We start from the raw sequence: 57,671 nt of genomic DNA, 5'->3' as shown, positions 1-57,671 counted from the left end.
CCACGCAGGCTTGTGCACCTGCCAACACCTTGCCGACACCGGCCAGGTTCAGCTTGGGCAACACTTCGGCGTGTTTGAAACCGGCAGCGATGCGCTCGGCCCGGGCTTTCTCCTGCGCATTGCCCCACGGCAGCTTCACCCCGACGCCCAGGTAGCCGACCCGCTCGGTCAGTTCGCGCCAGTAGGCTTCGGGCCAGTGCTTGGTGTCCCAGGTGGTGCCATGCAGAAACACCACGTACGGATTCTTGCGCGGCAATTCCACCAGGCGCTCGATATTCAGGCCGTAGTCACCCAGGCCTTTGGGCAAGTCATAGCCCAACGCGATGGCGAACAACTGACGCACTCGCTCCACCGCATGCTGCCCGCGGGCAACGGCCAGGCGTCGATCGTAAAAGCGCGCAGCGATGGGCTCACGCGCCGAGCTTTTATCAAGGCCGGCCACCGGGGCCTTGACGTAACGGGTCAGCCAGGCGCTTTTCAGCAAGCCCTGGGCATCGATCACCAAGTCATAATTCGTGGCGCGAACACTTTGCTTGAAGCGCTTCCACTCACCGCTCTTGATGGTCTGCCAGATGTTTTTGCGCCAGCGACGGATCGCCACCGGAATCACCTTGCCCACCGCCGGATGCCAGGTCGGGATCTCGGCAAAGCCTTCTTCCACCACCCAGTCGAATTTGATGCCGGGAATCGCCCGCGCCGCGTCGGTCAACGCCGGCAACGCGTGAATGACATCGCCCAACGAAGAAGTCTTGATCAACAGAACCCGCAAGTTATTTGACCTCGACCACAGTGCCTTGCAACCGCTGCAAGGCTTCGTTCACAGCCTGCGGCATGAGCTGGCGCAGGCAATTGTAATGGCCGAAACGGCAGGTGCGGTCGAAGCATGGGCTGCATTCGATACCCAGGCGAACGACTTCGACGTGCTCGGCCAGCGGTGGCGTGAACCCCGGCGATGTCGAACCGTAGACGGCGACCAGCGGGCGGTTCAGCGCGGCGGCGACGTGCATCAGGCCGGAGTCGTTGGACACCACCGCATCGGCGCAGGACATCAGGTCGATGGCTTCGGCCAGCGAGGTGCCGCCGCTGAGGTTCACTGACTCCTCACGCAGGCCGGGAATCAGCCGCGCGCGGATGTCTTCGCCCACGGCGTGATCGTTTTTCGAACCGAACAGCCAGACTTGCCAGCCCTCGCGGATCTTCGCTTCGGCCACCTTGGCGTAATGCTCGGAAGGCCAGCGCTTGGACTCACCAAACTCGGCGCCGGGGCACAGGGCCAACACCGGGCGGTCGAGGGTCAGGCCGAATTTGGCCAACGCTGCTTCGCGGGTAACCGGGTCGATCTGCAGCGTCGGGCGCGGATAGGGTTTTGGCAATTCAACGCCCGGCTCGAACGCCAGGGCCATGAAGCGCTCGATCATCAACGGGTAACGATCCTTGTCCAGCGTGCGCACATCATTGAGCAGGCCATAGCGCAATTCGCCACGCCAGCCGGTGCGTTTCGGGATGCCGGCAAAAAACGGCACCAGCGCCGACTTCAGGGAGTTGGGCAACAGGATCGCCTGGTCGTACTGGCCGGCCAGGGATTTGCCGATGCGTCGACGCGTTGCCAGCTCCAGGACACCGTGACCGAGCGGAAAGCTCAAGGCCTGACGAACTTCGGGCATGCGCTCAAGAATCGGCCGGCTCCACTCGGGGGCCAGCACGTCGATTTCGCATTGCGGGTGGCGTTGTTTCAGACACTGGAAAAGTGTCTGCGCCATCACCATGTCACCGACCCAACTGGGCCCAACGATCAGAATTTTCATGTGGTTTCCATAAACGAACCGGGGAGGCCTACGCCTCCCCGCCTCGAAAATCTCTGCAGGAGCACGGTGGCTTGCGATGGGTCATCACCTTCAACATTGCTGTCGACTGTCACTCCGCTATCGCGAGCAAGCTCGCTCCCACATTGGGTATTGGTGTACCTCGATCCGCATGACACTGCAGATCTACTGTGGGAGCGAGCTTGCTCGCGATGGTCGTTAACGATAACGCGGCAAGTCTGGCACCCCGCTGCGCTCTCAAGTTCATCGCGAGCAAGCTCGCTCCTACAGGGGATATTGACGTATCAAATATCCCGTTTCAGCTTAGCCCCAGCTCACGCCAGATCCGCATGACCTGCCGCCGTTCGTCCGCGAACTGGTCGCCCGGAATCACCCCCGGGTCCTTCTGCAAGGCCTGCCGGTGGGCGGCGGAACGGTACGCTTTATACGCTTCACGCAACAGGCTGGCATCTTCGACGGGCATCAGCCCTTCATGCTCCAGCTCTTCCAGAATGCGGATGTTGTCCGTCCAGCGCAGCAATGGCGGGTGTGTTTCGGACCACGCCAGGGCCGCGTATTGCACCATAAATTCAATATCGACGATACCTCCGGCGTCCTGCTTGATATCGAACGGCGCCGTGGCTTCGAAGGCATTTGCCCCGGTGCCGGCCGCGGTGCTCTTGCTGCCCAGGTTATCGCGCATCTTGGCGCGCATCTCGCTGACCTCCTGGCGCAGGGTTGGCAGGTCACGCGTCTTGCCCAATATCGCAGCACGGACTTTCTCGAAGGCCTGGCCGACATCCTGACTGCCCACCAACACCCGCGCCCGCACCAGCGCCTGGTGCTCCCAGGTCCAGGCTTCGTTCTCCTGATAACGGGCAAACGCCCCCAGGGAACTCACCAGCAAGCCCGACGCGCCGGAAGGCCGCAGGCGCATGTCCACTTCATACAGCTGCCCGGAGTTGGTCTGCGCCGTCAGCAAGTGAATGATCCGCTGCCCCAGCCGGGTGAAAAATTGCGCGCCGTCGATGGGTTTGACGCCATCGGTTTCAGCCTGCGGATCGCCGTCGTGGATGAACACCAGGTCCAGGTCCGAACCATGCCCGAGTTCCAGGCCGCCGACTTTTCCATAACCGACAATGATGAAGCCGGGATCGCACAAGGTGCCATCGGTGCGCAGCGGTGTGCCGTACTTGGCCACCGTTTGCCTCCAGGCCAGCGCCAGCACTTGTTCCAGGATCGCCTCGGCGAGCCAGGTCAGGTAATCGCTGACTTTCATCAGCGGCAGGCTGCCGGCGATTTCCGAGGCGGCTACCCGCAAGCGGTGCGCCAGCTTGAAATGGCGCAGGGCTTCCATTTGCTGCTCGAGGTCGTCCTCGGGAATCCGTGTCAGACGCTCGCGCAATTCGGCGGCCAGTTCTGGCGCCAGTGGCGGCTTGAACAGTCGGCCTTCATTGAGCAATTCGTCGAGCAGCAGCGGAAAACGGGTAATTTGCTCGGCGATCCACGGGCTCGCCGCGCACAGCGTCAGCAATCGCCGCAACGCACTGGGGTTCTCGGTCAACAGCACCAGGTACGCCGAACGACGGGCCACGGCTTCGACCAGTGGCAGCACTCGTTCCAATACCAGGTCCGGATTGTCATGCTCCACGGCCTGTGCCAGCAATCGCGGAATAAAAGCATCGAGACGTTCGCGCCCCAGACGCTGCATCGCCCTCAATTGTGGACTGCCGCGCAAACCGGCCAGGGCTCTCAAGGCCTCTGGGGCATCCTTGAAACCGCCCTCTTCCAGTTGGCGGCAGGCGGCCTCATCGTCCTGGGCCTCTTCCCACAGCGGCAACCACTCACCGCCGACCACCACTTCGCTTTCGGCGCCCAGCTCTTCATCGGGATCGGCGATCACCTGCCCGAAGTGCCAGGCAATACGGCCGCGCCAATACATCAGCTGTTCGTGGAACGCCGTCCAGTTGGCGAAACCCAGCATAAAGGCAATGCGCGCCTGATCCTGCTCGCCATCGGGCAACATTTGCGTCTGGCGATCGGCAATCGCCTGAATCGCGTGTTCGGTGTAACGCAGGAATTCGTAACCTTCACGCATTTCGCTGATCACGGCCGGCGGCAGATAACCCTGACCTTCCAGCGTGCTCAGCACCTTTAATAGTGGGCGCTGCTGCAAGCTCAGATCACGGCCGCCATGGATCAGCTGGAATGCCTGGGCAATGAACTCGACTTCACGAATACCGCCGGAGCCGAGCTTGATGTTATCGGCCATGCCCTTGCGCCGCACTTCCTGCTGGATCAGCTGCTTCATGGTGCGCAGCGCTTCGATGGCGGAAAAATCCAGGTAACGCCGGTAAACGAACGGGCGCAGCATCTCTTGCAGCTGCGCGCCGGCGACCTGATCGCCGGCCACCACCCGCGACTTGATCATCGCGTAGCGTTCCCAGTCGCGACCCTGGTCCTGGTAATACTGCTCCAGCGCGTTGAAGCTCAGCACCAGTGCGCCCGCCGAACCGTAAGGACGCAAGCGCATGTCGACGCGGAATACAAAGCCGTCGACGGTCATCGGGTCCAGGGCCTTGATCAGCCGCTGGCCCAGACGAATGAAGAACTCCTGATTATCCAGCGGGCGTTTGACGCCGACGGTTTCACCACCCTCGGGATAGGCGAAAATCAGGTCGATGTCCGACGACAGGTTCAGCTCCACGGCGCCGAGCTTGCCCATGCCGAGAACGACCATCTGCTGCGGCTCGCCGCTGCGCCGCCCGGTCGGCACGCCGAACTGCTGGCAATGGCGCAGGTACAACCATTGATAGGCCTGATCGATGCTGGCATCGGCCATGTCCGAAAGGTCGCGGCAGGTCTGGATCAAATCGGCCTGGCGGGTCAGGTCGCGCCAGATGATCCGCACCTGATGGCGGGCTCGCTGGCGACGCAAGGCGCGGCCAAGCTGATCGTCGGTCTCGGCCACGCTCACGGCGGCCGCGATCTGCCCGCATAACTCACCGGGGGCGAAGCGGCGGTCCAGTTCGCCGGACTGCACCAGCCCCAGCAACATCAAAGGGTCACGAACACACTGTTCAATCACGAAATCGCTGGCGGCGGTGACGCGGGCAAATTGCGCCCAGCGCTCCGGCGTCCAGGCAGACAGACCGTGGTCATCGTCCAAGGCAGCGACGGCAGCCCGGAACGACTGCTCGGCGCGGGTGACAAACGGCAGGAGAATGGCGGGCAGTTCAGCAAGCGAAGGGAGGCTCATGGTCTATCCTTGATCGGCGTACAACGGACTGCATGTAGTGGTTTTCGAAAACCCACTACCTGAGGGAGTGTCGAACAAAAGTTAGAAATAGCTGAAATTTCTTTAATTTTGGCAGCCAGCATCAAGCTTTTACCTTTTGTAGTTGGAAAAAGACCAACCTTAACGATTATTCTCACAACGCAGCCGGGGGCCACAAGCCGCTCTTCTGTAGTTTTACTACTCGTATATACATTAGCCGGGCTGAAATGCCGGAAGATTTGTAGTAAAACTACACGCCGCCGGAACAACCTGTCGGCAATCCAAGAATTCATAACGTCTGCCCACAAGGCCAGTCGCTAACTCAGGCAACCGATTCTGGTAGCCTTTCCGCCCTGGAGCAAGCCATGCAAGACCTCGATCCCGTCGAAACCCAGGAATGGCTGGACGCCCTGGAATCGGTTCTCGACAAAGAAGGCGAAGACCGTGCTCACTATCTGATGACCCGTATGGGTGAACTGGCGACCCGCAGCGGTTCGCAGTTGCCTTACGCCATCACCACGCCTTACCGCAACACCATCCCGGTAACCCACGAAGCACGCATGCCTGGCGACCTGTTCATGGAACGCCGCATTCGCTCGCTGGTACGCTGGAACGCGATGGCCATGGTAATGCGTACGAACCTGAAGGATTCCGACCTCGGCGGTCACATCTCCAGCTTCGCTTCCAGTGCGACCCTGTATGACATCGGCTTCAACTACTTCTTCCAGGCCCCGACCGAAGAACACGGCGGCGACCTGATCTACTTCCAGGGCCACACCTCGCCAGGCGTTTACGCCCGCGCATTCATGGAAGGCCGCATCACCGAAGACCAGATGAACAACTTCCGCCAGGAAGTCGACGGTCAGGGCCTGTCGTCCTACCCGCACCCTTGGCTGATGCCTGACTTCTGGCAGTTCCCGACCGTATCCATGGGTCTGGGCCCGATCCAGGCGATCTACCAGGCACGCTTCATGAAGTACCTGGAACACCGCGGCTTCATCCAGCCAGGCAAACAGAAAGTCTGGTGCTTCCTGGGCGACGGCGAGTGCGACGAGCCGGAATCCCTGGGCGCTATCTCCCTGGCCGGCCGCGAAAAGCTGGACAACCTGATCTTCGTCATCAACTGCAACCTGCAGCGCCTCGACGGCCCGGTTCGCGGCAACGGCAAGATCATCCAGGAACTCGAAGGCGTGTTCCGCGGTGCTCAGTGGAACGTGACCAAAGTCATCTGGGGCCGTTTCTGGGACCCACTGCTGGCCAAGGACGTCGACGGCATCCTGCAACGCCGCATGGATGAAGTCATCGACGGCGAGTACCAGAACTACAAAGCCAAAGACGGCGCGTTCGTTCGCGAACACTTCTTCAACACGCCAGAACTCAAGGCGATGGTCGAAGACCTGTCCGACGACGAGATCTGGAAGCTCAACCGTGGTGGCCACGACCCGTACAAGGTCTACGCGGCGTACCACGAAGCGGTCAACCACAAAGAACAACCGACCGTCATCCTGGCCAAGACCATCAAGGGTTATGGCACCGGTGCCGGCGAAGCGAAGAACACTGCGCACAACACCAAGAAGGTCGATGTCGAAAGCCTGAAGTTGTTCCGCGACCGCTTCGACATCCCGGTCAAGGACGACGAGCTGGAAAACCTGCCATTCTTCAAACCGGAAGCAGGCAGCGCCGAAGCCCGTTACCTGAGCGAACGTCGTACTGCACTGGGCGGCTTCGTACCTCAGCGTCGCGCCAAGAGCTTCAACATCCCGACTCCGCCACTGGACACCCTCAAGGCGATCCTGGACGGCTCGGGCGACCGCGAAATCTCCACCACCATGGCCTTCGTGCGGATCCTCGCGCAACTGGTCAAGGACAAGGAAATCGGTCCGCGCATCGTGCCGATCATCCCGGACGAAGCCCGTACCTTCGGTATGGAAGGCATGTTCCGCCAACTGGGCATCTACTCCTCCGTCGGCCAGCTCTACGAGCCAGTCGATAAAGACCAGGTGATGTTCTACAAGGAAGACCAGAAGGGCCAGATCCTCGAAGAAGGCATCAACGAAGCGGGCGCCATGAGCTCCTTCATCGCTGCCGGTACTTCGTACTCCAGCCACAACCAGCCGATGCTGCCGTTCTACATCTTCTACTCGATGTTCGGCTTCCAGCGTATCGGCGACCTGGCCTGGGCCGCTGGCGACAGCCGCACCCGTGGCTTCCTGATCGGCGGCACCGCCGGCCGTACCACCCTGAACGGTGAAGGCCTGCAACACGAAGACGGTCACAGCCACCTGCTGGCCGCGACCATCCCGAACTGCCGCACCTACGATCCAACCTACGGCTACGAGCTGGCGGTGATCATTCAGGACGGCATGAAGAAGATGACCGAAGAGCAACAGGACGTCTTCTACTACATCACCGTGATGAACGAGTCGTACCAGCAGCCAGCCATGCCGGCCGGTGCCGAAGAAGGCATCAAGAAAGGCATGTACCTGCTCGAAGAAGACAACCGCGAAGCGGCGCACCACGTTCAGCTGATGGGCTCCGGCACCATCCTGCGTGAAGTCCGTGAAGCAGCGAAGATCCTGCGCGAAGAGTTCAACGTCGGCGCCGACGTGTGGAGCGTTACCAGCTTCAACGAACTGCGTCGCGACGGCCTGGCCGTTGAGCGCACCAACCGTCTGCACCCTGGCCAGAAGCCTAAGCTGAGCTACGTCGAAGAGTGCCTGAACGGCCGCAAAGGTCCGGTCATCGCCTCTACCGACTACATGAAACTGTTCGCCGAGCAGATCCGTCAGTGGGTACCGTCCAAGGAATTCAAAGTCCTGGGCACCGACGGTTTCGGCCGCAGCGACAGCCGCAAGAAACTGCGTCATTTCTTCGAAGTCGACCGTCATTTCGTGGTGTTGGCAGCCCTGGAAGCACTGGCTGACCGTGGCGACATCGAACCTAAAGTGGTGGCCGAGGCCATCGCCAAGTTCGGTATCAACCCGGAAAAACGCAACCCACTGGACTGCTGAGGAGAGATTTTGTGAGCGAACTCATTCGCGTACCTGACATCGGCAGCGGTGAAGGTGAAGTAATTGAACTGTTTGTGAAGGTCGGCGACCGTATCGAAGCCGACCAGAGCATCCTGACGCTGGAATCGGACAAGGCGAGCATGGAAGTGCCTGCGCCGAAGGCCGGTATCATCAAGAGCCTGAAAGTGAAGCTGGGCGATCGCCTGAAAGAAGGCGACGAACTGCTGGAGCTGGAAGTCGAAGGTGCCGCTGCTGCGGCTCCTGCGGCAGCCGCTGCGCCAGCCGCCAAGGCTGAAGCCAAACCGGCTGCGGCACCTGTTGCCGCGCCTGCCGCTGCCCCTGCCGCCGCTTCGGTTCAGCAAGTGCACGTGCCGGACATCGGTTCGTCGGGCAAGGCCCAGATCATCGAGATCCAGGTCAAGGTCGGCGACACCGTCGCGGCTGATCAATCGCTGATCACCCTGGAGTCCGACAAGGCGAGCATGGAAATCCCGTCGCCTGCCGCTGGCGTGGTCAAGGCCATCAGCGTCAAGCTCAACGACGAAGTCGGCACCGGCGACCTGATCCTGGACCTGGAAGTGGCGGGTGCTGCTGCACCGGCTGCTGCTCCGGCCCAGGCTGCCGCGCCAGCTGCCGCCGCTGCGCCTGCCCCTGCAGCAGCTCCGGCTGCACCGGTTGCCGACAGCGTTCAGGACATCCACGTTCCGGACATCGGTTCGGCGGGCAAGGCCAAGATCATCGAAGTCCTGGTCAAGGCCGGCGACACCGTTGTGGCCGACCAGTCGCTGATCACCCTGGAATCCGACAAGGCGAGCATGGAAATCCCCTCGCCAGCCGCTGGCGTGGTGGAAAGCGTTTCCATCAAGCTCGATGACGAAGTCGGTACCGGCGACCTGATCCTCAAGCTGAAAGTCAAAGGCGCCGCTCCGGCCGCTGCACCGGCGCCTGCCGCTGCTGCTCCGAGCGCACCGGCTCCAGCTGCTGCTCCTACCGCCGCCGCTGCACCTGCTGCTGCGCCGGTCGCCGCGCCAGCCAAGCCTGGTGCAAAAGTTCACGCCGGCCCTGCCGTGCGTCAACTGGCCCGTGAATTCGGCGTCGAGCTGAACGCCGTTGGCGCCAGCGGTCCGCACGGTCGCATCCTGAAGGAAGACGTGCAGGTTTACGTCAAGGCCATGATGCAGAAGGCCAAGGAAGCACCGGCCGCTGCTGCCGGCGCAAACGGTGGCGCGGGCATCCCGCCGATTCCGGTCGTGGACTTCAGCCGCTTCGGTGAAATCGAAGAAGTGCCGATGACCCGCCTGATGCAGGTCGGCGCCGCCAACCTGCACCGCAGCTGGCTGAACGTGCCGCACGTGACGCAATTCGACTCGGCGGATATCACCGAACTCGAAGCGTTCCGTGTTGCCCAGAAAGCCGTTGCAGAGAAGGCCGGCGTCAAGCTGACCGTGCTGCCATTACTGCTCAAGACCTGCGCACACCTGCTCAAGGAACTGCCGGACTTCAACAGCTCGCTGGCGCCAAGCGGCAAAGCGATCATCCGCAAGAAATACGTGAACATCGGCTTCGCCGTTGACACCCCGGATGGCCTGCTGGTGCCGGTCATCAAGAACGTCGACCAGAAGAGCCTGCTGCAACTGGCCGCCGAGGCTGCTTCCCTGGCTGAAAAAGCCCGGACCAAGAAGCTCTCGTCGGACGAGATGCAAGGCGCCTGCTTCACCATTTCCAGCCTCGGTCACATTGGCGGCACCGGCTTCACGCCGATCGTCAACGCGCCGGAAGTGGCGATCCTCGGTGTTTCCAAGGCAACCATCCAGCCAGTCTGGGACGGTAAAGCCTTCCAGCCGAAACTGATGCTGCCACTGTCGCTGTCCTACGATCACCGTGTGATCAACGGCGCCGCTGCTGCACGCTTCACCAAGCGTCTGAGCGATCTGCTGGGCGACATCCGCACCATGCTCCTGTAACACCGACCGGCCCTCCTTCACCGGAGGGCCAGTTGCGTTCCACGTTTCCGAGCGCCACGCTCGTACCTCAACCCCGCCAATTTGGCGGGGCTTTTTTTGCCTGATGTTTTACTTAAAACGTCTTCCTACATTTGTGGCTGATATCGCCCACAACTCGAATCCATTTCTGCCAGATATTTTTTCGGGCCAAATAACTAGCCTTGGCTGCAAGTCTACTTATTACATCCGAAACAACCATCTAACCAATTCACAAGCAGCCGAATGGATTCAAACATGCTTAAACCAACTGTCGGCCCGATTATTGGCCACATCACAACTAATCACGCGCGTATTTTCTTGCGCGGCGAACACAATAAAAACACGTTGGTATTTGCCGGCATCCGTTATAGACGACAAGGCGAAGACCAATGGTCAACAGGCAACTTTGCGAAACTCGAACCCGAGCGCGACATGTGCGAAGTCTTTGCACTAAACAACCTGTCCGCCGACTCCGACTATGAGTATCAGGCGGGGTGGTTCAGCCCGATAAGTCCGGTGCACACCATCGACACGCTGAATGAACTGCCGCTGCAATGGCCACGGCAGGTTTATCACCTGCGGACCCGTTCCAGCCAGGCCGGCCTGCCAAAGGCCTACATTGTCGGTTCCTGCCGATACTTGCGCATAACCGCAGGTATCGCATCGGCCCCTCACCTGGGCGACAGAATCTTCGCTTCAATTTCACGTCTGGTGGAGCAAGCCAGTCCTCCCGTCAGTGCGCTGGTGATGACGGGCGACCAAATCTATGTCGATGATTTGAACATCATTGCCCCGGATCGGGAACTCAAGGAAATCCTGCATAAATATCGTGTGGCGTTTTCGCAGATAAATATCGCCAGATTAATGTCCAGCCTGTCCACTTACATGATCCTTGACGACCATGAAATAGAAGACAATTGGCCCGCCAACAAGAGCAAGTCCGATGACTACTTATATGCAAACGCGATCAGGGCCTATGAGTTGTATCAGGCCAGCCATAGTCCAGCTCATGCACTCACCGATGATGGACTTGTAAATAAACGACTGGACAAATACTGGTATCAATTTAATGAAGGCGATATCGAATGGTTTGTGACCGACAGTCGAACCCGACGCAATCTGTCGACCACTGACCGACGCATTCTCGATACAGCCCAGGAACAGGCCTTGTGCGGCTGGCTGATCGACAGCCCGGCGCGGGTCAAATTCGTGGTCACCAGTGTCATGTTCTACCCTGACCAAAAACGCTCGGATGATGACGCCTGGCAGGCCTTCCCCGAACAACGGCTGCGGTTGCTGGAGACCATTCGCACACACCGCATCACGAACGTCGTGTTCATTTCCGGTGATGTTCACGGTTCGCTGACCAGCCGGTTGACCCACAGCGAGGACCCGGACTTCGAAGTCCACACCATCGTCTCGTCACCGCTGTGCAACAGCAGAATGTTGCCCTATGCCACGGCTTCCACGTTCGCCCTCGATCAACCCTTGGTCCGCACCGCCTCCGGCGACTATCGGCATGAGCTGACCAGCAACGTGATCAGCCAGGATAACTTTGCCCACCTGGTCGTCGATGCCGGGCAGCTCCAGGTGAATTATCACGACCGGGAGGGCACGCTTTTGCAGTCCATTGGCATCCCGATTCGCTGACCCGGAAACAGATCGCAGTCATTTGCAATACTTGCAAAACTGCGATTTTTCGGCGAATAGCGATACTTTTTACCACCGACTGAAGAAAACCCGTCGTCTGCCGACATATTCTTATAGCACTTGGCCTTCATCTCTCTTGTCAGTCGGTGTCGCAATGATGCAACCTTGCCGCAGGCAACAGTAAAGAGGGCGAGAGCCCGGCGCGTTCAGCATATTCGAAGCGAGTTTCCCTCCATGAAAAGCCAACCCGATGCCGCCAGCCGTATGGTGGCCGAGGTAGTGACGCAGTTGCCTGTGCCCTCGCGGCTCGGCATGCTGCGTTTCGAACGGCTTAATGAACCCAGCTGGGCGCTGCTGTTTCTCGATCCCAATTGCGAACGCCAGTTCGGCCTGCCCGCCGTTGAGCTGTGTGCGCTGGTGGGTTCGCCCTACGCCAGCCTGATGGAGCCGCAAGCGCGCTATCAACTGCACGACGCGATCCAGCAACAGCTGACTGAAAGCACGCACTACCTGATCCGCTACACCCTGCACACCGCCTCTGGCTCCCTGAGCCTGCTGGAGCTGGGCGAAGCCTACAAACAACACAATCGACATCTGTTGCGCGGCTACCTGCTGGTCATCGACGGTCTGTTCGAAGATGACCCGCTGCAACCGGCCCTGGATCTGGAAACCCAGAACTCGCGCCTGCAGATTGCCCTGGAACTCAATCAGCGCGCCCAGCAGGAGCAACTGCTGCATCTGGACCGGGTGCGTGCCCAGCAGGACCTGATCCTGCTGCTCACCCGTCAACGCTACAGCAGCAACAACTCCTTGCGCGAAGCCGCCGAGCTGATCACGCGCAGCGCCTGCGACATCTACGAAATCGACAGCGCCAGCCTGTGGCACCTCGAAGGCTCGATGCTGGTGCCGATCTCGGCCTATCACCGCACGAATCAGCAATACCTGCTACCGCAACCGATCGACGTCAGCGTTTTCCCCGATTACCTCGACGCCCTGCACACCGGCCGCGCCATCGACGCCCATAACGCCATGCGCGACCCGCGCACCCGGGAGATGGCCGAAAGCCTGCGCCCGCGCGACGTCAACGCAATGCTCGACGCCAGTATCCGCGTCGATGGCCAGGTGGTCGGCGTTTTGTGCCTGGAGCAAACCGGGGCGACCCGCGCCTGGCAGTCGGATGAAATCGCCTTCGCCGGAGAACTGGCGGACCAGTTTGCCCAGGTCATCAGCAACCACAACCGGCGAACCGCCACCAGCGCCCTGCACCTGTTCCAGCGCGCGGTCGAACAAAGTGCGAACGCCTTTTTGCTGGTCAACTGCGATGGCGTGGTGGAATACGTCAACCCGAGCTTCACCGCAATCACCCAATATTCCACCGAAGAAGTGCACGGCCAGCGTCTGTCAGAACTGCCAGCCCTGGAGAACCTCAGCGAACTGCTGTTCGACGCGCCTTCAGCACTTGCCAAGAGCAACAGTTGGCAGGGCGAATTCAAAAGCCGCCGCAAAAACCTCGAACCCTACTGGGGCCAGTTGTCGATCTCCAAGGTTTACGGCGACAACCGCGAGCTGACGCACTACATCGGCATCTACGAAGACATCACCCAGACCAAGCTCGCACAGCAGCGTATCGAGCGCCTGGCCTACACCGACAACCTGACCAACCTCGGCAACCGCCCGGCGTTCATCCGCAACCTCGATGAACGCTTCGCCCGGGACAGCGACGCGCCGATCAGCCTGTTGCTGGTGGACATCGACAACTTCAAGCGGATCAACGACAGCCTCGGCCACCAGACCGGCGACAAACTGCTGATCAGCCTGGCCCGGCGCCTGCGCAACAGCCTGATCCCTAGCGGCAGCCTGGCGCGATTCGCCAGTAACGAATTCGCCGTATTGCTGGACGACAGCGACCTCACGGAGGGCCAGCAAGTGGCCAACCAGTTGCTGGCGACCCTCGACAAACCGATGTTCGTCGACAACCAGTTGATCAGCGTCACCGGCTCCGTGGGCCTGGCCTGCGCGCCGCTGCACGGGCGTGATCCGCAAACCCTGATGCGCAACGCCGGGCTGGCGCTGCACAAGGCCAAGGCCAACGGCAAACACCAGGTGCAAGTGTTCACCGAAGCGCTCAACGCCGAGGCCAGCTACAAGCTGTTCGTCGAAAACAACCTGCGCCGCGCCCTGACCCAGAACGAACTCGACGTGTTCTATCAGCCAAAACTGTGCCTGCGCAGTGGTCGCCTATTGGGCATGGAAGCACTGCTGCGCTGGGACCATCCGGAAAAGGGCATGATCCGCCCGGACCAGTTCATCAGCGTCGCCGAAGAAACCGGGCTGATCATTCCGATCGGCAAATGGATCGCCCGCCAGGCCTGCCGCATGAGCAAAGCCCTGACCGCCGCCGGCCTGGGCAACCTGCAAGTGGCGATCAACCTGTCGCCCAAGCAGTTTTCCGACCCGGACCTGGTCGCCTCCATTGCCAACATCCTCAAGGAAGAAGCCCTGCCGGCTCATTTGCTGGAGCTGGAGCTGACCGAAGGCCTGCTGCTGGAAGCCACCGAAGACACCCACTTGCAGCTCGACCAGCTCAAACGCCTGGGCCTGACCCTGGCCATGGACGACTTCGGTACCGGTTACTCGTCGCTCAGTTACTTGAAAAAATTCCCCATCGACATCATCAAGATCGATCGAAGCTTTATCCACGAAATCCCGGACAACCAGGACGACATGGAAATCACCTCCGCGGTGATCGCCATGGCCCACAACCTGAAGCTCAAGGTCGTGGCCGAAGGCATCGAAACCGCCGAGCAGTTGTCGTTCCTGCGCCGTCACCGCTGCGACGTCGGCCAGGGCTACCTGTTCGACCGTCCGATCCCGGGCAACGAGCTGATCGACAAGCTCAAACGCTACCCGCGCGGCCCAATCGCCTGACAAACACAGAATCTGCGGCAGGCAAAGAACCTGTGGGAGCGAGCTTGCTCGCGATAGCGGTGGATCAGTCGCCATTGATACTGAAAGTTATGCCCTCATCGCGAGCAAGCTCGCTCCCACAAGGTAGTGCGTATCGGGCAGGTATTGGGCACACTGACAGCCTGTTTATTTACAACCCAACCTGACTGAGAGGACTGATCATGGTTCTGCGCTCGGAAATTCTGGTGAACAAAAACGTGCTCCCGACTAAAGAACAAGCTCTGCCCGGCCGCGAAACCGCGATGACCCTGCCTGAAAAGCACTTCGTGTTTAAAGACACCCCCTTGCTCGGCCCGTTCTTCGAAGACGTCGACTTCGCGATCTTCGGCCTCGGCTGCTTCTGGGGTGCGGAACGCCGCTTCTGGCAGCGTGAAGGCGTGGTCAGCACCGTGGTCGGTTACGCCGGCGGTTTCACGCCGAACCCGACCTACGAAGAAGTCTGCTCGGGCCTGACCGGTCACACCGAAGTGGTGCTGGTGGTGTACGACAAGGCCAAGGTCAGATACGAAGAACTGCTGGCGATGTTCTGGGAATTGCACAACCCGACGCAAGGCATGCGCCAGGGCAATGACATCGGCACCCAGTACCGTTCGGTGATCTACGCCACCAGCCCGGAACAACTGGACGCGGCGCTCAAGAGCAAGGAAACCTACCAGGTCGAGCTGTCCAAGGCCGGTCTCGGTGAAATCAGCACCGAAATCGACCAGGCCCCGACCGTCTACTTTGCCGAGACGTATCACCAGCAATACCTGGCGAAAAACCCGGAAGGCTATTGCGGCATTGGTGGTACCGGCGTGACCTGCCCGATTTAATCGGTCAACAAACCTGTAGGAGCGAGCTTGCTCGCGATGGTCGTTAACGATAGCGCGTACTTTCTGATTTAACGCGTTGCCTTTGCGTCCATCGCGAGCAAGCTCGCTCCTACAGGTACAGAGTCAACTCTCGGCAATCAACCAATCCATCTGCCACCCACCCTGGGTCTGCCCCAGCTTCCGGGACAACCACGGCAGCAGCTCACGCAACTCTTCCTCAAGCCCCCACGGCGGATTGGCAATCGCCAGCCCGGAGCCGTTCAGGCTGTTGGGCGTATCCAGCGGATGCACCAGCAACTCCACCCGCAACAACTTCGGCGCACCGGTACCGGCCAGGTCCTGATAGAAGCGGCGCAGCGCGCGCTGATCCTTCACCGGGTACCAGATCGCCGCCACGGTCTGGCGCATCCGGCCGATCGCTTCTTTCAACGACGCGGCACAGCGCTGCATCTCGTCGAGTTTCTCAAACGGCGGATCGATCAGCATCACCGCACGCTTCTCAGGCACCGGCAGCAAGGCCCGCGGCACATGCCAGCCCTCGCCCAGGTGCACCTTGACCCGGCGATCACCGGCCATGTTGTCCTTGAGCAGCACGCCGTCTTCCGGGTGTTTCTCGTTGAGCAACACACGGTCCTGCGGACGAGTCAGACGCCGCGCCAACTCCGGCGACCCCGGGTAATAGCGCAACTGGCCATCCGGGTTCATCTCGTGCAGCACTTGCATGTAATCCGCGGTCAGGATCGGCAGATCCGGCTGATCCCACAAACGCGCAATGCCTTCCAGGTACTCACCGGTACGGCTGGCCTGATCACCCTGAAGGTCATACAGACCGATGCCGGCGTGGGTGTCGAGATAGGCAAACGGCTGCTCCTTGCGCGACATCAGGGCGATGAGGCGGGTCAAGGTCAGGTGTTTGAACACATCGGCGTGATTGCCGGCATGGAAGGCGTGACGATAATTCATGGCTGCTCCTGCGAAGGCCGGGAAGTTTACCTTTTACCGGCCGGCAAGTCAGGGGTTGGCAGCCAAGCGGACACTTCGAGCATTCATAGCGGCAACAAGCATGCACCATCACTCGACAAATTCAGAAACGCCTCACAACAGGAAGATTCCCGAACCTGCAAACCGGCGTGATAGCGTTCTTTGTCGAAAAAAGCAAAGGACGCACCAATGACCATTCGCTACGCAAAGATTGCAATGACCCTGGCGCTCGCCGCATTCGCCTTCATGACCGTGTTCAACAACATCACCGACTACGGTTCCAACTTCAACTTCGTCCGGCACGTGCTGAGCATGGACACCACCTTCCCTGACAACGCCGCCCGGTATCGCGCAATTGATCTGCCTTGGGTGTGGCATGGGGCCTACTGGCTGATCATCCTTGGCGAAGCCATTACCTGTGGACTGCTTGGCTACGGCGCACTACAGCTCTGGCGCTCACGGTCAGCCGGTGGGCATGAATTCAGGCAGGCCAGGAAGTGGGCCGTAGCGGGTTTGACGACAGGGTTTTTCGTGTGGTTTTTCGGCTTCATGGTTGTTGGCGGCGAGTGGTTTCTGATGTGGCAATCCGACATCTGGAATGGTCAGGACGCAGCCTTCAGGTTCTACATGGCAATACTGGGTGTGCTGATCTTTCTGAATCAGCCCGATGCCGATCTTGACTGATCCCCAATAAAAAACGGCCCGCATCCATCGGATGCGGGCCGTCTTCTTCAATCAGGAAGCTAAAAGCCTCGCTGGAGGCCTTATTTGTTCAGCATGAAGTCCTTTCCGTCGCGGCGAATCGCTGCAGCATGCCGGCAGACAGCGCGCCCAATTTGCTGACGATGTAGATCGTCAGGCTGGCGAAGATGAAGCCCGTGATCTTTTGATCTTGTGGCGACGTCTACGCCGCCGCTGTAGGCCGCGCCCGCAACCGCCGTCCAACCACATCCAGCACATCACAGCCATCGCGCAACGAAATGGCGCAGAGCAAGGCGAAATCGCTGAGGATGAAGGACTCGCACTCGATCGAACCGCGCATCGACAGGTTCTCCAGCACTTGGGTGACTGCACGGATTCTGTAGTTGGCGGCGTCGCTGAGGATGTCGAGTGGCGCGTGGGTGTCGACGAACAGGGTGGGCATGTCGGTGCAGTTGCTGGTCAATGCCATGAAGCGGCTGTCGGGATGGGGGATTGGTTTTTTGTAAGGTGGGTCGGGATGTATGAATTTCATTTTTAACGCTCTAAGGAGGAAATGGACCTGCCATCAGCCTTCCTACGGGCTAGGGTGGCAGCTATGCACGGGGTAGGAATATCGAGACCCTTAGAGCAAAACTCGACCACGCCGAAGCGTGCCCGCGCATAGCCGCCGCAACTGATCTTACGGCCGCATGCAAACGGCCGCAAACCAGGCTGTGACGCCAATGTAGCTCTAACGGTCTTGAGAGGTTCCTACACCCCACCACTGAGTTGTCAGTGGCTGGCAAAGACTATCGGCAGCCCCCTCGTGGCACCAGTTCATGAAAGCCGCTACGTTTTGAAGGAAACGTCCTAGGACCTTGCCCGGAAAGTTCGCAGCGACCTCAATCCACCATAGAGCTTCTTGCAACTTAACCCGGGCATTACTGGATGTAGCCAAGCGCGTTAACTGCAAAAAGCGCAAGCAATAGAGCAATACAAGCAACCCCGCCCCAGTGCAAAACTATTAGTTTTTTCCTAAGTCCTCCAGGAAAAGCTTCCAGATCTTTCGCATCGGCCCCGCCATCACGGAGATAAAATTTTTGGCATAGTCATCACGCCCATTACTGCACCAAGTACGAACAGCCTGCCCCACGCTCCGCCGTTCTTGAAAGGAGCCCGGACCATAATAGCCGGGCAGTTTTTCAAATGATCCAGCACTACATCCATTTTGGCGCAAGCCAAATGCAAAGCAACACCCAGGAAAACTAGAAGCCCGCCAAAACCAGTAATGCTGATGCACAGAAATAACTTTTGCGCGAAGCTTACGCTCATTTCAGCGTCTCGTAGATTAATTCGCCTGTTTTTTCACCCGTCTTGCCGAGGGCAAATCCTTTAGCCAAAGAGCCAGCTCCTGCCACTACAAGCCTACATATCAGGGATCCCGCGCCTGCAGTGGGTGGAATGGGCACGCTATCCGGAGGGCTGCGTGCCCATTTGTTAGTTAATCAAGTACTCCTGACCACCCTATACAGGCTAATAGCACCATAGAGATGAAAACCCCTATAAAGCCCCATTGTAGTGCTACAAGTTTTCGCCTGAGGTGCAAGGGGAAGCTTTTAACATCTTCAGCATTGAGAATTCCATGCTTCAAAAAAAACCGAGGAAATGTCACGACAAAAGACACTCCTCCAACTAGTTGTAGTTTACCGTAAGGACCTGAGTGTCTTTGCGTAGCACTAGTCATACTTGAAGTGCTATTTTTGAAATACTTAGACATCTGATCGCCCTGGGTATACCCCAAGTAAAGAGCAAGTGTGATGCAAATGAAAAGACCAACGGCCACGAAGCAACTCAAGCTACCAACAACAAATCCTGCGGTAGTCATTTCGTCGCCTCATAAATCACTTCGCCAGCCATTTCGCCTAACTTACCACCCACTTCGCCACCTACGTAAGCGCCAGCGCCAACCACGACGATACTGCATGCCAACGTCCCTATCCCGCCTGTAGGCACCCCTAATCCAATGCAGAGTGCACCGACGACCGGGGCACTTAACATCCAGCCAGCACCCATGCCACCGCCGATACCAACAACAAAACTCCCCGACTCAGTAAACCTGATTCGCTCGCAGGCTTCAGCATTTCCCCCTGCACACACATCCTGCACCTTCATTGCTGACTCCCCCCCACCAATGGCCGTGCCGACCCAGCCACCGTACTTAAGGTACTTGGAAGCCTTGGCCACACCCTCAAGATGAGTTGCGTATCCTGGCATCTGCCCTACGCCGCCAGCTTCAGTCCAGCGGTGAACCAGGCTGGGAGGAGAAAGGAACATTGCACGATTCAAATTGGGGTGATCGGGGAAACCGATACCTTTGCGAGTCAGGCTTGTCATGTGGATATCGAGTTGAGCGAGCAGCTTTTGCCGCTCTGCCAGAAACGCCGGTGAGCTCAGGTGGCCATCGCGCAGGAATGAATGCTGATGCAACGCTTCGATTTTTTTCAGGGTTTCGCTGACGTTATCCAGATTATTTTTGAAAATACTCGCGCCGACACCAATGGCGTCAGAGCCGAAGCCCAAGATAGTCTGGATGGCATCCCGGTGTTGCACCATGAAATCCGCTTCTTCCGGGCTAAGCGTTTCAAGCACCTGATTGGTCCTGGCTGCCACATCCATAAGCAGCGCTTCTTCACGGGTGCACTGGTAGTTATTGGGATCACTCAGCACGATCAGCGAGCCGGCTTTGACGTCGCGCAGGTTGGGATTGAGCAATTTGAATTTGCCCATCACTGCCGGGTCGCGCAGGGTGAAAAGCGAGGCCTCAAGCTGTTCGCGGGAGGTGCTCTTCGGAACGATGTAAAAGCCCGGCTCTACTAACTCTGCGCTGTTGTTACGCACCAGCATGGGAGGAGTTGGCGTCGGCGCGAAGCTGGATGATCTCGAAGTTACCGGAGCTCTCGCAGTTGCGGGTTCGACTTGCGCAGTGGCGGTTCGCGTGGCGTGAGGTGCAGCACTGCGCTCGGACTGGTAGCCCGCCGTGTCCTGCGACGGGATCAGCCCGGCTTTGCAAGGACAACTACTGAAACTATCCAGCGATCCCGCTACCATCCTGCCATTGCTTTTGAAGTAGGAAACACCGCCAGCGATCACGTAGATTTTATTGTCTTTGCCGCAGGAAACCGGGTCACCGTCGCGCGCATGGGCGAAGCCATACATCATGATATGAGTATCGCACTCCAGAACTTTGCCACCGCAAGTGGTCTCGTCACCTTCGCGAATGAAGTACCCCTTGGCCATTGCTGTTCTCCCTTTCTACGGCGCCTCAGTTATGAGAGCGCACCACTGTTAACGATGGATATCGCCGACTCGGAATGAGTGGCTTGACGCAAAGTACGTGGACAGAGATGAAACTCAAGACGGCCGAGAAAATCAGGAAATGTCTTACGACCAGCACTGAAAAGGACCACGGATATTGGAGGGCCAATGCTTGTTTTTCGAACTTGGCTTGCAAAAAAAAACGGCCCGCACTGTTAAAGCTGCGAGCCGTTTTTTTATCAGGGATGGGTAGAGTTCAACCCATCACTCATCACTTGTTCAGGCGGTAATCATTCTCTGCAGCAGCAAAACGCTGGAACATGCCGGCAGTCGGCGTGCCCATTTTGCTGACGAAGTAGATCGCCAGGCTGGCGAAGATGAAACCAGGGATGATTTCGTACAGGCCCAGCAGTTCGAAGTGTTTCCAGACGATCACGGTGATCGCGCCGACCAGGATACCGGCCAGTGCGCCGTTGCGGGTCATGTCTTTCCAGATCACGGAGATCAGCACGACCGGACCGAATGCGGCACCGAAGCCGGCCCAGGCGTAGCTCACCAGACCCAGTACACGGTTTTCCGGGTTGGCCGCCAGAGCGATGGCAACCAGGGCCACCAACAGCACCATGGCACGGCCGACCCAGACCAGTTCGACCTGGGAAGCGGATTTACGCAGGAAGGTCTTGTAGAAGTCTTCGGTCAGGGCGCTCGAGCACACCAGCAACTGGCAGCTCAGGGTGCTCATGACGGCAGCCAGGATGGCCGACAGCAGGATACCCGCGATCCAGGGGTTGAAGAGGATCTTGGCCAGTTCGATGAACACACGCTCGTGGTTCTCGGAGACTGCGCCCGCCATGTCCGGGTGCGCCGAGAAGTAGGCGATACCGAAGAAGCCGACGGCCACGGTGCCGCCCAGGCACAGGATCATCCAGGTCATGGAGATGCGACGGGCCTTGGCGATCGATTTAACCGAATCGGCAGCCATGAAACGCGCCAGGATGTGCGGCTGGCCGAAGTAGCCCAGACCCCAGCCCATCAGCGAAATGATGCCGATGAAAGTGGTGCCCTTGAGCATGTCGAAGTTGCTTGGATCTTGCGCTTCGATGGCCAGGAAAGTGGTGTCGACGCCGCCAGTGGCCAGCAGCACGATAACCGGCGTCAGGATCAACGCGAAGATCATCAGGGTGGCTTGTACGGTATCGGTCCAGCTTACAGCCAGGAATCCGCCGATAAAGGTGTAGGCAATCGTCGCCGCGGCACCGGCCCACAGCGCCGTCTCGTAGGACATGCCGAAGGTGCTTTCGAACAGACGGGCACCGGCCACGATGCCGGAAGCGCAGTAGATGGTGAAGAACACCAGGATCACGACCGCGGAGATGATCCGCAGCAGGCCGCTTTTGTCTTCGAAACGGCTGGCGAAGTAGTCCGGCAGGGTCAGTGCATCACCGTTGTGCTCGGTCTGCACACGCAGACGGCCGGCGACGAACAGCCAATTCAGGTAGGCGCCGATGATCAGGCCGATGGCGATCCAGCTTTCGGACAGACCGGACATGTAGATCGCGCCGGGCAAGCCCATCAACAACCAGCCGCTCATGTCGGAGGCACCGGCGGACAGTGCGGTCACGACGCTGCCCAGGCTACGGCCGCCCAGAATGTAGTCGGAAAGGTTGTTGGTGGAGCGATAGGCCATCAAGCCGATCAGCACCATTGCTGCGATGTAGATCACGAACGTGATCAGGGTTGGATTGCTTACGCTCATTAAGTTACGCCCTGGCTTTGTTTTTATGTAGCGGCGGCTGGTGAACCGCTCGCAAACGCATACGTTTGACAGACGATCCGGGTTCCCGCGCATTTATGACTGATGTTTCCCCAGGAAAGCCATCAGCCGGAGTACCCGGATTTTGTCCGGGTTGCACCTTGGGCACGAATGCTATTCAACAAAGCAAATAAGGTGCAACCAGTTTCTCGAGAATAAGTTGCACCCAGTCGGAAATAAATTTCAAACCCGGTTTTTTGCTCCTTTTCGGAGCAAGAACGAGAGTCAACTACCCTAAAAAGCACCAAGCAGAGGCAGCACTCGCGTACCGGAATTTATTTCCTGACGAGCTGCGTAATATTCCGATAAAAAAAGGGTTGCACCCGGTTGCACCTCAACAGTCGCACGGCTAATCTTGCCGCCAGCTGATGCCACGCAGTCGTGGCAAACATGAGGATAAAAACATGGCTACCACCACCCTTGGGGTCAAACTTGACGACCCGACCCGCGAACGCCTCAAGGCCGCCGCGACCTCGATTGATCGCACGCCGCACTGGCTGATCAAGCAGGCAATCTTCAATTACCTGGAAAAACTCGAGGGTGGTGCAACCCTGTCCGAGCTGAACGGTTCGACCAAGGATTCCGACGACAGCGTCGACGCGCCTCTGGATCACGCCCACCAGTGCTTCCTCGAATTCGCCGAAAGCATCCTGCCGCAATCGGTACTGCGCGCCTCGATCACCGCCGCCTACCGTCGCCCCGAGCCGGAAGTCGTGCCGATGCTGATCGAGCAGGCACGCCTGCCGGCACCAATGGCCGAAGCCACCAACAAGCTCGCTGCCTCGATTGCTGAAAAACTGCGCAACCAGAAGAGCGCCGGCGGCCGTGCCGGCATCGTTCAGGGCCTGCTGCAGGAATTCTCCCTGTCGTCCCAGGAAGGCGTGGCGCTGATGTGCCTGGCCGAAGCGCTGCTGCGCATCCCGGACAAAGGCACCCGCGACGCCCTGATCCGCGACAAGATCAGCACCGGCAACTGGCAGCCGCACCTGGGCAACAGCCCGTCGCTGTTCGTCAACGCCGCCACCTGGGGTTTGCTGCTGACCGGCAAACTGGTGTCGACCCACAACGAAGCCGGCCTGACTTCGTCCCTGAGCCGCATCATCGGCAAGAGCGGCGAGCCGATGATCCGCAAGGGCGTCGACATGGCCATGCGCCTGATGGGCGAGCAGTTCGTGACCGGCGAAACCATCGCCGAAGCCCTGGCCAACGCCAGCAAGTTCGAAGCCAAGGGCTTCCGCTATTCCTACGACATGCTGGGTGAAGCCGCGCTCACTGAGCACGACGCCCAGAAGTACCTGGCCTCGTACGAACAAGCCATCCACTCGATCGGCAAAGCCTCCCACGGTCGCGGGATTTATGAAGGCCCGGGCATCTCGATCAAGCTGTCCGCCCTGCACCCGCGTTACAGCCGCGCCCAGTACGAGCGCGTGATGGACGAGCTGTACCCGCGCCTGCTGTCGCTGACCCTGCTGGCCAAGCAATACGACATCGGCCTGAACATCGACGCCGAAGAAGCCGACCGCCTCGAGCTGTCGCTGGATCTGCTCGAGCGCCTGTGCTTCGAGCCGCAACTGACTGGCTGGAACGGCATCGGCTTCGTGATCCAGGCTTACCAGAAGCGTTGCCCGTACGTGATCGACTACGTGATCGACCTGGCTCGCCGCAGCCGTCATCGCCTGATGATCCGCCTGGTGAAAGGCGCGTACTGGGACAGCGAGATCAAGCGCGCCCAGGTCGAAGGCCTGGAAGGCTACCCGGTCTACACCCGCAAGGTGTACACCGACGTTTCCTACATCGCTTGCGCCCGCAAGCTGCTGTCGGTGCCGGAAGTCATCTATCCGCAGTTCGCCACGCACAACGCCCACACCCTGTCGGCCATTTATCACATCGCCGGTCAGAATTATTACCCGGGCCAGTACGAGTTCCAGTGCCTGCACGGCATGGGTGAACCACTGTACGAACAGGTTGTAGGCAAAGTTTCCGAAGGCAAGCTGAACCGTCCGTGCCGCGTGTACGCTCCGGTCGGCACCCACGAAACCCTGCTGGCTTACCTGGTGCGTCGCCTGCTGGAAAACGGCGCGAACACCTCGTTCGTCAACCGCATCGCCGACCAGTCGATTTCGATCCAGGAACTGGTGGCCGATCCGGTAGCCAGCATCGAGCAGATGGCCACCGTGGAAGGTGGTTTCGGCCTGCCGCACCCGCGCATTCCGCTGCCGCGCGACCTCTATGGCTCCGAGCGCGCCAACTCCAGCGGCATCGACATGGCCAACGAACATCGTTTGGCGTCGCTGTCCTGCGCGCTTCTCGCTACTGCACACAACCACTGGAAAGCGGCGCCGATGCTCGGTTGCGCCTCCAGCACCGAAACTCCAGCCCCTGTGCTGAACCCGTCCGATCTGCGTGACGTGGTCGGTCATGTGCAGGAAGCGACCGTCGAAGACGTCGACAACGCGGTCCAGTGCGCCCTCAACGCTGCACCGATCTGGCAGGCCACTCCGCCCGCCGAGCGCGCCGCGATCCTGGAACGCGCCGCCGACCTGATGGAAGCCGAGATCCAGCCACTGATGGGCCTGCTGGCCCGCGAAGCCGGCAAGACCTTCGCCAATGCCATCGCCGAAGTGCGTGAAGCCGTGGACTTCCTGCGTTATTACGCGGTACAGGCACGCAACGACTTCACCAACGACGCTCACCGTCCATTGGGTCCGGTTGTATGCATCAGCCCGTGGAACTTCCCGCTGGCGATCTTCAGTGGTCAAGTGGCTGCTGCGTTGGCCGCCGGTAACCCGGTTTTGGCCAAACCTGCCGAACAGACTCCGCTGGTCGCTGCTCAGGCCGTGCGCCTGATGCTCGAAGCCGGCATCCCGGAAGGCGTGCTGCAACTGCTGCCGGGCCGTGGCGAAACCGTTGGGGCCGGTCTGGTCGGCGATGATCGCGTTAAAGGCGTGATGTTCACCGGTTCCACCGAAGTCGCGCGCTTGCTGCAACGCAACATTGCCGGTCGCCTGGACAGCCAGGGCCGTCCGATCCCGCTGATCGCCGAAACCGGTGGCCAGAACGCAATGATCGTCGACTCTTCGGCACTGACCGAACAAGTCGTGATCGACGTGGTGTCCTCGGCCTTCGACAGTGCCGGTCAGCGTTGCTCGGCTCTGCGTGTACTGTGCTTGCAGGAAGATTCCGCAGACCGCGTCATCGAAATGCTCAAGGGCGCGATGGCTGAAAGCCGTCTGGGCAACCCTGAGCGTCTGTCCGTGGACATCGGCCCAGTGATCGACGCCGAAGCCAAGGCTGGCATCGAGAAGCACATCCAGGCCATGCGTGACAAAGGTCGCAGCGTGTACCAGGTGGCCATCGCCGATGCTGAAGAAGTCAAACGCGGCACCTTCGTGATGCCAACGCTGATCGAACTGGAAAGTTTCGACGAGTTGCAGCGAGAAATCTTCGGCCCGGTGCTGCACGTTGTTCGCTACAAGCGCAAGGACATCGATCAACTGATCGGCCAGATCAACGCTTCCGGCTACGGCCTGACCCTGGGCGTGCACACCCGCATCGACGAGACCATCGCCAAGGTGATCGACAACGTCAATGCCGGTAACGTCTACGTCAACCGCAACATCGTTGGCGCAGTAGTAGGCGTGCAGCCATTCGGCGGCGAAGGCCTGTCGGGTACCGGCCCGAAAGCCGGCGGCCCGCTGTACCTGTACCGCCTGCTGTCGACCCGCCCTGCGGATGCGATCGAACAGTCCTTCGCTCGTGGCGATGCTGCCGCGGCACCGGACGTTCGTCTGCGCGACGCCATGAGCAAGCCGCTGACCGCCCTGAAAGCCTGGGCCGACAGCCACAAGTTCGCCGACCTGAGCACCCTGTGCGTGCAGTTCGCCGCGCAATCGCAAAGCGGCATCACCCGTCTCCTGGCCGGCCCGACCGGCGAGCGCAACAGCTATGCGATCCTGCCGCGTGAACACGTGCTGTGCCTGGCGGAAGTCGAAGGCGATCTGCTGACTCAATTGGCAGCGGTATTGGCTGTCGGTGGTTCGGCGGTATGGCTGGAAGCTGACATGACCAAGGCCTTGTTCGCACGCCTGCCGAAGGACATTCAGGCACGCATCAAGCTGGTTTCCGACTGGAACAAGGACGAAGTGGTGTTTGATGCGGTTGTGCATCACGGTCACTCCGACCAGTTGCGTGCGGTGTGCCAGCAGGTTGCCAAGCGCGCCGGCGCCATCGTCGGTGTGCAGGGCCTGTCGCAAGGCGAAACCAACATTGCGCTGGAACGCCTGGTGATCGAGCGTGCGCTGAGCGTCAACACGGCTGCAGCGGGTGGTAATGCCAGTTTGATGACCATCGGTTAAAACCGATAAACCGGGCAGCCGCAATGGCTGCCTGACAATCAAATCCCTGTAGGAGTGAGCCTGCTCGCGATAGCGGTCTGTCGGTCACATCTGTTTCGGATGTGCCGCCGTCATCGCGAGCAGGCTCACTCCTACAGTTGTTTTGTGGTGCCTGCTAGGTCACTTCTCTACCCAACTATCACGCTCATCAATCATGCTATTCAGCATAAATTCACAAGCCTAGACTCGGCCCATTCCAACAAAAGGTAGGCCGCCATGTCCGAGACGTTGCTCAGTTCCCGCAATCTGGCTTTCGAGCTGTATGAAGTCCTTGATGCCGAGGGCCTGACCCAGCGTGAGCGTTTTGCCGAGCACAATCGCGAAACCTTCGATGCGGCCATCGGTACCGCCCGCAGCATCGCCGAGAAATTCTTCGCTCCGCACAACCGCAAGGGCGACGAGAACGAACCGCGCTACGAGAACGGTCAGGCGATTCTGATTCCGGAAGTGAAACCGGCGGTGGATGCCTTCCTCGAAGCCGGCTTCCTCAACGCCGCGCGCAGTTTCGACGCTGGCGGCATGCAGCTTCCTACGCTGCTGTCCCAGGCCTGCTTCGCGCACTTTCAATCGGCCAACGCGGCTTCGACGTCATACCCGTTCCTGACCATGGGCGCGGCGAACCTGATCGAAAGCTTCGGCACCGAAGAGCAGAAGCGCCGCTTCCTGCAACCGATGATCGACGGCCGTTTCTTCGGCACCATGGCCCTGACCGAACCCCACGCGGGCTCGTCGCTGTCGGATATTCGTACCCGCGCAGAACCTGCGTCCGACGGCACTTATCGCCTCAAGGGCAACAAGATCTTCATCTCCGGCGGCGATCACCCGTTGTCGGAAAACATCGTACACATGGTGCTGGCCAAGCTGCCGGACGCGCCGGCCGGGGTGAAGGGCATTTCGCTGTTCATCGTGCCCAAGTTCCTGGTCAACGACGATGGCAGCCTCGGCCAGCGCAACGATGTGTTGCTGGCCGGGCTGTTCCACAAGATGGGCTGGCGTGGCACCACCTCTACAGCACTTAATTTCGGCGATAACGGCGAGTGCGTCGGCTATCTGGTGGGCAAGCCGCACAAGGGCTTGAGCTACATGTTCCAGATGATGAACGAGGCGCGGATCGGCGTCGGCATGGGGGCGGTGATGCTCGGTTACGCCGGCTATCTGTATTCGTTGGACTACGCCCGCGAGCGTCCACAGGGTCGCGTACCGGACAGCAAGGACCCGAACACCGCGCCGGTGGCGATCATTCAGCACGCCGACGTCAAACGCATGCTGCTGACACAAAAGGCCTACGTCGAAGGCTCATTCGACCTTGGCCTGTACGCGGCGCGGCTGTTCGATGACACCACCACCCTTGCGACCGAAGCCGAACGCAAACAGGCCCATGAACTGCTGGACTTGCTGACGCCGATCGTCAAATCCTGGCCGTCGGAGTTCTGCCTGAAGGCCAACGAACTGGCGATCCAGATCCTCGGCGGCCACGGCTACACCCGCGAATACCCGGTGGAGCAGTACTACCGCGACAACCGCCTGAACCCGATCCACGAAGGCACCCACGGTATTCAATCGCTGGACCTGCTGGGCCGAAAACTGGCGCAGAACGGTGGTGCGGGGCTCAAGCAACTGATCCGCCTGATCGCCGACACTGGCGAGCGAGCACAGGCGCTGGATTCGCTGACGCCACTGCGCGAGCCGCTGGAGAAACTGGTGGCGCGCCTGCAAACCGTGACCATCGGCCTGCTGACCGACCTGGCCCAAGGCAAGGTCAACAGCAGCCTGGCGAACTCGGCGTTGTACCTGAAGGTATTTGGTCACACGGTGATTGGCTGGCGCTGGCTGGAACAGGCGATCCGTGCCGAGGAAGGGTTGGCCAAGGGTAATGCGGCGGATGTGAGCTTCTATAAAGGCAAGCTGCAGGCGGCGCGCTACTTCCTGACCTGGGAAGTGCCGGGTTGTCATCATGAGCTGGCGATTCTTGAGGCTCGGGATGATGTTTGCCTGGGGATGCAGGATGAGTGGTTCTGATCCCGGATCCATGGTGTAGCTGAAATCCAATCGCGAGCAAGCTCGCTCCTACAGGGTTCTCTGTTGTTCACAGATAATGTGTTCAACACACACCCCCTGTGGGAGCGAGCTTGCTCGCGATGGCGTCAGAACAAACAACACATCACTTCAGCTTGAACCCACCCATCTGCCGCGCCAGATCATCCGCCAACCGCTGCAACGTCTGACAATCATCCCGACAGGCCTTGACCTCCCCGGCCGTCGCCCGCGCCAGGTCGGAAATCCCCTGCACGTTGCGGTTGATTTCCTCGGTCACCGCCGACTGCTCTTCCGTCGCCGTCGCCACCTGATGGTTCATGTCGCTGATGCGCTCTACTTGCCCGGTAATCGCGGTCAATGAAGCGCCGGTACGCTGGCTGGACTCGACACCCGTGCCGGTCGCGGCTTGCCCGGAATGCATCGACGACACCGCATTCTCCGCCCCCTGCTTGAGGCTGCCGATCATCTGCTGGATTTCATCGGTGGAGGCTTGAGTGCGTCGCGCCAGGGTACGCACTTCATCGGCCACCACGGCGAATCCGCGCCCCATGTCCCCGGCCCGCGCCGCTTCGATAGCGGCGTTGAGCGCCAGCAGGTTGGTCTGCTCGGAAATCCCGCGAATCACTGCCAACACCTGATCGATCGAAGCCACCTGATGCGCCAATTCACCCACAGCGCTGGCGGCGACACCGATTTCGTCGGACATGCTTTCAATGTGCCGAATCGATCCTCCCACCACTTCCCGTGCCTGCAGCGCCTCATCCCGAGCCGTTTGCGAGGCGACCGCCGCGTTGCCGGCGTTCTGGGCGATCTCCTGAACGGTCAGGCCCATTTCATGGACTGCAGTGGCGACCATGTCGGTCATTTCCTGTTGGCGACCGGAGCGTTCGGCGGTGTTATCCACAACCCGTGCGACCTGGCCGACAGCAGTGCGCAGTCGTTCGCTGGTGGTCAGCACTTCACCGATCATGTCGCGCTGGCTGTCGAGAAAGCGATTGAACCCCCGGGCCAGATCACCCAGCTCATCGGCGCGGCTGGAATCTAACCGATGGGTCAAATCTCCACCGCCGCTACCGATTGCTACCAATGCCGCTGTTACCTGACGAATCGGCCGTACCAGCCCACGGGCCAGCAACACCACCAGCAGCAGACACACCAGGGCCACTACCAGGCCAATGCCACTGCTCATCCACATGGCGCGGCGGGCTTCGGCGTAGATCTGCGACTGTGGCACTTCGGCCACCAGGGTCCAGCCGAGATCGCGCAATGGCAGGCTCAAGGCGAGGAAATCTTCGCCATCGCGGGTAAAGCTGCTGTTTGTGGCAGTTTTTTGACCAATGACGGCTTGCGCCGCTGACTCGCCAATCTGCTCAGCCAGCGTGCGCTTGCCGCTGAATTGCGCCTCGGGGTGAACCTGGATCAAACCGTCGGAACGCACGAGATAGACCTTGCCGCGCTCCCCAAAGCTGAAATTGTGGATCAGCTCAGACAGCTCTTTCATGCTCAGCCCAAGCCCGGCAACGCCTACGACTTTGCCGGCCTGCTCGACCTTGAAGTCGATGAACAGCGCCAATTCTCCGGTGGCCGTGTCGTTGTCGATATTGAGGGTGCGCGGCTGGTTGCTATCGAGGAACGCGTAGAACCAGGCGTCTTTCGGGTTGGATCGACTGAGGGTCCGGTCCAGGCCTTTTTCGGTGAAGTAATGGTTGGACGCCGTGCCGACGATAATCGCGGTAAAGGCCTTGTGCTCGGCGCGGATGCCTTCGAGATAGGTAGTAAAGGTGCCGGTCCGGGCACTGTCTTCACCCCCGGCCAGCCAGTCGCGCACCATGCTGTTGCTGGCGATGTCCTTGGCGGCGGTGAGGGGTTGAACGAGGATGCGCTCGATATCGTTGCGCATCGCTTCGATGCTCGACGGCAAGGCTTGCTCGACCAGATAGCTCTGGGCGAGGCGGTTGACCACCAGGGTATAAATGCCAACCACGATCAGGATACTGACGAGCAGAGCGGTGCCCATGCTCAGGATCAATTGCCATTGAATACTGCGTCGCCAGAACTGCATGGAGCACCCCCAAAGAATAAGAGGCTGAAACACTGCAACAGCCGTGCCGATTGTATACAAACCAACCGACAATCTATTCTTTGGTTGTGCGCAAAGCCGATCAGGCCTGATTGATCGTCTTGGAAATCACTTCAACCGTGGCGCTGACTTGCTCTTGGTAACGGTCGAGTTCGAGCTTGTGCTGTTTCTGCATTTCAATCTGCTGGGAGCACAGATTCATCGCCGCCAGCACCAGCAGTCGGTCACCGATCAGCGTCGGGTACTTGCGCTTGGTTTCGGCCAGGGCTGCCTTCAACATCAACGCGGCGTCCAGCAGGGTCTGCTCTTCCCCGGCCGGTGCCTTGATCGAATAGTCCTCCCCCAGGATCGAGACGACTTTTACCCCTGCGGCGTTGTAACTCATGCGCTGACAGGGCCTGCGCTGACGCGCTCAACCAGGGCCTGGATGCGAGCCGCCGTGGCGCCTTGCTTCTCTTCGTGTTCCATCAGGCTCAGTTGCAGGCTTTCGTTTTCATCTTTGGCCTGGGCCAGTTCCGCGGTCAGGTTCTGGTTCTGTTGTACCAGGTCGCTGACCAGTTGTTCCAATTGGCTTAGGGATGCTTCCAACATTTTGATTTTCCGGGCGTTTTCAAAGGGCGCGTACGATAAAGAAAAGTCACCCTGGATGCCAGGGTTATACAGGCGCAAAGCCTTGATTTTGCTGACGGGCAACCTTCCTCGCGAGTTTTAAAGACTGTGATTGGCCCATCTGGTTCCTGCACTTCGTCGCCACAAGGCGCAACCGGTGGAAACAAGCCGCGCTCAAGACCTCAGTCCGGCGCTCTGCGATGACACAAAACCTTTTTGACAGCATCACATTTCAACAGGTTAGAATCGCTGGCACGCAGACTGCATGGTCAGTTTGCGCCCGCCTTTCAGCTTTCTGGAGTACTGCCTTTGAATGCGACGACCATCAACAGCCTGTTCTTGATCGGCGCGTTGCTGGTAGGTGCGAGCATTCTGGTGAGCTCACTTTCGTCCCGTCTCGGCATCCCGATTCTGGTGATCATCCTGGCCGTCGGCATGGCGGCCGGTGTCGATGGCGCCGGCATTCTTTTTGATAACTACCCCACGGCCTATCTGGTGGGCAACCTCGCGCTGGCGGTGATCCTGCTCGACGGCGGCTTGCGCACCCGAGTGTCGAGTTTCCGCGTGGCGTTATGGCCGGCGCTCTCTCTGGCCACGGTCGGCGTGCTGATTACCACCGGGCTGACCGGCATGGCGGCCGCATGGTTGTTCAACCTGAACTTGATCCAGGGCCTGCTGATCGGCGCCATCGTCGGCTCCACCGACGCCGCCGCGGTGTTCTCGCTATTGGGTGGCAAGGGCCTGAACGAACGGGTAACCGCCAGTCTTGAAATCGAATCCGGCAGCAACGACCCGATGGCGGTGTTCCTCACCGTCACCCTGATCGACATGCTCGCCAGCGGCCAGACCGGCCTGCACTGGAGCCTGCTGACCCACCTGCTGCGCGAATTCGGCATCGGTGGCGTCATTGGCCTGGGCGGTGGCTGGCTCATGCTGCAACTGGTCAATCGCATCAACCTGGCAACCGGCCTGTATCCGATCCTGGTGATTGCCGGCGGCCTGGTGGTGTTTGCCCTGACCAACGCCCTGCACGGCAGCGGCTTCCTGGCGGTGTACATCTGCGGCCTGGTGATCGGCAACCGGCCGGTGCGCAGCCGCCACGGCATCCTGCACATGCTCGACGGCATGGCCTGGCTGGCGCAGATCGGCATGTTCCTGGTGCTGGGGCTGCTGGTGACGCCTCACGATCTGTTGCCTATCGCCTTGCCGGCACTGGCCTTGGCGCTGTGGATGATTCTGTTTGCCCGGCCACTGTCGGTGCTGGTTGGCCTGCTGCCGTTCAAGGCCTTCCATGGTCGCGAGAAGGCGTTCATCTCCTGGGTCGGCCTGCGCGGCGCGGTCCCGATCATTCTCGCGGTGTTCCCGCTGATGGCCGGCCTGCCCAATGCCCAGCTGTACTTCAACCTCGCGTTTTTTATCGTGCTGGTGTCGCTGCTGGTTCAGGGCACGAGCCTGCCGTGGGTCGCCAAACTGCTGAAGGTGACGGTGCCCCCGGAGCCTGCTCCCATCTCCCGCTCAGCCCTGGAAGTGCACGTCACCAGCGAGTGGGAGCTGTTCGTCTATCGCCTCGGCGCGGAAAAATGGTGCATCGGTTCGCCCCTGCGCGAGCTGAAAATGCCCGAAGGCACCCGTATCGCCGCCCTGTTTCGCGGCCAGCAACTGCTCCATCCGTCGGGTAGTACGGTGCTGGAAGTCGATGATTTGCTGTGTGTCATCGGCCATGAACACAACCTGCCGGCCCTCGGAAAACTCTTCAGCCAGGCGCCACAACGGGGCCTCGATCTGCGCTTCTTCGGCGACTTCGTACTCGAAGGAGACGCCCAACTGGCCGCGGTTGCGGCCTTGTACGGCCTGAAGGTCGAAGGCATCGATCCGGACATGTCCCTGGGCCACTTCATTGCCCAGAAGGTTGGTGGCGCGCCGGTGGTGGGTGACCAGGTGGAATGGAACAACACCATTTGGACCGTGGCCGTCATGGACGGGAACAAGATCGGTAAAGTGGGCGTCAGATTCCCCGAAGGAAGTCGCCCGGGTCCCGGACTCTTCCTCTAAACTGCTTCCACTATCACTTGCTTGACCGGTCTTTATGCCTAATCTGCGCTCCATCTTCGCCATCGCCCTGCTGGGTTTGAGTCTCTCTGTCAGTACTTTGCAAGCGGCCGAACCGCCCTCCAGCGAAGCCGTGCAAGCGAGTCTGGACAAGATCGCCGACCGCAAACTGCCGGAAGCCGATCAGAAGGCCCTGCAATCGGTCCTGCAAGGCACGCTGAGCCAGCTCAACAACAAGCGTGACTACGAGCAGAAGCTGGTCGCGCTCAAGCAGCAATTGAGCAGTGCGCCCAAACAGACCATCGAGAACCAGCGTGAACTGACCCGCCTCAAAGCCAGTACCGTGGTGCCGGTGGCGCAGCGTTTCGCCAAGGAACCGATCCAGCAGCTCGAGCAATTGCTCACCGAGCGTTCCACCCAGCAAAGCGACCTGCAAAAAGCCCTGGCCGATGCCAACAGCCTGATCATCACCGCCCAGACTCGCCCCGAGCGCGCCCAGGCGGAGATATCCAGCAGCCAGACGCGCATTCAGCAGATCAACAACACCCTCAAGGTCGGCAAGGACGCCGGCAAGACCCTGAGCGCCGAGCAGCGCGACCAGCTCAATGCCGAGTTGGCAGCGCTGAACGCCCTGATCCCGCTGCGGCGCCAGGAACTGGCCGGCAATACCCAGCTGCAAGACCTCGGCAACAGCCAGCATGACCTGTTGTCGGAGCGATCCGACCGCCTGGATCAGGAAATCCAGGAACTGCAAACCCTGATCAACCAGAAGCGCCTGGCGCTGTCCCAGGAAACGGTCACCCAGCAATCCATCGAAGCGCAGAAGGCCGGCGGCAGCAGCCTTTTGGCCACCGAAAGCGCGGCCAACCTGAAGCTCTCGGACTACCTGCTCAAAAGTACCGACCGCCTGAACGAAGTCACCCAGCAGAACCTGCAGACCAAGCAACAACTGGACAGCCTGACCCAGAGCGATGCGGCACTGGACGAGCAAATCAATGTGCTCAAAGGCAGCCTGCTGCTCTCGAAGATTCTCTACAAACAGAAACAGGCGTTGCCGCGCCTGCGGCTCGACCGCAACCTGGCCGACCAGATCGCCGACATTCGCCTGTATCAGTTCGAAGTCAGCCAGCAACGGGAATTGCTGAGCAATCCGACCACCTACGTCGAAAACCTGCTGTCGACCCAACCTCCCGAGCAAGTCACGGCGCAGCTGCGCAAAAGCCTGATGGAACTGGCCACCACCCGCGCCGACCTGCTGGAGCGACTGAACCGCGAACTGAGCGCGGTGCTCAATGAATCCATCACCCTGCAACTGAACCAGAAGCAACTGCTCAGCACGGCGCAAAGCCTGCGGGCGACCCTCGATGAGCAGATGTTCTGGATTCCCAGCAACAAGCCGCTGGACCTGGAGTGGGTTCACAGTGTGCCGGATCGCCTGCAGCGGCAACTCGATTCGCTGCCGGTCCTTTCAAGCCTGAGCGAACTGACCGACGGCCTGACCCAGCGCCCGCTGCTGTTCCTGCCGCTGGCCCTGCTGATCGGTGCGTTGCTGTGGCGGCGCAAGAATCTGTACGCGCGACTGATCAAGGTTCACCAGGACATCGGTCACTTCAAGCGCGACAGCCAGTGGCACACGCCACAGGCGATTCTGATCAATATTCTGCTGGCGATGCCGGTTTCCCTGGGCCTCGCCTTGTGCGGGCTGGCCCTGCAAATCGACGCCCGTGGGCAGAACGCCAATATGGGCGCGGCGCTGCTGCAAATGGCCGGGGCCTGGCTGGTGTTCTACACCGCCTACCGGATCCTCGCGCCAGGTGGCGTGGCAGAGCTGCATTTCCGCTGGGAAAAGCCCCAGGTGGAGTTCCTGCGCAGATGGATCCGCCGCCTCGGCATCGTGGTCATGGCACTGGTGACCGTAGTCGCCGTTGCCGAACTGCAACCGGCGGCACTGGCCGATGACGTGCTCGGCATGCCGGTGGTACTGATCTGCTACGCCTTGATGACCCTGCTGCTCAGCCGCCTGCTCATCAGCAGCCCGACCCACGAAAACGCTTCGCTGTTCCGCAAACTGGTAGGAATCCTGTTCACAGCCCTGCCCGTCGCGCTGTTCGTGGCGGTGTGCTTCGGCTACTACTACACCGCGCTGAAGCTCAGCGACCGCTTGATCAACACTCTGTACCTGCTGATGTTCTGGCTGGTGATCGAGGCCACCTTCGTGCGCGGCCTCAGTGTGGCGGCCCGGCGCCTGGCCTACCAGCGCGCCCTGGCCAAGCGGCTGGCCGCCAAAGAGGCCGGCGATGGCGAGGCGGTGATCGAAGAACCGACGATGGACATCGAGAAGGTCAACGAACAGTCCCTGCGCCTGATCCGCCTGGCACTGCTGGGCGGCTTCATGGCGGCACTGTATTGGGTCTGGGCCGACCTGATCACGGTGTTCTCGTATCTGGACAACGTCACCCTCTACGAATACACCAGCGGTACCGGCGCCAACATGAGCATGGTGCCGATCAGCATCGGCGACATGCTTGGCGCGCTGATCATCATCGGCATCACCTTCGCCCTGGCGCGCAACCTGCCGGGCTTGCTCGAAGTGTTCGTGCTATCCAAGCTCAACCTGGCCCAGGGCAGCGCCTACGCCACCACCACGTTGCTGTCCTACGTGATCGCCGGTGTCGGTTTCGTCTCGACGCTGTCGACCCTCGGTGTGAGTTGGGACAAGTTGCAATGGCTGGTGGCGGCGCTGTCGGTCGGCCTCGGTTTCGGCATGCAGGAGATCTTCGCCAACTTCATTTCCGGCATCATGATCCTGTTCGAACGTCCGGTGCGGATCGGTGACACCATCACCATCGGCAACCTGTCGGGCACGGTGAGCAAGATCCGCATCCGTGCCACGACCATCACCGACTTCGACCGCAAGGACATCATCGTCCCGAACAAGACGTTCATTACCGGGCAACTGATCAACTGGTCGCTGACCGACACCATCACCCGGGTGACCCTCAAGCTCGGCGTCGACTACGGTTCGGACCTGGACCTGGTGAAAGAGCTGTTGCTCAAGGCCGCGCGCGACAACCCGCGCGTGCTGAAAGACCCGGAACCCCACGTGTACTTCCTGAATTTCGGCGAAAGCACCCTCGACCACGAGCTGCGCATGCACGTGCGTGATCTCGGCGACCGCAACCCCGTGCTCGACGAGGTCAACCGCTTCATCAATCGCGAGTTCAAGAAGCAGCACATCAACATCTCGTTCCGGCAGATGGAGGTCTACCTCAAGAACCTGCACGGCCAGGAATACAAGATGGTGCCGATCGAACCGGAAGCGAAAACCATCGTGCCGATCGTCGATGGCAAGCCGGCGCAAGAACCGCCGGCCGCCAAACTCGACTAACCGGCCATTCCCCAGCAGAATGCTCGGACATTCTGCTGGAGCCGGCCCTTGAAAGCCCTCGACGAACTCACTTTCGATAATCGCTTCGACCGCCTGGGCGATGCGTTTTCCGCCCATGTGCTGCCCGAGCCGATCGATAATCCGCGCCTGGTCGTGGCCAGCCCCGCCGCCATGGCGCTGTTGGACCTGGACCCGGCCGTGGCCGAAACCCCGGAGTTCGCCGAACTGTTCAGCGGCCACAAGCTCTGGGCCGACGCGATTCCAAGGGCGATGGTCTATTCCGGGCATCAGTTCGGTTCCTACAACCCGCAACTGGGTGACGGACGCGGCCTGTTGCTTGGCGAGGTGTACAACGAGGCTGGCGAACACTGGGACCTGCACCTCAAGGGCGCCGGCCAGACGCCGTTTTCACGCATGGGCGACGGCCGTGCGGTGCTGCGTTCGTCGATCCGTGAATTCCTCGCCTCCGAAGCCCTGCATGCCCTGAACATCCCGACTACCCGCGCCCTGTGCGTGATCGGCTCCGACACCCCGGTGTGGCGTGAAAAACAAGAGCGCGCGGCCATGGTCCTGCGCCTGGCGCCGAGTCATGTGCGCTTCGGCCACTTCGAATATTTCTACTACACCAAGCGCCCCGAGCAGCAGAAAGAGCTGGGTGATCACGTGCTGGCCATGCACTTCCCGCAGTGCCTGGAGCAACCGGAGCCGTACCTGGCGATGTTCCGTGAAGTGGTTGAGCGCAATGCCGAACTGATTGCCAAATGGCAGGCCTATGGCTTCTGCCACGGGGTGATGAACACCGACAACATGTCGATCCTGGGCATCACCTTCGATTTCGGTCCGTTCGCCTTCCTCGACGACTTCGACGCCAACTTCATCTGCAACCACTCCGACGACCAGGGCCGTTATTCCTTCAGCAACCAGGTGCCGATTGGCCAGTGGAACCTCAGCGCCCTGGCCCAGGCCCTGACGCCGTTCATCAGCGTCGAGGCCCTGCGCGAAACTCTCGGTCTGTACCTGCCGCTGTTCCAGGCCCATTACCTGGACCTGATGCGCCGCCGCCTCGGCCTGACCACTGCCGAAGACGACGACCAGAAGTTGCTGGAGGGCCTGCTGCAATTGATGCAAAACAGCGGCGTCGACTACAGCCTGTTTTTCCGCCGCTTGGGTGATGACGCACCACAACAGGCCATCACCCGCTTGCGTGATGACTTCGTCGACCTCAAGGGCTTCGATGCCTGGGGCGAGCTCTACGTCGCCCGGGTGGCCCGTGAAGGCACCCTTGATCAGCAGCAGCGTCGCCAGCGGATGCACGCGGTCAACCCGCTGTACATCTTGCGCAACTACCTGGCGCAAAAGGCCATCGATGCGGCAGAGCGCGGCGACTACTCGGAAGTCCGCCGACTGCACGCGGTGCTGAGCAACCCGTTCGAGGAACAACCGGGGATGGAAAGCTACGCGGAGAGGCCGCCGGAATGGGGCAAGCATCTGGAGATCAGTTGTTCGTCGTGAGGCGAGTCAGATAAAGACGTCTACTGGCACATTGAATCGCTCGGCCAACCAGCGGATCTGCCGCAGGTTGAGCTGGCGCTTGCCACTCAGGATCTCCGAAACGACCGACTGAGGGCCGACGCCAGGCAGGTCGCTTTGAGTCAATCCATGTTCGCGCATCATGTAACCAAGCACTTCGGCACCTGTGGCTTCGGGCATTAGGTGATGCTTGTGGTCCCATTCCTCAATCCAGTCACCGATGATGTCCACCAGACTCATCAGGGGATGCGACTCGTCAACTCCGGTCATCTCGAGCAACTCGTCGAGTGCCTGCACCAGCATGTCATAGTCGTCTTCGTTTTTGGGTTTGCGTAGCAATGGCGATACGAACTCCCAGTGCTCCGCCGCGTTTTTGATCAGAACGCTCATGTTCTTCCCTCCTTCCATTTACCGCGGTCATATTCGCGGTGATCCAGCACATGCTTTATGTAGATTTTTTGATGCTGATACCGAACATAGGCGATCAGCCGTAATTTGTTACCGCCAATATCGAAAACGTGAAACTCACCGACCTTGTCGATCGCGGGAAATGAAGATTTCATCGCCGCAAAATCATTTGGCTTGATGCGCTTTACCATTCGATACCACTGGTCCAGTGCGCTGGCCGCCTGCGGCCACTTTTCCTTGGCGTCCCAGATTCGTTTTTCGGAAAACACTCGCATGCAACATCCTTATCGCATTCTGCTATGGATGAGTTAAACACATGGATTTTTTATCGCAAGTTGCGATACACCCGGGCAGACCAACGGTCTCAATCGGATCCTTCCCTCAGCCTAGTTTTATTGCCTGTCGCTGCACGATTGAAAATATAAGCAAACGTCTCCAACTAGGTGTTATCAGCTTCCCATTGGATATCGCTCATGACCGACCCACTCCTCATCCCCTGTCCCCACTGCAACGGCCTCAACCGCATTCCCGCCGAACGCCTCAACGACCACCCGAAATGCGGGCGCTGCAAGGCCGAAGTCCTGCTGAACAAACCCTTTGAATTGAAGCAAGGCGACTACGCCAGCCAGATCAAGGGCGATCTGCCGCTGTTGGTGGATGTGTGGGCGGACTGGTGCGGACCGTGCAAGTCGTTTGCACCGGTGTTCGAGCAGGCAGCCGGGCAACTGGCGGGCAAGTGCCGGCTGGCCAAACTGGACAGCGAAGCGAACCAGCAGTTGTCGGCGCAGCTGGGGATTCGCTCGATTCCGAGCCTGATCCTGTTCAAGAACGGCCGGGAAGTCGCCCGGCAGAGCGGGGCTTTCCCGTTACCGCAACTGATGAGCTGGTTGCGTAGCCAGGGGATCTGAAACAACACAGACCCTGTGGGAGCGAGCCTGCTCGCGAAGGCGGACTGACATTCAATAAAGATGTCGCCTGATACACCGCTTTCGCGAGCAGGCTCGCTCCCACAGTATTTCTATGTAGCCAGCCAGGATCAGGCGTTTTCCAGCAGGTTGTGCAGCTCAACGAATTGCTGCGTCAGCTTGTGCCGCGGGTCGAGATGGATCAGCGGCGTATTGGCCTGGTGGGATTCGCGCATGCGTACCGAGCTGGCCAGGTACACCGGCAACACCGGCAGGCCTTCGGCGATCAGCTCATCAAGAATTTGCTGAGGCAGGCTGGCGCGGGCCTGGAACTGGTTGACGACGATGCCTTCGACTTCCAGGCCTTCGTTATGGTCATCCCTCAACTCGTCGATTTCCGCCATCAGGCCGTACAGGGCCTGGCGTGAAAAACTGTCGCAATCGAAGGGGATCAACACACGATCAGCGGCAATCAGCGCAGAAACCGCATAAAAGTTCAACGCCGGCGGAGTATCAAGGTAAATCCGGTCGTAGTCTTCGCTCAGCTCTTCCAGCAACTTACGCAGTTTGTTGATCTTGTGCTTGGCTTCAAGCTTTGGCTGCAAGTCTGCCAGCTCGGCGGTGGCGGTAATGACGTGGAGGTTATCGAACGGGGTTTCGTAGATGTCGACCTGATTCTTTTTGGAGAACGGTCCGGAAGACAGCGTCTGCTTGAAGAAATCGGCGATGCCCATCGGAATGTCGCTGCCTGTGAGCCCCGTCAGGTACTGAGTGGAGTTGGCCTGGGCATCGAGATCCACCAACAAGGTGCGAAAACCCTCGCTGGCACTGACCGCCGCCAGATTGCAGGCAATGCTGGATTTGCCAACGCCACCTTTCTGATTGAACACCACGCGCCGCATGTCAAAACCTCCGTGTATCAAAGAATGACCGAGTGTAGTGGTCCACGGTATGGCTACGCTACCTCACTAGTGCAAGGACTACACAGTCAGTTGCTTTCTCTTGCACGAAAGACCCTGAATGGCCCGGCGGCTCGACGCAAGAACCGACAAACGGGGTAAAAATTTTGTGAATAATTACCAATTATTCAATTTTTTCAAGCCGGTCACTCCAACTTGCTGAGCAAAATGTAACCAGCATTTGCTACACGTTCCCGGCACCGGGATAATGCGCGCCACTCGGCGCCAAACGCCACGCAGGGTAAGTCCCGGCTCTCGGCCACTCCCAGCGTCAAGTAAGCCCGTGAGGGTGGGATGAATGTCTGTGATCAACTTCAACATCGCCCAATGGCGCGCCTGGGGCCCGGGGCTTGATAGCGTGAATGACTGGCAGGCCTGGTGCCGACAACCGGTCGTGCTGCCGGACAGCGATGCCGCTCCCGACGTTTCCTTTCTGCCGGCCATGCAGCGTCGGCGGCTCAGCCGTCTGGCGCGCATGGCATTCAGTGTCGGCTGGCCATTGGCCGAAGGTCGGCAGGATCTGCCATTGGTCTTTGTTTCCCGTCACGGCGAAACGCCCCGCACGGTCGAGATTCTCAGCGACCTGGCCACCGATCAGCCGCTGTCGCCAACCCGGTTCAGCTTGTCGGTGCATAACGCAATCATTGGCTTGTGGTCGATCATGCGGGGTGAAACCAGCGAAATGACCGCCCTGGCCGCCGCAGGCGATGGCCTGGAACATGGCATGCTCGAAGCTGCCGCGCTGCTGGCTGAAGGCGCCGGCGCGGTACTGCTGGTGGTCACCGAAGAGCGGCCGCCCGAGGCTTACTCGACCTGGATCGACGACGTGCCGTTCCCGTATGCCGTCGGCCTGCTGATCACACCCGGCACCGACTGGCGGTTGTCCCTGAACAGCTCCTCGGATGCGTTGTCCAAATCCCGCTGGCCCCACGCGCTTAATCTGTTGTGTGCGCTGCTCGGCCAGCAAACCACCTGCCAACATGCCTGGAAAAATCGTGTATGGACCTGGCAACGCAACCCGTGACCGAGAAAAACCGCGACGCCTACTACTGGCGCTTGCTGGCCACCGCCGCGAGCTTTGCACTGTTCGGGTTGGGCGGCCTGTGCCTGCGCCTGGTGATTTTCCCTGTGCTGAACGGCCTGCCGGGCGATGCCCGAACCCATCGGCTGCGGGCCCGGCAAACGGTCAGCCGCTGTTTCTGGATTTTTGTGCGTTTCATGGCCCGTACCGGGGTGCTGACCTACAGCATTGAAGGCGCGGAAAAGCTCGGTCGTCCCGGGCAAATGATCATTGCCAATCACCCTTCGCTGATCGACGTGGTCTTTCTGATCGGCCTGGTGCGTCACGCCAACTGCGTGGTCAAGCAAAGCCTCTGGGAAAACCCCTTCACCCGCGGTCCCCTGCGCTGCACCGAATACATCAGCAACGACGGCAGCATGGACATGCTCGACGCCGCTGCCGACGCGCTGAAAGACGGCCAGACCCTGATCATTTTCCCGGAAGGTACGCGCACCCAACCCGGCCAGCCGCCGGCCTTTCATCGGGGCGGCGCGGCAATCGCCCTGCGTGGTGCGAAAATCCTCACCCCGGTCATTATCAAGGTCAGCCCGACCACATTGACCAAGGCCGAGCCCTGGTATCGCATCCCCAAGCGGCGCGTGCACTTCAGTTTCCGGGTCGGGGCCGATATAGACCCACAGACCTTCGCCACGCAGGGGCCGGCTCCGCAGGCCTCGCGCAAGCTCAACGATTATCTACATTCTTACTTTATTAAGGAGCTCGCCGAAGATGAGCGATCTGCACCGTGATATTAAAATGCTTATCATCGACGCCCTTGGCCTCGAAGACATCAGTGCCGAAGACATCGGCAACGAGCAGACCCTGTTCGGCGAAGGCCTGGGCCTGGACTCGGTGGACGCCCTGGAACTGGGCCTGGCCATCCAGAAAAAGTACGGCATCAAGATCGACGCCGATGCCAAGGACACACGTAATCACTTCAGTAACGTGGCGAGCCTTGCGGCCTTCGTCACTGCAAAACAGGCAGCTTGAGACCGGACCATGCAAACTCGTGACGACATCTTCAACACCCTGCGCGATGCCCTGGTCGAACTCTTCGAACTGGACCCCGAGCGTGTGAGCCTGGAATCCAACCTGTATCAGGACCTGGAAATCGACAGCATCGATGCGGTCGACCTGATCGATCACATCAAACGTCAGACCGGCAAGAAAATCGCCGCCGAAGAATTCAAATCGGTGCGTACCGTCAGTGACGTGGTCGAGGCGGTCTACCGTCTGGTTCAACCGGCCGCATGAATCGACTGATTGGCCTCGGCCTGCTGCTGGCAGGCCTTTTGTATCCCTTTGCGGTGTATTTCGGCATGGAGCATTTCGCCCCGTGGCAGTTCGGGCTGCTGCTGGGCGGACTGTGGCTGGCCCGGGCGCTGACCGGCAAACGACGGCCTGGCAGCCTGTGGATGGCCACGGTGGCCATTGTGTTCTGTCTGTTGCTGGCACTGTTCGACAGCCCGGCGCTGTTGCGCTGGTATCCGGTGTTGATCAGCAGCTTCATGCTGGCGCTGTTCGGATCGAGCCTGACATTCGGCCCACCGATAGTCGAACGCCTGGCCCGGGTACGCGAGCCGCAATTGCCGGCCGAGGGCATTCGCTACACCCGCCAGGTGACCATCGCCTGGAGTGTTTTTTTTCTATGCAACGGTTTGTGTGCCGCCGCCCTGACCCTCTGGGCGCCGCTGAGCTGGTGGACGCTGTACACCGGCCTGATTTCCTACGGATTGATAGGCCTGATGTTTGCCATTGAATGGCTCATACGACAAAGGGTACGAGGCCGCCCATGAATTGGATAAAACTTGAGCATCTACTGCTCAAGGCTCAGCCGGAGCGGGCCGTAACGACCGCCCCGGCACTGGATCACGCCCGACTGTGCGAGCAGGCGCTGCGCCTGGCCGCCGGCCTGCAAGCCCGGGGAGTGCGGCAGATGGCCGTGCACCTTGAGGATGCCGCCGACCTGGCGATTGCCCTGTTCGGCGCCTGGCGTGCCGGGGTCAGTGTGCTGCTGCCGTCCGACCTGCAACCCCAGACCCGCCAACGCTGGTCAGGTGAAGTCGATCTGTGGCTGAGCGATCAGCCCGATGATGCACACCTGAGCGAGTTTCGTCATCCGCCACTGAGTGCCGCCGCACTGGACCTGGATAACTGCCGACTCAGCCTGTGCACATCCGGCTCCAGTGGCGAGCCCAAGCGCATCGAAAAAAACCTGCGCCAACTGGCCAATGAAGTCGAAGCCCTGGAACAGCTGTGGGGCGCAGACCTGGGCCCGGCGTGCATCATTGGCAGCGTCGCCACCCAGCACATCTACGGCCTGTTGTTTCGGGTGCTGTGGCCGCTGTGCGCCGGGCGCCCGTTCGTACGTCGGCAACTGGCTTTTCCGGAAGACCTGCAACGCGCCAGCCGCGAACACCCGGCCTTCGCCTGGGTGGCCAGCCCGGCGTTGCTCAAGCGCATGGGCGACAACCTCGACTGGCCGGCCTTGAGCGCCGTACGCCGGGTGTTTTCCTCCGGCGGCGCACTGCCGGTCGAGGCCGCACAGAGCCTGCATGGGCGTCTGGGGCAATGGCCAACGGAAATCTTCGGCAGTTCGGAAACCGGCGGCATCGCCTGGCGTCAGGGCGCGGAACTCTGGCAGCCCTTTGCCGATGTCACGCTGACCCAGGACAGTGACGGTGCACTGCTGATCGCTTCGCCGTATTTACCCAATGGCCATGTCGAACACACTGCCGATGCTGTGCGCTTCGCCGTCGATGGTCGCTTCGAGTTGCTTGGGCGACTGGACCGTATCGTCAAGCTGGAAGAAAAACGCATCTCGCTGCCGATGCTGGAACAGGCGCTGGCAGCCCATGAATGGGTCATCGAAGCGCGGCTCGGCGTCGTACAAGAAAACCGCGCCTCCCTGGGGGCGTTGTTGGTGCTGAGCGAGGCCGGTTTGCATGTGCTGCGCAATCAGGGTCGACGCAGCCTCACCGAGCAATTGCGCCAGCACCTGAGCCAACACTGCGAAGCGCTGGCCCTGCCAAGACGCTGGCGCCTGCTGCGACAACTGCCGCTGAACGCTCAGGGCAAACTGCCCCAGGCCGACGTCGACGCCCTGCTGTTGGCGGCGCGCCCCAAAGCGCCCGAGGTGCTGGAGCAAGTCGAAAGCCATGGCGAGTGGAGCCTGCAATTGGCCGTTCCACCGGACCTGGCCTATTTCAGCGGTCATTTCCCCAAGGCGCCGGTGTTGCCTGGCGTGGTGCAGGTGGACTGGGCACTGAGCCTGGGTCGGCAACTGATGAACCTGCCGGAAAAATTCGCCGGCATGGAAGTCTTGAAATTCCAGCAACTGGTGCGCCCGGGGGATGAAATCCAGCTGCACCTGCGCTTCGACTCGGCGCGCGGCAAATTGTATTTCGCCTATCGCAATGAAACTGCCACCTGCTCCAGCGGGCGGATCTTGCTGGAGGCGGCGCATGTATAAGCTGGGTGAGTGCTGCGCACTCAATCGCGAGCAGGCTCGCTCCCACATGGGGTTCGCGGCGTTCACAAATCCAGTGTGGGAGCGAGCCTGCTCGCGATGCAGACACCTCGGTCCTACAGAGGTGAACCAACATGCATAGCCCCTGCGCCATCGTCCCGGTGTACAACCACGAAACAGCCATTACCACGGTGGTCGATGCGCTGATCGCCAGCCATCTGCCGTGCATCCTGGTGGACGATGCCAGCAGCCCGCGCTGCGCCCGGGTGCTGGATCGCCTGGCCCAGCGTGACATGGTTTACCTGATCCGCCTGGCCGAAAACCAGGGCAAGGGTGGCGCGGTCATGACCGGCTTGCGCGAAGCTTCGCGCCTGGGTTTCAGCCATGCCTTGCAGGTGGATGCCGATGGCCAGCACGATTTGCAGGACGTCCAACGCTTCATCGAACAATCTCGCCGCCACCCTCGGGCGGTGATTTGCGGCTATCCGCAATATGACGCCAGCGTGCCGAAAGGCCGTTTGTATGCGCGCTACCTGACTCACGTCATGGTCTGGATCAACACCCTGTCGCTGCAGATTCGCGACTCCATGTGCGGCTTCCGGGTTTACCCATTGGCGCCGGTCCTGGCGCTGATCGAGTCAGCGAAAATCGGCAAGCGCATGGACTTCGACTCGGACATCCTGGTGCGCCTGGCCTGGCGCAATCAGCCGATGTTGTGGCTGCAAACCAAGGTCCACTATCCATTGGATGGCGTTTCGCATTTTCGGATGTTCCACGACAACGTGCTGATTTCCAGTATGCACACGCGGCTGTTTTTCGGCATGTTGCTGCGCTCGCCCATGATCCTCTGGCGACGGTGGCGGGCATGAGCGCAGACAAGCAACACTGGGCCGACCGCCAGGAGCGGGGCAGTTTCTGGCTGATGAAGCTCACCGCGTTCGGCGCCAAAGTGCTGGGCCGTCGAGTACTGAGCCCGGTGCTGTATGGCATCGTTCTGTACTTTTTCCTGTTCGGCCGCAGCGCTCGACACAGTGCCTGGCAATACCAGCAACGCCTGGCCGACTGGAGCGGTCGCAGTAAATTGCGTCCGAGCCATTGGCGGGTATTCGGCCAGTTCATGGCCTTCGCCGATTCCATGCTCGACAAACTCGACGTCTGGAACGGCAAGTTGAGCATCGAACAAATCGAAATCATCGACCCGGCGCTGCTGCGTGACCAGTTGCGCGGTGCCCGCGGGCAGATGCTGGTGGGCGCACACCTGGGTAACCTGGAAGTCTGCCGCGCACTGGCGGAGATCGGCGAGAAAGTCACGATGAACGTGCTGGTGCACACCAAGCACGCCGAACAGTTCAACCGTTTGCTGGGCGAAGCCGGGGCGACCAATTTGCGCCTGATCCAGGTCAGCGAGCTCGACCCCGGGATCATGCTGCAACTGAGTGAACGCCTGGAACGCGGCGAGTGGCTGGCGATCGCCGGCGACCGCGTGCCGTTGCATGGCGGACGCTGCGCGACCGTGGACTTCCTCGGTCATCCGGCCAGATTCCCCCAAGGCCCGTGGCTGCTGGCCGGCCTGCTGAAATGCCCGGTCAACCTGCTGCTGTGCCTGAAAAAGCCCGACGGCGATTATCGACTGACCATTGAGCCGTTCGCCGAGGCAATCACCTGGAAGCGCAGCGACCGCGAACAGGTCATTCATCAGTGGGCCTCCCGCTACGCCGAACGCTTGGGTCACTATTGCCTCGAAGCGCCCCAACAATGGTTCAACTTTTACCCTTTCTGGAAGACCGATGACGACGCCAACGCTTGAGCCGGTAACCTTCGGCGAACGCCCTTTGCGCATTGAAGACGTGCTGGCACTGGCCAACCGCAAAGTGCCGACGCAGTTGCAAAGCGATCCAGCCTACCGCGAGCGCATCGCCAAGGGTGCGCGTTTTCTCGACTCGCTGCTGGACAAGGAAGGCGTGATCTACGGCGTGACCACCGGTTACGGCGATTCCTGCGTGGTCGCGGTGCCGCTGCATCACGTCGAGGCGCTGCCCCGTCATCTGTTCACTTTCCACGGCTGCGGCCTGGGCAAACTGCTCGACGCCCAGGCCACCCGCGCGGTATTGGCCGCGCGTTTGCAGTCGTTGTGCCACGGGGTTTCCGGGGTGCGTGTGGAGTTGCTGGAGCGCCTGCAGGCGTTTCTTGAACACGACATCCTGCCGCTGATTCCGGAAGAGGGTTCCGTGGGCGCCAGTGGTGACCTGACGCCGCTTTCGTACGTGGCCGCCACGCTGTCCGGCGAACGCGAGGTGATGTTCCGCGGCGAGCGCCGGCAGGCTGCCGATGTGCACCGCGAACTCGGCTGGCAGCCGCTGGTGCTGCGTCCGAAAGAAGCCCTGGCATTGATGAACGGCACCGCAGTGATGACTGGTCTGGCCTGCCTGGCCTACGCCCGCGCCGATTATCTGCTGCATCTGGCCACGCGCATCACCGCGCTGAACGTGGTCGCCCTGCAAGGCAACCCGGAGCACTTCGACGAGTGCCTGTTCGCCGCCAAGCCACACCCGGGGCAGATGCAGGTCGCCGCCTGGTTGCGCCAGGATCTGGCCATCGACGCGCCGACCGCTCCCCTGCATCGCCTGCAAGATCGCTATTCCCTGCGCTGCGCACCCCATGTGCTGGGCGTACTGGCCGACAGCCTGAACTGGCTGCGTTCGTTCATCGAGATCGAGCTCAACAGCGCCAACGACAACCCGATCATCGACGCCGAAGCCGAGCGCGTGCTACACGGTGGGCACTTCTACGGCGGCCACATCGCCTTCGCCATGGACAGCCTGAAAAACCTCGTGGCCAACGTCGCCGACCTGCTGGATCGGCAACTCGCGCTGCTGGTGGACGAGCGCTACAACCATGGCTTGCCGAGCAACCTGTCCGGCGCCACGGCCGACCGCGCCATGCTCAACCACGGCTTCAAGGCGGTGCAGATCGGCACCAGCGCCTGGACTGCCGAAGCCCTGAAGAACACCATGCCGGCCAGCGTCTTCTCACGCTCCACCGAATGCCACAACCAGGACAAAGTGAGCATGGGCACCATCGCCGCCCGGGATGCGATCCGCGTGCTGGAACTCACCGAACAGGTGGCGGCCGCTACGCTGCTGGCGGCCAATCAGGGCGTCTGGCTGCGCGGCCAGGCCGAAGATGCACGACCATTGCCACCCGCTTTGGCCGCCATGCATCAAGCTCTGGCCAAGGACTTCCCGCCGGTCATCGAAGACCGCGCGCTGGAAGGCGAATTGCGCCTGTGCCTGCATCGCATCGCCGAACAACACTGGAGGCTGCATGCGTAGCAAGGGATTTCTCTACACCGACACGGAAATCGTCGTACCGTTCTTTGACGTCGACAGCATGCACGTGGTCTGGCACGGCCATTACGTCAAATACCTGGAAGTGGCCCGCTGTGCGCTGCTGGACAAGATCGGCCACAACTACACGGCGATGAACGAATCAGGTTATGCGTGGCCGGTGATCGACCTGCAATTGCGCTACGTGCGCGGTGCGGTGTTCGGTCAGACACTCAACGTGCGCGCCAACCTGGTGGAGTGGGAGAACCGTTTGAAGATCAATTACCTGATCAGCGACCTGCAAACCGGTGAACGCTTGACCCGCGCTGTCTCCGTGCAGGTCGCGGTCGACATGAGCAATCGCGAGATGCAACTGGCTTCGCCGAAGGTCTTCACCGATGCGGTAGAGAAGGCCCTGCCATGAGGTTCTGCGTCCCCCGCTCCCCTGTAGGAGCGAGCTTGCTCGCGATGGTCGTTAACGATGACACTGGGAACCTGACACCCCGCGGCGCTCTCAGGCTTTTCGCGAGCAAGCTCGCTCCTACAGTGTTCTGCGTGTTACTGGGCATTCCTGGACTGGCCCAAGCCTTCGACCTGCAACAACTCAGCGATCAACTGGCCCGGCCCGAGGTGATCCACGGCCATTTCATCCAGGAAAAACACCTGCGCGCCCTGCCCCAGCCGCTGACCAGCAAGGGCACCTTCGTGCTGGCAAAAAACCACGGCCTGTTATGGCTGCTGAAAACACCCTTGCAACAGGACTATCGCATCACAGCCAAAGGCATTGCCCGGCGTGACGGCATTGTGTGGCAAATGCTGCCGGGCAAAAGCGCCGGTGCCGAGCAGAACCGTTTGTTCCTCGCCGTGCTGCAAGGCGACAGCAGTGGCCTGCAACGGGATTTCGAGTTGTCCCTGAGCGGCGACGCGCAGAACTGGAAGCTCACGCTGCTGCCGCGCTCGATGCTGCTCAAGCAGGTGTTCAACCAGATCAACATTACCGGCGCAGAACTGGTGCACAGCATCGAACTGCTCGAGACCCAGGGCGACAGTACGTTGTTGCGCATGCAGGACAGCACCAGCGCCCAGCCGTTGAGCGACGCGGAGCAGCATGACTTTGCCGAGTGAACGGTGGTTGCCCCGGCTGTTTCTGATCCTGCTGCTGGCAGTACTGGCGCTCGCCGGTTGGCAATGGCGTGGCGCCGCGCCGCTATCGGCCAACCTGATGGACCTGGTGCCCGGCACGGCGCCCGATGCCTTGGAACTGCGCGCCGAACAACGCATGCAAGAGCCGCTGAACCGCGAAATGCTGGTGCTGGTCGGCCACAGCGATCGCCAGCGGGCCGTCGCCATGGCGCAGACACTCGGCGAGCAATGGCAGGCCAGCGGCTTGTTCGAAAAGGTCCAGTGGACCCTGCAAGCCGACTTGCCAGCACTGCGCACGCAGTTGCTGCAAGGTCGCCTGGCGATGCTCCAGGCGGCGGATCGACAACTATTGATCGAGCACCCCGACACCTTTATCCAGCAACGGGTGCAGGCGTTGTTCGACCCGTTCAACGGTTACAGCCTGGTGCCGAGCCAGGACGACTGGCTGGGCCTGACCGGGCGCATCCAGAACAGCCAGCCGCAACGCGGTTCGGTGCAACTGGACATCGGCAGCGGCGCCCTGGTTGCCGATGCCGACGGCAAGAGCTGGGTGCTGTTGCGCGCGCGCACCACCGGCAACGCCTTCGACATGAACCTGCCGCTGCAAGTGGCCGACCTGCTCGAACACAGCCGCGAAGAAGCCGCCCGACACGACGTGCAACTACTCGCCGCCAGCGGCCTGTTGTACGCAGCCAGCGGGCAACAGCAGGCCGCCCGGGAGATGACCTGGGTCGGTGGCGGTGCCACTGTGGGGATTTTGTTGTTGCTGCTGTTGGCCTTCCGGCGCTGGCGCGTCTTGCTGGCGTTCGTGCCGGTGCTGGTGGGCATGCTCTTCGGCGCGGTGGCCTGCGTGGCGTTATTCGGCCATATGCACGTGATGACCCTGGTGCTGGGTTCGAGCCTGATCGGTGTAGCGGTCGACTACCCGCTGCATTACCTGTCCAAAAGCTGGAGCCTGAAACCCTGGCACAGCTGGCCTGCCCTGCGCCTGACCCTGCCCGGTTTGACCCTGAGCCTGATCACCAGCGGCATCGGTTACCTGGCCTTGGCCTGGACACCCTTCCCGGCGCTGACCCAGATTGCCGCGTTCTCTGCCGCCGGTTTGCTCGGTGCCTATTTGTCCGCCGTGTGTCTGCTGCCGGCATTGCTCAAGGGCGTAGACCTTCGCCCGGCGCAATGGCCATTGCGCGTTTGCGAGCTATTGCTGGGCTGTCGTGAAGCACTGCTCAAACAGTTGAAAACGCCAGTCTTGTTGGCGTTGCTGATCGTCTTTTGCCTGGGCGGCCTGTTGCAGCTGGGCAGCAAAAACGACATCCGTCAGTGGATCAGCGCACCGCAACAATTGACCGACGAAGCCCAGGCCATTGCCCGGATCACGGGCTATCAACCCACCAGCCAGTTCTTTCTGATACGCGCCGCCAATCAGCAGCAACTGCTCGAACGTCAGACCGCTCTGAGAGAACGGCTGGATCAATTGATTGGCCTGGACAAGCTCCAGGGTTATCTGTCGCTCAATCAACTGGTCAGCCCGCCGAACGAACAGCTACAGGTGCGCGAAGCGTTGAGCAAACTGCCTTCGTTCTGGCGGCCGTTGCTCGACATCGGCGTACCGGCCGAGGCGCTGCAGGCCGAGCTGACGAAGCTGCAGGCACTGCCGACCGTGGACATTGACGCTGCGCTCAGCGGCCCGTTGGCAGAACCCTACCGGCCCCTGTGGCTGGGGCCGACCGATGACGGCGTGGCGGCGATGGTCAGCCTGCAAGGCATCAACAACCCGGCCCTGCTGCGGCTCCAGGGTGAGGATTTACCCGGCGTGACACTGGTGGATCGACTGGGTGAATTGAACAATGTCTTCGCGGCCACCCAAATCAGTGCCGCAGAACTGAAACTCGCCTCCTGCGTGTTGATCGTGCTGGTGCTGATCCTTCCATTCGGCCTCGGCGGCGCGTTGCGTATCGTGTCCCTGCCCCTGCTGGCGGCGTTATGCAGCCTGGCCAGCCTCGGCTGGCTGGGGCAGCCGCTGACCCTGTTCAGCCTGTTCGGCCTGCTGCTGGTGACGGCGATCAGTGTCGATTACGCGATCCTGATGCGCGAACAGGTCGGCGGCGCGGCCGTGAGCCTGCTGGGTACTTTGCTGGCGGCGTTGACCACCTGGCTGTCGTTCGGCCTGCTGGCGGTGTCGAGTACTCCGGCGGTGAGCAGCTTCGGACTGTCGGTGAGCCTGGGCCTGATCTTCAGCTTCCTGCTCGCGCCGTGGGCCGGTCGCCAGGTGCATGAGCCCACGGCCGTGGAGCGGGCAACATGATGGTCGTTCTGTTCTGGGCGATGGCGCTGGTGTTGTTCGCCGTGGCGACTCGTGTTGGCCGGCATTTCGGCCTGATTCCCATCGTCAGCCAGTTGTTGCTGGCGACCCTCGGCTTGCCGCTGTTGATGTATTTCTGGATCGAGCCCCAATGGCAGTTAAGCGGTGCGCTGCTGGTGTCACCGGGCTGGCTGAAGAACCTCTACAGCCTGAGCTTTGCCCTGTTGCTGGGCTACATCCTCAGCGATGTGATCGACCTGCAACTGGATCGCCAGAGCCTGAAAATCGCCCTGCCCAGCTTTTGCATTCCGTTTGCCTGCGGCCTGGCCACGGCGGTCTGGTTGTTACCGCCGCAACCGTGGATCAGCTCGCTGGCCGTCGGCCTGTTGTTCGCCATCACCGCGATCCCGGTGTTGTACCTGTACCTGCGGCACATCGATTACCCACCTGCCGCCACCCGGCGACTGGTGCAGACCGCGATCCTCATCGACCTCGCCTGCTGGACGCTGTTCGGCATCGCCCAGGGCAGCCTGCACTTGAGCAGCCTGTTGCTGCCGCTGGCCGGCGCGTGCCTGCCGGTGCTGCTGCGGCTGCTGGGCCTGCGCCAGACGTGGCTTTACAGCCTGAGCTTTTTCGCCCTGCTGGTCGTCGCCGAACACTTCAAGCTCAATGCGCTGATTTTCGGCATTGGTTATGTGTTGATCATGGCCACGCTGAAAGCCCCACTGGTCCTGCCGCTGCCGGCCGTGTGGATGGGTCGCTTGCAGACATACATCGCCATCCCGTTGATCCTCACGTTCGGCATCGTGCAGATCAACGTGCACAGCGCGATAGACAGCCTCGGCTGGGTGCAACTGCTCGCCCTGCTGCTGTTGCCGATGCTGAGCAAACTGCTGGGTAACTGGCTCGGCCTCGGTTGGGCCGGGGCCTCGTTCCAGGGCGCCAGCCGCTGGCGGGAAAGCGTGCTGCTGAACATCCGCGGCTTGAGCGAGATCGTTTTTCTCAACCTGCTGCTGCAACAGCAACTCATCAGCCCGCCGCTGTACTTTGCCCTGATGCTCATGGGCCTGATCGCCACACTGCTGCCAGCCCTGACCGGCATGCACCGAATCCCCCTGAAAGCCGCTGTCCCTGCAAGGAGCTCCCATGCCAACCGCTGAAATGGAATGTCGCCAGGTCGTGGTCATCGGCGCCGGTCCATCCGGTGCCATCGCCGCCGCGCTGCTCAAGCGCAAGGGACACGATGTGCTGGTGATCGAGCGCCAGCATTTCCCACGGTTTTCCATCGGTGAAAGCCTGTTGGCCCATTGCCTGGACTTCGTCGAGGAAGCGGGCATGCTCGACGCCGTCAACGTGGCCGGATTCCAGGTGAAAACCGGTGCCGCGTTTGCCTGGGGCGAGCGCTACAGCGCGTTCGATTTCGGCGAGACGTTCAGCGACGGCAAATCGACGACCTTTCAGGTCCAGCGCGCCGATTTCGACAAACTGCTGGCCGATCAGGCCGCGCTGCAGGGCGTGGAGATCCGCTATGGCGAAACCATCGTCAGCGTCGACATTGACCCGGTAAAACCGCAACTCGGCGTGCGCCGCGAAGACGGTAGCGAGTACCGTATCGAGGCCGGTTTCCTGCTCGATGCCAGTGGTTACGGCCGCCTGCTGCCGCGCTTGCTCGACCTCGAGGCGCCGTCGAACTTCCCGGTGCGTCAGGCCGTGTTTACTCACGTCGAAGACCGTATCGACCTCCCGGCCTTCGACCGCAGCAAGATCCTCGTGACCACTCATCCGACCCAGCGTGACGTGTGGTTCTGGACCATCCCGTTCAGCAACGGGCGTTGCTCGGTCGGCGTGGTCGCCGCCGAGGAACGTTTTGCCGGCCGCAGCGACAATCTGGATGAGTGCCTGCGCAGCTTTATCGCCGAGACGCCAAGCCTGGCCAGCGTGTTGCTAAATGCACAGTGGGACACCGAGGCCCGAACCATTGGCGGTTACTCGGCCAACGTCAAAACCCTGCATGGCCCTGGCTTCGCGCTGCTGGGCAATGCCGCGGAATTCCTCGACCCGGTGTTTTCCTCCGGCGTGACCATCGCCATGCGTTCGGCAAGCATGGCCGCCGGGGTCTTGCACCGTCAGTTGCAAGGCGAAGCCGTCGACTGGCAAACCGAGTTCGCCGAACCGCTCAAGCGCGGCGTCGACACCTTCCGTTGCTATGTCGAAGGCTGGTACGCCGGGACCTTCCAGGACGTGATTTTCCATGAGGGCAGCTCAAAGGAAATCCGCGGGATGATCAGCTCCATACTTGCCGGATATGCCTGGGATCAAAGCAACCCGTTCGTCAGTGAAGCCAGGCGCCGGTTGAAGGTGATATCGGAGTTCTGTGCGAAGGATGCGTCATGAACTTCTTGAGCGACCACTACGTCGAAGAAACCCGTTTCGGGTTGTGGTTCCTGCGCAGCCAGATCTGGCAACATTATGTGCTGCGGCTGGCGATCGACGATTTGCGCAACCTGTTCAGCGAAGCGCTGCCTGGCAGCCCGGTGCTGCTGGATGCCGGTTGCGGCCAGGGCAAGTCATTCCCGCTGCTGCGCCAGGCCTTTGCGCCCGGTCGCCTGATTGGCGTCGATGCTGACCCCCAGAGCCTGGACCAAAGCCGCGCAGAAGCGGCCCGCCAGGGCATGGAAGTGGAGTTGATCGGCGGCGACTGCGCCAGCCTGAACCTGCCGGATGCCAGTATCGACCTGCTGTTCTGTCACCAGACCTTCCATCATCTGGTGGAGCAGGAACAGGCACTGGCCGAGTTCTACCGTGTACTCAAACCCGGCGGTTATCTGCTGTTCGCCGAATCCACCGAGGCTTACATTGATACCTGGGTGATCCGCTGGTTGTTCCGCCACCCGATGCACGTGCAGAAAAGCGCTGCGCAGTACCTGCAAATGATTCACCGGCAGGGTTTCGAATTTACCGCGCAAAACGTGTCTTATCCGTACCTGTGGTGGAGTCGCGCCAAGGATTTCGGCCTGCTCGAACACTTGGGTGTGTGCAAGCCAAAACCCTTTGGCCAGCGGGAAGAAACCCTGGTCAATGTGGTGGCGCGCAAACCTTTTGAAGGATCCGTGTGATGTTTATTACCCGTCGCTTGAACTGCACAACCTGTAGGAGCGAGCCTGCTCGCGATAGCGGTGGGTCAGTCAAAATGGATGTCGACTATAAAGCCGCCATCGCGAGCAGGCTCGCTCCTACAGGGGTTATCGGTGCTATGCGATTTGTGTTGGTCGCTGCAACCCTGCTGCTGAGCGCCTGCGCCGGCCGGGCACCGCTGCCCGAGCAAAATCCGGATCTGCCATTGCCGCTGCAACTGCACATCCAGCTCCTACAGCCCGACGACCGCCAGGACTGGGTGCTGGTGATCCAGCGTGAAGAGGCGGGTATTCGCTGGTCGATGATGGACCTGTTGGGCATTCCCCAGGCCCGCCAGAAATTGATCGATAAAACCTGGGAGGCCGATGGTCTCCTGCCGCCCAATCCACAAGCCCGGGAGCTGTTCGCGGCGCTGTTGTTTGCGCTGACGCCGCAAGATGAACTGGCGGCCAACTATCCCGGCGCCTGGCAGCACGGCAGACAACGCTCCCTGCCAGAGCGCTGGGATATCCGCTACGCACAACCGCAGAATTTTGAATTGAAGCTTCCAAATGGTCCAGCCTATCAAGTCACCCCCTTGAGCGGTGAATCGCCATGACGGTTTACCTCAACGCCCTCGGCCTGGTCTGTGCGCTGGGCCGCGACAAGCAGGAAGTTGCCTGCAACCTGTTTGCCGGCGACTGCGGCGGCATGCGCGAACAAGCCGGTTGGGTGCAGCAACGCACGCTGCCGGTCGGTGCGGTCCAGGGCAAACTGGCAACCCTTCCTGCCGACATGTCGCGCCATCACAGTCGCAACAATCAGTTGTTGCTGGAGGCCACGCTGCAAGTCCGCCCGGACATCGACAGCGCGATCCAGACCTACGGCCGCGACCGCATCGGTGTCGTGCTGGGCACCAGCACCTCGGGTATCGACGAGGCCAGCCAGAGCCTGGCGCATTACCTGCGTGAAAAGCAGTTCCCTGCCGAGTACGACTATCAGCAACAGGAACTCGGAGCACCGGCGAACTTCCTCGCCGAGTGGCTGCACTTGAGCGGGCCGGCCTACGTCATTTCCACGGCCTGCACTTCCAGCGCCCGAGCCCTGATGAGCGCCCAGCGCCTGTTGGACCTGGGCATTTGCGACGCGGTGCTGTGTGGCGGTGTCGACACCTTGTGCAAGCTGACCCTCAACGGTTTCTCGGCGCTCGAAGCGGTCTCGGAACAACGCTGCAATCCGTTTTCGGTGAACCGCAATGGCATTAACATTGGCGAAGCGGCGGTGCTGTTCCTGATGACCAGGCGTGCTAGCGACAGCCAAGCGATTGCCTTGCTCGGCAGCGGCGCCAGTTCCGATGCGCATCACATCTCCGCCCCGGAGCCGACCGGTCGAGGCGCCCTGCAAGCGATGCGCAAAGCCTTGGGCCGCGCCAACCTGCAACCGGAGCAGATCGCCTATCTGAACCTGCACGGCACCGCCACCCAGCACAACGACGCCATGGAAAGCCAGGCCGTGGCGACGCTGTTCCCGGCCGGCGTGCCCTGTTCGTCGAGCAAACCCATGACCGGCCACACCCTCGGTGCCGCCGGGGCGCTGGAGGCGGCGTTCTGCTGGTTGAGCCTGAGCCCTGACAATTTCGGGCATGCCCTGCCGCCTCACGTCTGGGACGGACAGCCCGATCCCGAACTGCCGCCGCTGCAATGGGTGACCCCGGCCACGCGCCTGACGTCCATTGCACCCCGCTACCTGATGAGCAATTCCTTTGCCTTCGGTGGTAATAACGTCAGCCTGATTATCGGAGACGCCCCATGATTGACTGGCCGCTCGCCGAACTGCTGCCCCACGCTGGCGACATGATCCTTATCGACCGGATCCTGGCGTTCGATGAAGAGCAGATTCACACACGCCTGACCGTCAAGCCCGATGGCCTGTTCAATCTCCCCGACGGCAGTCTGCCGGCCTGGGTCGGCATCGAACTGATGGCCCAGAGCGTGGCCGCCTTCGCCGGTTGCCATGCGCGCCAGCGCGGTGATGCGGTGGAGTTGGGTTTCCTGCTCGGCAGCCGAAAGTTCGAATGCAACGTCGAAAGTTTTCCGGCCGGTACCGAGTTGACCATCCACGGGGTTCGCTCCCTGGAAGACGATAACGGCATGGGCGTGTTCGAATGCCACATCAACGCCCCCGGCATTCACGTCACCGCTCGTCTGAACGTGTTCCGCCCACCCCAGGCCGCTCAATATCTCCATGAACCCGAAGGAGTCCAGTGATGACTGAGTCCGTACTGGTCACCGGTTCCAGCCGTGGCATCGGCCGCGCGATCGCCTTGCGCCTGGCCCAGGCCGGGCACGACATCGTGTTGCATTGCCGCAGCGGCCTGGCCGACGCCGAAGCCGTCAAGGCCGAAGTCGAGGCCTTGGGCCGTCGTGCGCGCATCCTGCAGTTCGATGTGTCCGACCGCGCCCGCTGCAAGGAAATTCTCGAAGCCGACGTGGAGACCCACGGCGCCTACTACGGCGTGGTGCTCAATGCCGGCCTGACCCGCGACGGCGCCTTTCCGGCCTTGAGTGAAGAGGATTGGGATGTGGTGATGCGCACCAACCTCGACGG

Annotated in this window: 45 protein-coding genes and 2 pseudogenes (2 of these 47 cut by a window edge); 31 read left to right on the top strand and 16 right to left on the bottom strand. The window is 60.6% G+C overall.

The genetic code is table 11. The annotated features are described in order from the left end of the window. From waaC to glnE, 3 genes are all read right to left on the bottom strand, one after another. Positions 1-769: the 5' portion of a lipopolysaccharide heptosyltransferase I gene (waaC, locus tag ACM6J5_RS04405; protein ID WP_095943215.1), read on the bottom strand. Its footprint begins 293 nt before the window's first position; only the first 769 of its 1,062 coding nucleotides appear in the window; the start codon lies at positions 767-769; its stop codon lies off the left edge, out of view. Position 770: 1 nt separating this feature from the next. Then, positions 771-1,805, bottom strand: a complete 1,035-nt coding sequence (gene waaF / locus ACM6J5_RS04400; protein ID WP_414927896.1) for a lipopolysaccharide heptosyltransferase II — start codon at positions 1,803-1,805, stop codon at positions 771-773. Between the two features lie 316 nt (positions 1,806-2,121). Next, entirely contained in the window at positions 2,122-5,061 is a 2,940-nt protein-coding gene (gene glnE / locus ACM6J5_RS04395) for a bifunctional [glutamate--ammonia ligase]-adenylyl-L-tyrosine phosphorylase/[glutamate--ammonia-ligase] adenylyltransferase (protein ID WP_414927895.1), read from the bottom strand. A 383-nt stretch (positions 5,062-5,444) separates the two neighbouring features. Between glnE and aceE the strand changes: the two genes are divergently transcribed. From aceE to msrA, 5 genes are all read left to right on the top strand, one after another. Further along, positions 5,445-8,090: a pyruvate dehydrogenase (acetyl-transferring), homodimeric type gene (gene aceE / locus ACM6J5_RS04390; protein ID WP_095943218.1), complete on the top strand. Its 2,646-nt coding sequence runs from the start codon at positions 5,445-5,447 to the stop codon at positions 8,088-8,090. A gap of 11 nt (positions 8,091-8,101) precedes the next feature. Beyond that, the gene (gene aceF / locus ACM6J5_RS04385) at positions 8,102-10,054 is read left to right on the top strand and encodes a dihydrolipoyllysine-residue acetyltransferase (protein WP_414927894.1); all 1,953 of its coding nucleotides are present in this window, start codon (positions 8,102-8,104) and stop codon (positions 10,052-10,054) included. 273 nt (positions 10,055-10,327) lie between these two features. Continuing rightward, a complete protein-coding gene (locus ACM6J5_RS04380) occupies positions 10,328-11,722 on the top strand; it encodes an alkaline phosphatase D family protein (RefSeq protein WP_414927893.1) in 1,395 nt (464 codons plus the stop codon). Positions 11,723-11,956: 234 nt separating this feature from the next. Beyond that, positions 11,957-14,650, top strand: a complete 2,694-nt coding sequence (locus tag ACM6J5_RS04375) for a putative bifunctional diguanylate cyclase/phosphodiesterase (RefSeq protein ID WP_414927892.1) — start codon at positions 11,957-11,959, stop codon at positions 14,648-14,650. 200 nt (positions 14,651-14,850) lie between these two features. Then, the gene (msrA, locus tag ACM6J5_RS04370; RefSeq protein WP_150672357.1) at positions 14,851-15,501 is read left to right on the top strand and encodes a peptide-methionine (S)-S-oxide reductase MsrA; all 651 of its coding nucleotides are present in this window, start codon (positions 14,851-14,853) and stop codon (positions 15,499-15,501) included. A gap of 123 nt (positions 15,502-15,624) precedes the next feature. Here msrA and ACM6J5_RS04365 read toward each other — a convergent pair whose 3' ends face one another. After that, positions 15,625-16,464, bottom strand: a complete 840-nt coding sequence (locus ACM6J5_RS04365) for a 23S rRNA (adenine(2030)-N(6))-methyltransferase RlmJ (RefSeq protein ID WP_414927891.1) — start codon at positions 16,462-16,464, stop codon at positions 15,625-15,627. A 207-nt stretch (positions 16,465-16,671) separates the two neighbouring features. On the opposite strand from ACM6J5_RS04365, the gene ACM6J5_RS04360 reads away from it, so the two are divergent. Beyond that, positions 16,672-17,166: a DUF2165 family protein gene (locus ACM6J5_RS04360; RefSeq protein ID WP_095943224.1), complete on the top strand. Its 495-nt coding sequence runs from the start codon at positions 16,672-16,674 to the stop codon at positions 17,164-17,166. 80 nt (positions 17,167-17,246) lie between these two features. On the opposite strand, the pseudogene ACM6J5_RS04355 reads toward ACM6J5_RS04360, so the two are convergent. The 5 genes and pseudogenes from ACM6J5_RS04355 to putP all read right to left on the bottom strand — a co-directional run. Further along, positions 17,247-17,365 (bottom strand): annotated as a pseudogene (locus tag ACM6J5_RS04355) (sodium:proline symporter); the annotation flags it as partial. Between the two features lie 21 nt (positions 17,366-17,386). Next, complete coding sequence (locus tag ACM6J5_RS04350; RefSeq protein WP_150672355.1) at positions 17,387-17,716, bottom strand: hypothetical protein; 330 nt, start codon at positions 17,714-17,716, stop codon at positions 17,387-17,389. Positions 17,717-18,246: 530 nt separating this feature from the next. Beyond that, positions 18,247-18,495, bottom strand: coding sequence for a hypothetical protein (locus tag ACM6J5_RS04345; RefSeq protein WP_414927890.1), 249 nt, complete (start codon positions 18,493-18,495; stop codon positions 18,247-18,249). Positions 18,496-19,044: 549 nt separating this feature from the next. Then, positions 19,045-20,460 carry a PAAR domain-containing protein gene (locus ACM6J5_RS04340; protein WP_414927889.1) on the bottom strand — a complete coding sequence of 472 codons (1,416 nt, stop codon included), beginning with the start codon at positions 20,458-20,460 and terminating at the stop codon, positions 19,045-19,047. Between the two features lie 289 nt (positions 20,461-20,749). Then, positions 20,750-22,234 carry a sodium/proline symporter PutP gene (putP, locus tag ACM6J5_RS04335; protein ID WP_414927888.1) on the bottom strand — a complete coding sequence of 495 codons (1,485 nt, stop codon included), beginning with the start codon at positions 22,232-22,234 and terminating at the stop codon, positions 20,750-20,752. A gap of 461 nt (positions 22,235-22,695) precedes the next feature. Between putP and putA the strand changes: the two genes are divergently transcribed. Beyond that, entirely contained in the window at positions 22,696-26,646 is a 3,951-nt protein-coding gene (gene putA, locus ACM6J5_RS04330) for a trifunctional transcriptional regulator/proline dehydrogenase/L-glutamate gamma-semialdehyde dehydrogenase (protein WP_414927887.1), read from the top strand. Between the two features lie 255 nt (positions 26,647-26,901). Beyond that, a complete protein-coding gene (locus tag ACM6J5_RS04325; RefSeq protein ID WP_414927886.1) occupies positions 26,902-28,704 on the top strand; it encodes an acyl-CoA dehydrogenase in 1,803 nt (600 codons plus the stop codon). 142 nt (positions 28,705-28,846) lie between these two features. Here the strand turns inward: ACM6J5_RS04325 and ACM6J5_RS04320 are convergent, their stop codons facing one another. The 4 genes and pseudogenes from ACM6J5_RS04320 to ACM6J5_RS04305 form a co-directional block, all read right to left on the bottom strand. Then, positions 28,847-29,578: a methyl-accepting chemotaxis protein gene (locus ACM6J5_RS04320; RefSeq protein ID WP_412072613.1), complete on the bottom strand. Its 732-nt coding sequence runs from the start codon at positions 29,576-29,578 to the stop codon at positions 28,847-28,849. Between the two features lie 132 nt (positions 29,579-29,710). After that, positions 29,711-30,739, bottom strand: a pseudogene (locus ACM6J5_RS04315) (cache domain-containing protein); the annotation flags it as partial. A 145-nt stretch (positions 30,740-30,884) separates the two neighbouring features. After that, positions 30,885-31,187, bottom strand: coding sequence for a cell division protein ZapA (locus ACM6J5_RS04310; protein WP_095943229.1), 303 nt, complete (start codon positions 31,185-31,187; stop codon positions 30,885-30,887). Further along, positions 31,184-31,393, bottom strand: coding sequence for a hypothetical protein (locus ACM6J5_RS04305; protein ID WP_095943263.1), 210 nt, complete (start codon positions 31,391-31,393; stop codon positions 31,184-31,186). The genes ACM6J5_RS04310 and ACM6J5_RS04305 overlap by 4 nt, the downstream gene beginning before the upstream one ends. A 327-nt stretch (positions 31,394-31,720) precedes the next feature. On the opposite strand from ACM6J5_RS04305, the gene ACM6J5_RS04300 reads away from it, so the two are divergent. Genes ACM6J5_RS04300 through selO form a run of 3 tightly spaced genes read left to right on the top strand, consistent with a single transcriptional unit; the run spans position 31,721 to position 38,360 of the window. Then, positions 31,721-33,463: a potassium/proton antiporter gene (locus tag ACM6J5_RS04300; protein WP_095943230.1), complete on the top strand. Its 1,743-nt coding sequence runs from the start codon at positions 31,721-31,723 to the stop codon at positions 33,461-33,463. A gap of 34 nt (positions 33,464-33,497) precedes the next feature. Then, positions 33,498-36,848 (top strand): mechanosensitive channel MscK, encoded by a 3,351-nt coding sequence (gene mscK / locus ACM6J5_RS04295; RefSeq protein ID WP_095943231.1) that lies wholly within the window; start codon positions 33,498-33,500, stop codon positions 36,846-36,848. Positions 36,849-36,896: 48 nt separating this feature from the next. After that, entirely contained in the window at positions 36,897-38,360 is a 1,464-nt protein-coding gene (selO, locus tag ACM6J5_RS04290; protein WP_150672347.1) for a protein adenylyltransferase SelO, read from the top strand. A gap of 6 nt (positions 38,361-38,366) precedes the next feature. Here selO and ACM6J5_RS04285 read toward each other — a convergent pair whose 3' ends face one another. Together ACM6J5_RS04285 and ACM6J5_RS04280 are read right to left on the bottom strand one after the other, a co-directional pair. Next, positions 38,367-38,768: a helix-turn-helix domain-containing protein gene (locus tag ACM6J5_RS04285; RefSeq protein ID WP_414927885.1), complete on the bottom strand. Its 402-nt coding sequence runs from the start codon at positions 38,766-38,768 to the stop codon at positions 38,367-38,369. Beyond that, complete coding sequence (locus ACM6J5_RS04280) at positions 38,765-39,061, bottom strand: type II toxin-antitoxin system HigB family toxin (RefSeq protein ID WP_095943234.1); 297 nt, start codon at positions 39,059-39,061, stop codon at positions 38,765-38,767. The genes ACM6J5_RS04285 and ACM6J5_RS04280 overlap by 4 nt, the downstream gene beginning before the upstream one ends. A 198-nt stretch (positions 39,062-39,259) precedes the next feature. Here ACM6J5_RS04280 and trxC point away from each other — a divergent pair, with 198 nt between their 5' ends. Beyond that, a complete protein-coding gene (gene trxC, locus ACM6J5_RS04275; protein ID WP_030129872.1) occupies positions 39,260-39,694 on the top strand; it encodes a thioredoxin TrxC in 435 nt (144 codons plus the stop codon). A gap of 128 nt (positions 39,695-39,822) precedes the next feature. On the opposite strand, the gene ACM6J5_RS04270 is transcribed toward trxC, so the two are convergent. Continuing rightward, a complete protein-coding gene (locus tag ACM6J5_RS04270) occupies positions 39,823-40,593 on the bottom strand; it encodes a ParA family protein (RefSeq protein WP_150672344.1) in 771 nt (256 codons plus the stop codon). 355 nt (positions 40,594-40,948) lie between these two features. On the opposite strand from ACM6J5_RS04270, the gene ACM6J5_RS04265 reads away from it, so the two are divergent. The 19 genes from ACM6J5_RS04265 to fabG all read left to right on the top strand — a co-directional run. After that, complete coding sequence (locus ACM6J5_RS04265) at positions 40,949-41,674, top strand: beta-ketoacyl synthase chain length factor (protein WP_414927884.1); 726 nt, start codon at positions 40,949-40,951, stop codon at positions 41,672-41,674. Beyond that, entirely contained in the window at positions 41,650-42,459 is an 810-nt protein-coding gene (locus ACM6J5_RS04260) for a lysophospholipid acyltransferase family protein (protein ID WP_095943237.1), read from the top strand. The genes ACM6J5_RS04265 and ACM6J5_RS04260 overlap by 25 nt, the downstream gene beginning before the upstream one ends. Next, on the top strand, positions 42,440-42,700 hold the full coding sequence (locus ACM6J5_RS04255; RefSeq protein ID WP_095943238.1) for a phosphopantetheine-binding protein: 261 nt from the start codon (positions 42,440-42,442) through the stop codon (positions 42,698-42,700). Before ACM6J5_RS04260 ends, ACM6J5_RS04255 begins: the two co-directional genes overlap by 20 nt. Positions 42,701-42,709: 9 nt before the next feature. Further along, complete coding sequence (locus ACM6J5_RS04250) at positions 42,710-42,964, top strand: acyl carrier protein (protein ID WP_007992314.1); 255 nt, start codon at positions 42,710-42,712, stop codon at positions 42,962-42,964. Beyond that, positions 42,961-43,506, top strand: a complete 546-nt coding sequence (locus ACM6J5_RS04245) for a hypothetical protein (protein WP_095943239.1) — start codon at positions 42,961-42,963, stop codon at positions 43,504-43,506. Before ACM6J5_RS04250 ends, ACM6J5_RS04245 begins: the two co-directional genes overlap by 4 nt. Beyond that, positions 43,503-45,182 carry an AMP-binding protein gene (locus tag ACM6J5_RS04240; protein WP_414927883.1) on the top strand — a complete coding sequence of 560 codons (1,680 nt, stop codon included), beginning with the start codon at positions 43,503-43,505 and terminating at the stop codon, positions 45,180-45,182. The genes ACM6J5_RS04245 and ACM6J5_RS04240 overlap by 4 nt, the downstream gene beginning before the upstream one ends. Before the next feature lie 131 nt (positions 45,183-45,313). Next, positions 45,314-46,048, top strand: coding sequence for a glycosyltransferase family 2 protein (locus ACM6J5_RS04235; protein WP_150672341.1), 735 nt, complete (start codon positions 45,314-45,316; stop codon positions 46,046-46,048). Beyond that, entirely contained in the window at positions 46,045-46,986 is a 942-nt protein-coding gene (locus tag ACM6J5_RS04230) for a glycosyl transferase (RefSeq protein ID WP_150672340.1), read from the top strand. Before ACM6J5_RS04235 ends, ACM6J5_RS04230 begins: the two co-directional genes overlap by 4 nt. After that, on the top strand, positions 46,967-48,511 hold the full coding sequence (locus ACM6J5_RS04225) for an HAL/PAL/TAL family ammonia-lyase (RefSeq protein ID WP_150672339.1): 1,545 nt from the start codon (positions 46,967-46,969) through the stop codon (positions 48,509-48,511). Before ACM6J5_RS04230 ends, ACM6J5_RS04225 begins: the two co-directional genes overlap by 20 nt. Beyond that, on the top strand, positions 48,504-48,929 hold the full coding sequence (locus tag ACM6J5_RS04220; RefSeq protein ID WP_095943244.1) for an acyl-CoA thioesterase: 426 nt from the start codon (positions 48,504-48,506) through the stop codon (positions 48,927-48,929). Before ACM6J5_RS04225 ends, ACM6J5_RS04220 begins: the two co-directional genes overlap by 8 nt. After that, positions 48,926-49,630: an outer membrane lipoprotein carrier protein LolA gene (locus ACM6J5_RS04215; RefSeq protein WP_414927882.1), complete on the top strand. Its 705-nt coding sequence runs from the start codon at positions 48,926-48,928 to the stop codon at positions 49,628-49,630. The genes ACM6J5_RS04220 and ACM6J5_RS04215 overlap by 4 nt, the downstream gene beginning before the upstream one ends. Next, complete coding sequence (locus ACM6J5_RS04210) at positions 49,614-51,953, top strand: MMPL family transporter (protein WP_150672337.1); 2,340 nt, start codon at positions 49,614-49,616, stop codon at positions 51,951-51,953. The genes ACM6J5_RS04215 and ACM6J5_RS04210 overlap by 17 nt, the downstream gene beginning before the upstream one ends. Further along, positions 51,950-53,110, top strand: a complete 1,161-nt coding sequence (locus tag ACM6J5_RS04205; protein WP_191628373.1) for a sodium:proton antiporter — start codon at positions 51,950-51,952, stop codon at positions 53,108-53,110. Before ACM6J5_RS04210 ends, ACM6J5_RS04205 begins: the two co-directional genes overlap by 4 nt. Then, the gene (locus ACM6J5_RS04200) at positions 53,097-54,344 is read left to right on the top strand and encodes an NAD(P)/FAD-dependent oxidoreductase (protein WP_414927881.1); all 1,248 of its coding nucleotides are present in this window, start codon (positions 53,097-53,099) and stop codon (positions 54,342-54,344) included. Before ACM6J5_RS04205 ends, ACM6J5_RS04200 begins: the two co-directional genes overlap by 14 nt. Further along, the gene (locus ACM6J5_RS04195) at positions 54,341-55,066 is read left to right on the top strand and encodes a class I SAM-dependent methyltransferase (RefSeq protein WP_414927880.1); all 726 of its coding nucleotides are present in this window, start codon (positions 54,341-54,343) and stop codon (positions 55,064-55,066) included. The genes ACM6J5_RS04200 and ACM6J5_RS04195 overlap by 4 nt, the downstream gene beginning before the upstream one ends. Next, the gene (locus tag ACM6J5_RS04190; RefSeq protein WP_414927879.1) at positions 55,066-55,683 is read left to right on the top strand and encodes a hypothetical protein; all 618 of its coding nucleotides are present in this window, start codon (positions 55,066-55,068) and stop codon (positions 55,681-55,683) included. The genes ACM6J5_RS04195 and ACM6J5_RS04190 overlap by 1 nt, the downstream gene beginning before the upstream one ends. Beyond that, the gene (locus ACM6J5_RS04185) at positions 55,680-56,876 is read left to right on the top strand and encodes a beta-ketoacyl-[acyl-carrier-protein] synthase family protein (RefSeq protein ID WP_414927878.1); all 1,197 of its coding nucleotides are present in this window, start codon (positions 55,680-55,682) and stop codon (positions 56,874-56,876) included. Before ACM6J5_RS04190 ends, ACM6J5_RS04185 begins: the two co-directional genes overlap by 4 nt. Continuing rightward, positions 56,873-57,331 (top strand): hotdog family protein, encoded by a 459-nt coding sequence (locus ACM6J5_RS04180; RefSeq protein ID WP_414927877.1) that lies wholly within the window; start codon positions 56,873-56,875, stop codon positions 57,329-57,331. The genes ACM6J5_RS04185 and ACM6J5_RS04180 overlap by 4 nt, the downstream gene beginning before the upstream one ends. Continuing rightward, positions 57,331-57,671: the start of a 3-oxoacyl-ACP reductase FabG gene (gene fabG, locus ACM6J5_RS04175; protein ID WP_095943253.1), read on the top strand. The gene runs 388 nt beyond the window's last position; only the first 341 of its 729 coding nucleotides appear in the window; its start codon is at positions 57,331-57,333; its stop codon lies beyond the right edge, outside the window. The genes ACM6J5_RS04180 and fabG overlap by 1 nt, the downstream gene beginning before the upstream one ends.

Source organism: Pseudomonas sp. IT-P74 (genome assembly GCF_949768175.1).
Lineage (GTDB): Bacteria > Pseudomonadota > Gammaproteobacteria > Pseudomonadales > Pseudomonadaceae > Aquipseudomonas.
The sequence above is the reverse complement of the archived record's forward strand: the minus strand, read 5'-3'. Positions and strand labels throughout refer to the sequence as shown.

What these genes read in the sequence shown, in the direction of transcription:
- ACM6J5_RS04365 (WP_414927891.1), bottom strand. Translation starts at nt 16,464, where the DNA reads ATGAATTATCGTCACGCCTTCCATGCCGGCAATCACGCCGATGTGTTC.
- glnE (WP_414927895.1), bottom strand. Translation starts at nt 5,061, where the DNA reads ATGAGCCTCCCTTCGCTTGCTGAACTGCCCGCCATTCTCCTGCCGTTT.
- putA (WP_414927887.1), top strand. Translation starts at nt 22,696, where the DNA reads ATGGCTACCACCACCCTTGGGGTCAAACTTGACGACCCGACCCGCGAA.
- ACM6J5_RS04320 (WP_412072613.1), bottom strand. Translation starts at nt 29,578, where the DNA reads ATGGTCGCCACTGCAGTCCATGAAATGGGCCTGACCGTTCAGGAGATC.
- ACM6J5_RS04200 (WP_414927881.1), top strand. Translation starts at nt 53,097, where the DNA reads ATGCCAACCGCTGAAATGGAATGTCGCCAGGTCGTGGTCATCGGCGCC.
- ACM6J5_RS04345 (WP_414927890.1), bottom strand. Translation starts at nt 18,495, where the DNA reads ATGAGCGTAAGCTTCGCGCAAAAGTTATTTCTGTGCATCAGCATTACT.
- ACM6J5_RS04350 (WP_150672355.1), bottom strand. Translation starts at nt 17,716, where the DNA reads ATGAAATTCATACATCCCGACCCACCTTACAAAAAACCAATCCCCCAT.
- ACM6J5_RS04285 (WP_414927885.1), bottom strand. Translation starts at nt 38,768, where the DNA reads ATGAGCGTTCTGATCAAAAACGCGGCGGAGCACTGGGAGTTCGTATCG.
- ACM6J5_RS04260 (WP_095943237.1), top strand. Translation starts at nt 41,650, where the DNA reads ATGGACCTGGCAACGCAACCCGTGACCGAGAAAAACCGCGACGCCTAC.
- aceE (WP_095943218.1), top strand. Translation starts at nt 5,445, where the DNA reads ATGCAAGACCTCGATCCCGTCGAAACCCAGGAATGGCTGGACGCCCTG.
- ACM6J5_RS04360 (WP_095943224.1), top strand. Translation starts at nt 16,672, where the DNA reads ATGACCATTCGCTACGCAAAGATTGCAATGACCCTGGCGCTCGCCGCA.
- ACM6J5_RS04185 (WP_414927878.1), top strand. Translation starts at nt 55,680, where the DNA reads ATGACGGTTTACCTCAACGCCCTCGGCCTGGTCTGTGCGCTGGGCCGC.
- mscK (WP_095943231.1), top strand. Translation starts at nt 33,498, where the DNA reads ATGCCTAATCTGCGCTCCATCTTCGCCATCGCCCTGCTGGGTTTGAGT.
- ACM6J5_RS04305 (WP_095943263.1), bottom strand. Translation starts at nt 31,393, where the DNA reads ATGTTGGAAGCATCCCTAAGCCAATTGGAACAACTGGTCAGCGACCTG.
- ACM6J5_RS04375 (WP_414927892.1), top strand. Translation starts at nt 11,957, where the DNA reads ATGAAAAGCCAACCCGATGCCGCCAGCCGTATGGTGGCCGAGGTAGTG.
- ACM6J5_RS04190 (WP_414927879.1), top strand. Translation starts at nt 55,066, where the DNA reads ATGTTTATTACCCGTCGCTTGAACTGCACAACCTGTAGGAGCGAGCCT.
- ACM6J5_RS04195 (WP_414927880.1), top strand. Translation starts at nt 54,341, where the DNA reads ATGAACTTCTTGAGCGACCACTACGTCGAAGAAACCCGTTTCGGGTTG.
- ACM6J5_RS04310 (WP_095943229.1), bottom strand. Translation starts at nt 31,187, where the DNA reads ATGAGTTACAACGCCGCAGGGGTAAAAGTCGTCTCGATCCTGGGGGAG.
- ACM6J5_RS04340 (WP_414927889.1), bottom strand. Translation starts at nt 20,460, where the DNA reads ATGGCCAAGGGGTACTTCATTCGCGAAGGTGACGAGACCACTTGCGGT.
- ACM6J5_RS04240 (WP_414927883.1), top strand. Translation starts at nt 43,503, where the DNA reads ATGAATTGGATAAAACTTGAGCATCTACTGCTCAAGGCTCAGCCGGAG.
- ACM6J5_RS04180 (WP_414927877.1), top strand. Translation starts at nt 56,873, where the DNA reads ATGATTGACTGGCCGCTCGCCGAACTGCTGCCCCACGCTGGCGACATG.
- putP (WP_414927888.1), bottom strand. Translation starts at nt 22,234, where the DNA reads ATGAGCGTAAGCAATCCAACCCTGATCACGTTCGTGATCTACATCGCA.
- waaF (WP_414927896.1), bottom strand. Translation starts at nt 1,805, where the DNA reads ATGAAAATTCTGATCGTTGGGCCCAGTTGGGTCGGTGACATGGTGATG.
- msrA (WP_150672357.1), top strand. Translation starts at nt 14,851, where the DNA reads ATGGTTCTGCGCTCGGAAATTCTGGTGAACAAAAACGTGCTCCCGACT.
- ACM6J5_RS04265 (WP_414927884.1), top strand. Translation starts at nt 40,949, where the DNA reads ATGTCTGTGATCAACTTCAACATCGCCCAATGGCGCGCCTGGGGCCCG.
- ACM6J5_RS04325 (WP_414927886.1), top strand. Translation starts at nt 26,902, where the DNA reads ATGTCCGAGACGTTGCTCAGTTCCCGCAATCTGGCTTTCGAGCTGTAT.
- ACM6J5_RS04245 (WP_095943239.1), top strand. Translation starts at nt 42,961, where the DNA reads ATGAATCGACTGATTGGCCTCGGCCTGCTGCTGGCAGGCCTTTTGTAT.
- ACM6J5_RS04205 (WP_191628373.1), top strand. Translation starts at nt 51,950, where the DNA reads ATGATGGTCGTTCTGTTCTGGGCGATGGCGCTGGTGTTGTTCGCCGTG.
- ACM6J5_RS04270 (WP_150672344.1), bottom strand. Translation starts at nt 40,593, where the DNA reads ATGCGGCGCGTGGTGTTCAATCAGAAAGGTGGCGTTGGCAAATCCAGC.
- ACM6J5_RS04230 (WP_150672340.1), top strand. Translation starts at nt 46,045, where the DNA reads ATGAGCGCAGACAAGCAACACTGGGCCGACCGCCAGGAGCGGGGCAGT.
- ACM6J5_RS04210 (WP_150672337.1), top strand. Translation starts at nt 49,614, where the DNA reads ATGACTTTGCCGAGTGAACGGTGGTTGCCCCGGCTGTTTCTGATCCTG.
- trxC (WP_030129872.1), top strand. Translation starts at nt 39,260, where the DNA reads ATGACCGACCCACTCCTCATCCCCTGTCCCCACTGCAACGGCCTCAAC.
- ACM6J5_RS04250 (WP_007992314.1), top strand. Translation starts at nt 42,710, where the DNA reads ATGCAAACTCGTGACGACATCTTCAACACCCTGCGCGATGCCCTGGTC.
- ACM6J5_RS04280 (WP_095943234.1), bottom strand. Translation starts at nt 39,061, where the DNA reads ATGCGAGTGTTTTCCGAAAAACGAATCTGGGACGCCAAGGAAAAGTGG.
- ACM6J5_RS04220 (WP_095943244.1), top strand. Translation starts at nt 48,504, where the DNA reads ATGCGTAGCAAGGGATTTCTCTACACCGACACGGAAATCGTCGTACCG.
- ACM6J5_RS04235 (WP_150672341.1), top strand. Translation starts at nt 45,314, where the DNA reads ATGCATAGCCCCTGCGCCATCGTCCCGGTGTACAACCACGAAACAGCC.
- ACM6J5_RS04225 (WP_150672339.1), top strand. Translation starts at nt 46,967, where the DNA reads ATGACGACGCCAACGCTTGAGCCGGTAACCTTCGGCGAACGCCCTTTG.
- ACM6J5_RS04215 (WP_414927882.1), top strand. Translation starts at nt 48,926, where the DNA reads ATGAGGTTCTGCGTCCCCCGCTCCCCTGTAGGAGCGAGCTTGCTCGCG.
- ACM6J5_RS04255 (WP_095943238.1), top strand. Translation starts at nt 42,440, where the DNA reads ATGAGCGATCTGCACCGTGATATTAAAATGCTTATCATCGACGCCCTT.
- ACM6J5_RS04380 (WP_414927893.1), top strand. Translation starts at nt 10,328, where the DNA reads ATGCTTAAACCAACTGTCGGCCCGATTATTGGCCACATCACAACTAAT.